At 75.0% G+C, this 55637-nt stretch carries 54 protein-coding genes and 1 riboswitch (1 of these 55 only partly in view); of the genes, 27 read left to right on the top strand and 27 right to left on the bottom strand.

Going from position 1 to position 55637, the window contains the following annotated elements; all coding sequences use genetic code 11:
- Nucleotides 1–1390 carry the 5' portion of a S1 family peptidase gene (locus tag LO771_RS10935; protein ID WP_304944791.1) on the bottom strand. The gene continues 47 nt to the left of window position 1, outside the view, so 1390 of the gene's 1437 nt are visible here — the first part of the coding sequence; its start codon is at nucleotides 1388–1390; the stop codon falls past the left edge of the window.
- A 169-nt stretch (nucleotides 1391–1559) separates the two neighbouring features.
- Between LO771_RS10935 and LO771_RS10930 the strand changes: the two genes are divergently transcribed.
- Both LO771_RS10930 and LO771_RS10925 read left to right on the top strand, forming a co-directional pair.
- Nucleotides 1560–2480, top strand: coding sequence for a DUF4097 family beta strand repeat-containing protein (locus tag LO771_RS10930; RefSeq protein WP_230650519.1), 921 nt, complete (start codon nucleotides 1560–1562; stop codon nucleotides 2478–2480).
- A complete protein-coding gene (locus LO771_RS10925; RefSeq protein WP_230650516.1) occupies nucleotides 2477–3523 on the top strand; it encodes a PadR family transcriptional regulator in 1047 nt (348 codons plus the stop codon). The genes LO771_RS10930 and LO771_RS10925 overlap by 4 nt, the downstream gene beginning before the upstream one ends.
- A 124-nt stretch (nucleotides 3524–3647) precedes the next feature.
- Here the strand turns inward: LO771_RS10925 and LO771_RS10920 are convergent, their stop codons facing one another.
- The gene (locus LO771_RS10920; protein WP_230650513.1) at nucleotides 3648–4610 is read right to left on the bottom strand and encodes a zinc-binding dehydrogenase; all 963 of its coding nucleotides are present in this window, start codon (nucleotides 4608–4610) and stop codon (nucleotides 3648–3650) included.
- Nucleotides 4611–4798: 188 nt separating this feature from the next.
- Nucleotides 4799–5995: an NADP-dependent malic enzyme gene (locus LO771_RS10915; RefSeq protein ID WP_374228141.1), complete on the bottom strand. Its 1197-nt coding sequence runs from the start codon at nucleotides 5993–5995 to the stop codon at nucleotides 4799–4801.
- 650 nt (nucleotides 5996–6645) lie between these two features.
- Here LO771_RS10915 and LO771_RS10910 point away from each other — a divergent pair.
- The 4 genes from LO771_RS10910 (at nucleotide 6646) to LO771_RS10895 (ending at nucleotide 10560) form a co-directional block, all read left to right on the top strand.
- The gene (locus LO771_RS10910; protein ID WP_230650510.1) at nucleotides 6646–7557 is read left to right on the top strand and encodes an ABC transporter substrate-binding protein; all 912 of its coding nucleotides are present in this window, start codon (nucleotides 6646–6648) and stop codon (nucleotides 7555–7557) included.
- Between the two features lie 291 nt (nucleotides 7558–7848).
- Nucleotides 7849–8763 carry an ABC transporter substrate-binding protein gene (locus tag LO771_RS10905; protein WP_230650508.1) on the top strand — a complete coding sequence of 305 codons (915 nt, stop codon included), beginning with the start codon at nucleotides 7849–7851 and terminating at the stop codon, nucleotides 8761–8763.
- Between the two features lie 82 nt (nucleotides 8764–8845).
- Nucleotides 8846–9772: an amino acid ABC transporter permease gene (locus tag LO771_RS10900; RefSeq protein WP_374228140.1), complete on the top strand. Its 927-nt coding sequence runs from the start codon at nucleotides 8846–8848 to the stop codon at nucleotides 9770–9772.
- Nucleotides 9772–10560: an amino acid ABC transporter ATP-binding protein gene (locus tag LO771_RS10895; protein ID WP_304944790.1), complete on the top strand. Its 789-nt coding sequence runs from the start codon at nucleotides 9772–9774 to the stop codon at nucleotides 10558–10560. The genes LO771_RS10900 and LO771_RS10895 overlap by 1 nt, the downstream gene beginning before the upstream one ends.
- A gap of 117 nt (nucleotides 10561–10677) precedes the next feature.
- Here LO771_RS10895 and LO771_RS10890 read toward each other — a convergent pair whose 3' ends face one another.
- Together LO771_RS10890 and LO771_RS10885 are read right to left on the bottom strand one after the other, a co-directional pair.
- On the bottom strand, nucleotides 10678–10998 hold the full coding sequence (locus LO771_RS10890; RefSeq protein WP_230650505.1) for a hypothetical protein: 321 nt from the start codon (nucleotides 10996–10998) through the stop codon (nucleotides 10678–10680).
- Nucleotides 10992–11327, bottom strand: coding sequence for a hypothetical protein (locus tag LO771_RS10885; protein ID WP_230650502.1), 336 nt, complete (start codon nucleotides 11325–11327; stop codon nucleotides 10992–10994). The genes LO771_RS10890 and LO771_RS10885 overlap by 7 nt, the downstream gene beginning before the upstream one ends.
- Before the next feature lie 417 nt (nucleotides 11328–11744).
- On the opposite strand from LO771_RS10885, the gene LO771_RS10880 reads away from it, so the two are divergent.
- Nucleotides 11745–12371, top strand: a complete 627-nt coding sequence (locus LO771_RS10880; RefSeq protein ID WP_230650499.1) for a CGNR zinc finger domain-containing protein — start codon at nucleotides 11745–11747, stop codon at nucleotides 12369–12371.
- On the opposite strand, the gene sodX is transcribed toward LO771_RS10880, so the two are convergent.
- Nucleotides 12355–12726 carry a nickel-type superoxide dismutase maturation protease gene (gene sodX / locus LO771_RS10875; RefSeq protein WP_230650998.1) on the bottom strand — a complete coding sequence of 124 codons (372 nt, stop codon included), beginning with the start codon at nucleotides 12724–12726 and terminating at the stop codon, nucleotides 12355–12357. The genes LO771_RS10880 and sodX overlap by 17 nt on opposite strands.
- Before the next feature lie 338 nt (nucleotides 12727–13064).
- Here sodX and sodN point away from each other — a divergent pair, with 338 nt between their 5' ends.
- Together sodN and LO771_RS10865 are read left to right on the top strand one after the other, a co-directional pair.
- Complete coding sequence (gene sodN / locus LO771_RS10870; RefSeq protein ID WP_230650496.1) at nucleotides 13065–13460, top strand: superoxide dismutase, Ni; 396 nt, start codon at nucleotides 13065–13067, stop codon at nucleotides 13458–13460.
- A 475-nt stretch (nucleotides 13461–13935) separates the two neighbouring features.
- Nucleotides 13936–14664, top strand: a complete 729-nt coding sequence (locus LO771_RS10865; RefSeq protein ID WP_230650494.1) for a carbohydrate-binding module family 20 domain-containing protein — start codon at nucleotides 13936–13938, stop codon at nucleotides 14662–14664.
- A gap of 154 nt (nucleotides 14665–14818) precedes the next feature.
- Here LO771_RS10865 and LO771_RS10860 read toward each other — a convergent pair whose 3' ends face one another.
- Nucleotides 14819–16444, bottom strand: coding sequence for a Na+/H+ antiporter (locus tag LO771_RS10860; RefSeq protein WP_230650492.1), 1626 nt, complete (start codon nucleotides 16442–16444; stop codon nucleotides 14819–14821).
- 207 nt (nucleotides 16445–16651) lie between these two features.
- On the opposite strand from LO771_RS10860, the gene LO771_RS10855 reads away from it, so the two are divergent.
- The 4 genes from LO771_RS10855 to LO771_RS10840 all read left to right on the top strand — a co-directional run bounded on the left by LO771_RS10855 (nucleotide 16652) and on the right by LO771_RS10840 (nucleotide 19431).
- Nucleotides 16652–16885 (top strand): UBP-type zinc finger domain-containing protein, encoded by a 234-nt coding sequence (locus LO771_RS10855; protein ID WP_230650994.1) that lies wholly within the window; start codon nucleotides 16652–16654, stop codon nucleotides 16883–16885.
- 56 nt (nucleotides 16886–16941) lie between these two features.
- On the top strand, nucleotides 16942–17427 hold the full coding sequence (locus LO771_RS10850; protein WP_230650489.1) for a GNAT family N-acetyltransferase: 486 nt from the start codon (nucleotides 16942–16944) through the stop codon (nucleotides 17425–17427).
- A 363-nt stretch (nucleotides 17428–17790) separates the two neighbouring features.
- Nucleotides 17791–18204: an anti-sigma regulatory factor gene (locus tag LO771_RS10845; protein WP_111491575.1), complete on the top strand. Its 414-nt coding sequence runs from the start codon at nucleotides 17791–17793 to the stop codon at nucleotides 18202–18204.
- A gap of 162 nt (nucleotides 18205–18366) precedes the next feature.
- Nucleotides 18367–19431, top strand: coding sequence for a SigB/SigF/SigG family RNA polymerase sigma factor (locus LO771_RS10840; RefSeq protein WP_374228138.1), 1065 nt, complete (start codon nucleotides 18367–18369; stop codon nucleotides 19429–19431).
- Between the two features lie 83 nt (nucleotides 19432–19514).
- Here LO771_RS10840 and LO771_RS10835 read toward each other — a convergent pair whose 3' ends face one another.
- The gene (locus LO771_RS10835; protein ID WP_230650486.1) at nucleotides 19515–19940 is read right to left on the bottom strand and encodes a hypothetical protein; all 426 of its coding nucleotides are present in this window, start codon (nucleotides 19938–19940) and stop codon (nucleotides 19515–19517) included.
- Between the two features lie 78 nt (nucleotides 19941–20018).
- On the opposite strand from LO771_RS10835, the gene LO771_RS10830 reads away from it, so the two are divergent.
- Complete coding sequence (locus LO771_RS10830; protein ID WP_230650484.1) at nucleotides 20019–20966, top strand: diacylglycerol kinase family protein; 948 nt, start codon at nucleotides 20019–20021, stop codon at nucleotides 20964–20966.
- Between the two features lie 340 nt (nucleotides 20967–21306).
- Nucleotides 21307–21558 carry a WhiB family transcriptional regulator gene (locus LO771_RS10825; RefSeq protein ID WP_014138019.1) on the top strand — a complete coding sequence of 84 codons (252 nt, stop codon included), beginning with the start codon at nucleotides 21307–21309 and terminating at the stop codon, nucleotides 21556–21558.
- Nucleotides 21559–22002: 444 nt separating this feature from the next.
- Here LO771_RS10825 and LO771_RS10820 read toward each other — a convergent pair whose 3' ends face one another.
- On the bottom strand, nucleotides 22003–23532 hold the full coding sequence (locus LO771_RS10820; protein WP_230650482.1) for a sensor histidine kinase: 1530 nt from the start codon (nucleotides 23530–23532) through the stop codon (nucleotides 22003–22005).
- A gap of 597 nt (nucleotides 23533–24129) precedes the next feature.
- Here LO771_RS10820 and LO771_RS10815 point away from each other — a divergent pair.
- Complete coding sequence (locus LO771_RS10815) at nucleotides 24130–24939, top strand: SAM-dependent methyltransferase (protein ID WP_230650480.1); 810 nt, start codon at nucleotides 24130–24132, stop codon at nucleotides 24937–24939.
- 82 nt (nucleotides 24940–25021) lie between these two features.
- Here the strand turns inward: LO771_RS10815 and LO771_RS10810 are convergent, their stop codons facing one another.
- Nucleotides 25022–25933, bottom strand: a complete 912-nt coding sequence (locus LO771_RS10810) for a helix-turn-helix transcriptional regulator (protein ID WP_230650478.1) — start codon at nucleotides 25931–25933, stop codon at nucleotides 25022–25024.
- A gap of 71 nt (nucleotides 25934–26004) precedes the next feature.
- A complete protein-coding gene (locus LO771_RS10805; RefSeq protein WP_230650476.1) occupies nucleotides 26005–26238 on the bottom strand; it encodes a DUF397 domain-containing protein in 234 nt (77 codons plus the stop codon).
- Nucleotides 26239–26419: 181 nt separating this feature from the next.
- Between LO771_RS10805 and LO771_RS10800 the strand changes: the two genes are divergently transcribed.
- On the top strand, nucleotides 26420–26911 hold the full coding sequence (locus tag LO771_RS10800; RefSeq protein WP_230650473.1) for an ATP-binding protein: 492 nt from the start codon (nucleotides 26420–26422) through the stop codon (nucleotides 26909–26911).
- Between the two features lie 213 nt (nucleotides 26912–27124).
- On the opposite strand, the gene LO771_RS10795 is transcribed toward LO771_RS10800, so the two are convergent.
- The 6 genes from LO771_RS10795 to LO771_RS10770 form a co-directional block, all read right to left on the bottom strand.
- Nucleotides 27125–27568 carry a type II toxin-antitoxin system PemK/MazF family toxin gene (locus LO771_RS10795; RefSeq protein WP_230650988.1) on the bottom strand — a complete coding sequence of 148 codons (444 nt, stop codon included), beginning with the start codon at nucleotides 27566–27568 and terminating at the stop codon, nucleotides 27125–27127.
- A 138-nt stretch (nucleotides 27569–27706) separates the two neighbouring features.
- Entirely contained in the window at nucleotides 27707–28768 is a 1062-nt protein-coding gene (locus tag LO771_RS10790; RefSeq protein WP_230650470.1) for an SIS domain-containing protein, read from the bottom strand.
- A gap of 26 nt (nucleotides 28769–28794) precedes the next feature.
- A complete protein-coding gene (locus tag LO771_RS10785; protein WP_230650467.1) occupies nucleotides 28795–30351 on the bottom strand; it encodes a glycoside hydrolase family 3 protein in 1557 nt (518 codons plus the stop codon).
- Nucleotides 30352–30357: 6 nt separating this feature from the next.
- On the bottom strand, nucleotides 30358–31248 hold the full coding sequence (locus tag LO771_RS10780) for a carbohydrate ABC transporter permease (protein ID WP_230650464.1): 891 nt from the start codon (nucleotides 31246–31248) through the stop codon (nucleotides 30358–30360).
- 2 nt (nucleotides 31249–31250) lie between these two features.
- A complete protein-coding gene (locus LO771_RS10775; protein WP_230650461.1) occupies nucleotides 31251–32300 on the bottom strand; it encodes a carbohydrate ABC transporter permease in 1050 nt (349 codons plus the stop codon).
- Nucleotides 32301–32420: 120 nt separating this feature from the next.
- A complete protein-coding gene (locus LO771_RS10770; protein WP_230650458.1) occupies nucleotides 32421–33716 on the bottom strand; it encodes an extracellular solute-binding protein in 1296 nt (431 codons plus the stop codon).
- Nucleotides 33717–34003: 287 nt separating this feature from the next.
- Here LO771_RS10770 and LO771_RS10765 point away from each other — a divergent pair, with 287 nt between their 5' ends.
- The 4 genes from LO771_RS10765 to LO771_RS10750 all read left to right on the top strand — a co-directional run bounded on the left by LO771_RS10765 (nucleotide 34004) and on the right by LO771_RS10750 (nucleotide 37985).
- Entirely contained in the window at nucleotides 34004–34822 is an 819-nt protein-coding gene (locus tag LO771_RS10765; RefSeq protein WP_230650455.1) for a GntR family transcriptional regulator, read from the top strand.
- A 232-nt stretch (nucleotides 34823–35054) separates the two neighbouring features.
- Nucleotides 35055–35345 carry a DUF3311 domain-containing protein gene (locus LO771_RS10760; RefSeq protein ID WP_230650452.1) on the top strand — a complete coding sequence of 97 codons (291 nt, stop codon included), beginning with the start codon at nucleotides 35055–35057 and terminating at the stop codon, nucleotides 35343–35345.
- Entirely contained in the window at nucleotides 35342–36976 is a 1635-nt protein-coding gene (gene mctP, locus LO771_RS10755) for a monocarboxylate uptake permease MctP (RefSeq protein ID WP_230650449.1), read from the top strand. Before LO771_RS10760 ends, mctP begins: the two co-directional genes overlap by 4 nt.
- Nucleotides 36977–37109: 133 nt before the next feature.
- Entirely contained in the window at nucleotides 37110–37985 is an 876-nt protein-coding gene (locus LO771_RS10750) for a histidine phosphatase family protein (protein WP_230650446.1), read from the top strand.
- On the opposite strand, the gene LO771_RS10745 is transcribed toward LO771_RS10750, so the two are convergent.
- Both LO771_RS10745 and LO771_RS10740 read right to left on the bottom strand, forming a co-directional pair.
- On the bottom strand, nucleotides 37948–39006 hold the full coding sequence (locus tag LO771_RS10745) for a helix-turn-helix domain-containing protein (RefSeq protein ID WP_230650443.1): 1059 nt from the start codon (nucleotides 39004–39006) through the stop codon (nucleotides 37948–37950). The genes LO771_RS10750 and LO771_RS10745 overlap by 38 nt on opposite strands.
- A 43-nt stretch (nucleotides 39007–39049) precedes the next feature.
- Nucleotides 39050–39226 (bottom strand): hypothetical protein, encoded by a 177-nt coding sequence (locus LO771_RS10740; RefSeq protein ID WP_230650441.1) that lies wholly within the window; start codon nucleotides 39224–39226, stop codon nucleotides 39050–39052.
- A gap of 122 nt (nucleotides 39227–39348) precedes the next feature.
- On the opposite strand from LO771_RS10740, the gene LO771_RS10735 reads away from it, so the two are divergent.
- From LO771_RS10735 to LO771_RS10725, 3 genes are all read left to right on the top strand, one after another.
- Entirely contained in the window at nucleotides 39349–39846 is a 498-nt protein-coding gene (locus LO771_RS10735; protein WP_230650438.1) for a GNAT family N-acetyltransferase, read from the top strand.
- Between the two features lie 135 nt (nucleotides 39847–39981).
- Nucleotides 39982–40055: riboswitch (cobalamin riboswitch) on the top strand.
- 154 nt (nucleotides 40056–40209) lie between these two features.
- Complete coding sequence (locus tag LO771_RS10730; RefSeq protein WP_374228136.1) at nucleotides 40210–42684, top strand: ribonucleoside-diphosphate reductase subunit alpha; 2475 nt, start codon at nucleotides 40210–40212, stop codon at nucleotides 42682–42684.
- A gap of 53 nt (nucleotides 42685–42737) precedes the next feature.
- Nucleotides 42738–43712 carry a ribonucleotide-diphosphate reductase subunit beta gene (locus tag LO771_RS10725; protein ID WP_230650982.1) on the top strand — a complete coding sequence of 325 codons (975 nt, stop codon included), beginning with the start codon at nucleotides 42738–42740 and terminating at the stop codon, nucleotides 43710–43712.
- 71 nt (nucleotides 43713–43783) lie between these two features.
- Here LO771_RS10725 and def read toward each other — a convergent pair whose 3' ends face one another.
- The 8 genes from def to LO771_RS10685 all read right to left on the bottom strand — a co-directional run bounded on the left by def (nucleotide 43784) and on the right by LO771_RS10685 (nucleotide 52067).
- Nucleotides 43784–44443, bottom strand: a complete 660-nt coding sequence (gene def, locus LO771_RS10720; protein WP_230650435.1) for a peptide deformylase — start codon at nucleotides 44441–44443, stop codon at nucleotides 43784–43786.
- A gap of 127 nt (nucleotides 44444–44570) precedes the next feature.
- Nucleotides 44571–45545 carry a hypothetical protein gene (locus tag LO771_RS10715; protein WP_230650432.1) on the bottom strand — a complete coding sequence of 325 codons (975 nt, stop codon included), beginning with the start codon at nucleotides 45543–45545 and terminating at the stop codon, nucleotides 44571–44573.
- A 226-nt stretch (nucleotides 45546–45771) separates the two neighbouring features.
- The gene (locus LO771_RS10710; RefSeq protein WP_230650429.1) at nucleotides 45772–47166 is read right to left on the bottom strand and encodes an HD domain-containing protein; all 1395 of its coding nucleotides are present in this window, start codon (nucleotides 47164–47166) and stop codon (nucleotides 45772–45774) included.
- Nucleotides 47167–47249: 83 nt separating this feature from the next.
- On the bottom strand, nucleotides 47250–48866 hold the full coding sequence (locus LO771_RS10705) for an HD-GYP domain-containing protein (protein WP_374228135.1): 1617 nt from the start codon (nucleotides 48864–48866) through the stop codon (nucleotides 47250–47252).
- A 377-nt stretch (nucleotides 48867–49243) separates the two neighbouring features.
- Nucleotides 49244–49549 (bottom strand): mycothiol system anti-sigma-R factor, encoded by a 306-nt coding sequence (gene rsrA / locus LO771_RS10700; protein WP_230650427.1) that lies wholly within the window; start codon nucleotides 49547–49549, stop codon nucleotides 49244–49246.
- Nucleotides 49546–50202 carry a sigma-70 family RNA polymerase sigma factor gene (locus LO771_RS10695; protein ID WP_255744140.1) on the bottom strand — a complete coding sequence of 219 codons (657 nt, stop codon included), beginning with the start codon at nucleotides 50200–50202 and terminating at the stop codon, nucleotides 49546–49548. Before LO771_RS10695 ends, rsrA begins: the two co-directional genes overlap by 4 nt.
- 361 nt (nucleotides 50203–50563) lie before the next feature.
- Nucleotides 50564–51211 (bottom strand): alpha/beta family hydrolase, encoded by a 648-nt coding sequence (locus LO771_RS10690; RefSeq protein WP_230650425.1) that lies wholly within the window; start codon nucleotides 51209–51211, stop codon nucleotides 50564–50566.
- 55 nt (nucleotides 51212–51266) lie between these two features.
- Complete coding sequence (locus LO771_RS10685; protein ID WP_230650422.1) at nucleotides 51267–52067, bottom strand: SOS response-associated peptidase; 801 nt, start codon at nucleotides 52065–52067, stop codon at nucleotides 51267–51269.
- Nucleotides 52068–52326: 259 nt separating this feature from the next.
- On the opposite strand from LO771_RS10685, the gene LO771_RS10680 reads away from it, so the two are divergent.
- The 3 genes from LO771_RS10680 (at nucleotide 52327) to rsgA (ending at nucleotide 55619) form a co-directional block, all read left to right on the top strand.
- Nucleotides 52327–53070 carry a M50 family metallopeptidase gene (locus LO771_RS10680; RefSeq protein WP_230650419.1) on the top strand — a complete coding sequence of 248 codons (744 nt, stop codon included), beginning with the start codon at nucleotides 52327–52329 and terminating at the stop codon, nucleotides 53068–53070.
- Nucleotides 53071–53153: 83 nt separating this feature from the next.
- Nucleotides 53154–54488, top strand: coding sequence for a 3-phosphoshikimate 1-carboxyvinyltransferase (gene aroA / locus LO771_RS10675; RefSeq protein WP_230650417.1), 1335 nt, complete (start codon nucleotides 53154–53156; stop codon nucleotides 54486–54488).
- A 75-nt stretch (nucleotides 54489–54563) separates the two neighbouring features.
- Nucleotides 54564–55619: a ribosome small subunit-dependent GTPase A gene (gene rsgA, locus LO771_RS10670; RefSeq protein WP_230650415.1), complete on the top strand. Its 1056-nt coding sequence runs from the start codon at nucleotides 54564–54566 to the stop codon at nucleotides 55617–55619.
- The last annotated feature ends 18 nt before the right edge of the window (nucleotides 55620–55637 follow it).

Genomic DNA, 55637 nt, shown 5'->3' with positions numbered 1-55637 from the left:
CGTTGACGCTCACGTTGACGTTGCGCCCGTCCTTCCCGTGCCCGCCGTCCTGACCTGACCGGCCCTGGCCCGCCTGGCCCTGGTTCCCCTGGCCCTGGTTCCCTTGGTCCCGGGCGCCCTGCCCCTGCGGGGCCCCGCCCTGCTGGAGACCGTCCTGCTGGAGACCGTCCTGGGCCTGCCCCCCGTCGGCCTGGCCGCCCTGCCCCTGCACGTCCTGCCCCTGCACGTCCTGGCCGGGGACTGCCTCGCCCCGGGCGCCCTGCCCCTGCGCGGCGGCCCCGCCGACGGGTATCTGCACGCCCAGGGCCTGGAGCGCGGTGGTCACCGGCTGGAAGAAGGTGGTGCCGCCGGCCGTGCAGTCGCCGTCGCCGCCCGAGGTGAGCCCGACCGCCGCGTCCTGGTCGAAGAGCGGGCCGCCGCTGTCGCCGGGCTCGGCGCAGACGTCGGTCTGGATCAGGCCCGTGACCGTGCCCTCGGGGTAGTTGACGGTGGCGTCCAGCGCCGTGACACGGCCGCTGTGCACGCCGGTGGTGGAGCCGCTGCGGGTGACCTGCTCGCCGACCACGGCCTCGGCGGCCCGGGTGACGGGCTGCAGGGAGCCGTTGCCGAGGTCGACGGCACCGGGCTGGTCCACTCCCCCGCCCTGGACCTGGATGAGCGAGAAGTCCCCGTTCCCCGGGAAGGTGTCCTTCACGGTGGCGCCGATCGGCCGGGTCCCGGCCGCGTCGGCGGCCCAGGGCGTGCCGACCGGCCCGCAGTGGCCGGCGGTGAGGACGAAGCCCTGCCGCCCGTCGGTCACGTTGAACCCGGCCGAGCAGCGGGCGTTGCCCGTGAAGACCGGGTCGCCCCCGGCGAGCCGGGTGGTGAGGGCGCCCCGGGTGCGCCGCATCCGCACGGCTCCGCCGAGCCGCCCCGCCGTGCCGGAGAGCCGCTGCCAGTCGGCGGCGGAGACGGTCCGGTCGGCCAGGACCACGACCTGGTTGGAGACCGGGTCCACCGACCACGCGGTACCGGGCACCCGGGGCGCGGAGCGCAGCGCGGAGACGGCCGCGTCGAGCTGGTCGCCGCTGCGGGCCACCGTCCTCGGGACGGCCCCGGCGGCGCGCACGGCGTCGGCCGCCCCGGGTCCGGTGACCGCGACGACCGGCCTGCCGTCGGCGCCGATCCAGGCCCCGGCGCTGCGGGCGCGGCCCAGCTGCGCGACGAGGGTGCGGGCCAGGGAGGCCGGGTCCTGCGCGGGGGCGCCGACGGCCGCCGCGGGGGCGCCCGCCGGGGGTGCGCCGGTGCCCTCGTCGGCGAAGGCCGACACGGCGACCCCGGCGGCGACCAGGCCGCCGACGGTCGCGAGGACGCCGATCCTCCGGGTGTTGCGCTGCTTGGCGTGGCTCATGGGTCCTTCTCCCTGCGACGTGGCCGTCGTCCCGTGCCCGGGATACGCCGCCCGCGGCGGCCCGGGTTCGGTGCCGGTGCGGACCGGCCCTTGACTTCCACAGGACGCGATATATCGTGTTGTTGACGGGCGACGCGATATGTCGCACATCCGAACGGGAGGGACAGCCATGCCGCAGTGGACCGTGAACGGGCCGGAGCGGATCACCTTCGACGAACCGGTGGACGTCCTGCGGGTGCGCACCGTCTCGGGCGCCGTCCACGTGGTGGCCGGCGACGGGCCCGCCCGCCTGGAGGTGTCCGAGCTCGACGGGCCACCGCTCGTGGTGACCCACGAGGGCGGGACGCTCACCGTCGCCTACGAGGAGCTCACCCGGTGGGAGTTCTCCTCGCAGCACTTCTCCCTCAAGGGCATCGCCTCCCTCGTCGACTCCTGGCGCCGCAGGCGGCACGCCGTGGTCTCGCTGGCCGTCCCGGCCGCGGCCCGGGTGGAGCTGGTCAGCGTCGGCGCCGACGTGGTCGTCTCCGGCATCGCCGGACCGGTCGCCGTCCGCGGCGCCGGTGGCGACACCACGCTGGTGCGGGTGTCCGGGCCGGTGGAGGCCCAGTCGGTCTCCGGCAGCGTCGAGGCCCAGGCCGTCTCCGGCGACCTGAAGGTGCAGACCGTCTCCGGGGAGCTCACCGTGGTCGAGGCCTCGGGCCCGCGGCTGCACGCCCACTCGGTGAGCGGCTCCATGACCGTCGACCTGGACGGCCGCGGGCCGGCCGACGTGCGCCTCAACACCGTCTCCGGCGAGGTGGCCGTCCGGATGCCGCACCCTGCGGACACGCGCGTGGACGCCGGGTCCACCAGCGGCGAGATGTCCAGCGCCTTCGACGAGCTGCGGATGGGCGGCACCTGGGGCGCCCGGCGCCTCTCCGGCCGGCTCGGCGCCGGCACCGGCAGGCTGCAGGTGACCACGGTCTCCGGGTCGGTGGCGCTGCTGCGGCGGCCGCCGGCGCCCGGCCCCGGGGAGGACGGCGCACCCGGCCCGGCAGGGCGGCCCGACCTCTCCAAGCGGCTCTCCGACCGGGACGGGGGCGCCGCGTGACCCCGGTCTTCGCCCACGGGCGCCTGCGGCTCTACCTGCTGAAGCTGCTGGAGGAGGCGCCGCGCCACGGCTACGAGGTGATCCGGCTGCTGGAGGAGCGCTTCCACGGCCTGTACGCGCCCTCCGCGGGCACCGTCTACCCCCGCCTGGCCAAGCTGGAGAAGGAGGGCCTGGTCACCCACAGCACCGAGGGCGGCCGCAAGGTCTACCGGATCACGGACGCGGGCCGTGCCGAGCTGGCGTCCCGCCAGGACGAGCTGGCCGAGCTGGAGGTGGAGATCCGCGACTCGGTCGCCCAGCTCGCCGAGGCGATCCGGGAGGACGTCCGGGACTCCGCGGAGGACCTGCGCGAGGAGGTGCGCCGGGCGGCGCAGGAGGCGCGGCGCGGCGGCGCAGGCGGGGAGGGCCTCACGGGGGTCCGGCGCGGCGGGGAGGAGTACGCCCGGTACCGCGTCCAGGCCAGGGAGCAGGCGAAGCAGACCAAGGAGCAGGCACGCCAGGCCAAGGAGCAGGCCAGGCAGGCGAAGGAGCAGCTGCGGCAGGCCCAGGAGGAGGTCCGGCGGGCCCGCGAGAACGCCCAGGCGGCCGGGGCGGCCGCGCGGGCCGAGGCGCGGCGGCTGCAGCAGCGGGTGGAGCAGCAGGTGCGGGAGCACGCCGCCCGCGGCGACTGGCCGACCGGCCTCGGCGAGGGCCTGGCCGAGCTCACCAAGGGGCTGGCCGACCTGGCCGACCCGGGGCGGTGGGGCGGGTGGCGGTCCGGTCCGGCCCGGGCGCCGCGGCCGGAGGCGTCCGAGGCGGACCCGGCCACGGGACCGGCGGGGACGGCGACGGCGGCCGGGGACGCCCCCGAGGCGGCCGCCGGGCTGCCCGACTGGGCCCGTACGGATCCCGCCGGCGACCCGGTGCGGGAACTGGAGCGGCTGCTGGACCGGTTCCGCGACGTGGTCCGGGACGCCGCGCGGGACCGCGGGGTGGGGGCGGAGCAGCTGGCGCGGTCCGGCGCGGTGCTGGCGGAGGCCGCGGAGCGGCTGCTGCGGCCCTGAGGGCCGCGACCGGCGGGGGAGCGGCGGGGGCGGCGGCGGCCGCCCCCGCCGCGGCGCGTCCGGAGGCCGGGGCACGGCGGTCCGGGGGGTCAGGCGGTCCGGGGGATCAGGGGGGTCCGGAGGGTCAGGGGGTGAGCACGATCTTGCCGAAGACGTCGCCCTTCGCCAGCCGGGCGAAGCCCTCCCGGGCCTCGGCCAGCGGCAGGACGGTGTCGACCACCGGCCGCACCCCCGCGTTGGCGCAGAGCGACAGCAGGCCGGCGAGCTCCTCCTTGGTGCCCATGGTGGAGCCGACGACCCGCAGCTCCAGGAAGAAGATGCGGGTGAGCTCGGCGCTCGGCGGGTTGGGGCCCGAGGTGGCCCCGGAGATGACGATGGTGCCGCCGGGGCGCAGCGACTTCACCGAGTGGGACCAGGTCGCGGCGCCGACCGTCTCCATGACCGCGTCCACGCGCTCCGGCAGCCGGGCACCGGCGGGGAAGGCGTCGTCGGCGCCGAGCTCCACCGCCCGCGCCCGTTTGGCCTCGTCCCGGCTGGTGGCCCAGACCCGCAGGCCGGCCGCCTTGCCGAGCACGATCAGGGCGGTCGCCACCCCGCCCCCGGCGCCCTGGACCAGGACGGTGTCGCCGGGCTTCACCCCGGCCTTGGTGAAGAGCATCCGGTAGGCCGTGAGCCAGGCGGTGGGCAGGCAGGCGGCCTCCTCGAAGGAGAGCCCGGCCGGCTTGGGGAGCAGGTTCCAGGTGGGCACCGAGACCTTCTCGGCGAAGGTGCCCTGGTAGCGCTCGGTGAGGATGGAGATCCGCTCGTCCGGGCCGACGCCGTGCCCGGTCTGCCCGATCACCGAGTGCAGGACGACCTCGTTGCCGTGCTCGTCCACACCGGCCGCGTCGCAGCCCAGGATCATCGGCAGCCGCTCCTCGGGGAGCCCCACCCCGCGCAGCGACCAGAGGTCGTGGTGGTTGAGCGTGGCGGCCTTGACCGTGACCGTGCTCCAGCCGGGCCGGGCCTCGGGCTCCGGGCGCTCCCCCAGCTCCAGACCGCTCAACGGGTCGTCAGGACTGATACGTGCGGCATAGGCAGCGAACATGGTCGGACCCTAGCGGCGGCGGCGGGGGCGGGGAACAACGCCGCGGTGTGAGTTCCACCGCGCGGGTCCCCCGCCCCGGCCGTCCGGACCGCCGGACGCCGCGTCCGCGCCTGCCGCGGGGACCGCCCGCACGGCCCGCACGGCCCGCGTCGGCCCGCGGCGGCCCGCAGCCGCCCGCCCCGCGGCCGTCAGCGGCGGGCGACGCCCTCGCGCCGCGCGGCCTCGGCCACGGCCCGGGTGACCGCAGGGGCCACCCGCTCGTCGAACGGGCTGGGGATCACCCGGTCGGCGGACAGCTCGTCCTCGACCACGGCCGCCAGCGCCCTGGCCGCCGCCAGCTTCATGCCCTCGGTGATCCGGGAGGCCCGCACCTGGAGGGCGCCGGCGAAGACGCCGGGGAAGGCCAGCACGTTGTTGATCTGGTTGGGGAAGTCCGAGCGGCCGGTGGCGACCACCGCGGCGTGCCGGCGGGCCACCTCCGGGTGGACCTCCGGGGTCGGGTTGGCCATGGCGAAGACCAGGCAGTCCTTCGCCATGGCCGCCACCGCCTCCTCCGGGACCGTGCCGCCGGAGACGCCGACGAAGACGTCGGCGCCGTCCAGCGCCTCGGCCAGCGAACCCGTGAGGCGCGCCTTGTTGGTCAGCTCGGCGACCATCCGCTTGACCGGCGTGAGGTCGTCGCGGCCCTCGTGCACGACGCCCCGGCGGTCGCAGACCGCGACGTCGCCGATGCCGGCCTCCAGCAGGATCTTGGCGATGGCGACGCCGGCCGCGCCCGCGCCGCTGATCACCGCCCGCAGCTCCCCGATCTCCCGGCCGGTGACCTTCGCGGCGTTCCACAGCGCGGCCAGGGTGACGATGGCGGTGCCGTGCTGGTCGTCGTGGAAGACGGGGATGTCCAGGCGCTCCTGCAGCCGCCGCTCGACCTCGAAGCAGCGGGGCGCGGAGATGTCCTCCAGGTTGATCCCGCCGAAGGACGGGGCGAGGCGGGCGACGGTCTCCACCAGCTCGTCCACGTCGGTGCAGGCCAGCGCGAGCGGGACGGCGTCCACGCCGCCGAACTGCTTGAACAGGATCGCCTTGCCCTCCATCACGGGCAGCGAGGCCTCCGGGCCGATGTCGCCCAGGCCCAGGACGGCGGTGCCGTCGGTGACCACGGCCACCGTGGAGGACTTCCAGGTGTAGTCGTGCACCAGCTCCGGCTGCTCGGCGATGGCGGTGCAGACCCGGGCGACGCCCGGGGTGTAGGCGAGGGACAGGTCGTCCGCGTCGCGCACCGGCACCGTCGCGCGGACCTCCATCTTGCCGCCGCGGTGGAGCGCGAAGGCCGGGTCGATGGGGTCGCCGGCCTCCGCCGGGTGGGGGTGGATGATCTCCGCTGCCACGATGACCTCTTCGTCTTCGTCGTCGAGGGCGCGGTCCGGCGGGGTCGCGCCGTGCCCCGGTGCGGCACTGCGTTCCGGGGACGGGGGCGCGGCCGCCGGGCGGCGCCCTCGGGGTGAGGGTGTGAGTGATCTTGAGGGGTGCTTCCGGTCGGTACCGTTCCCTGCTCCGAAGGGGACGAAAGCACCGCACCTGTGCCTTTTCGCCCTCCTGGCGCGGTCCCCACCCCGCCGGCGGTCCGTGCCCTGCGGCGGGCCGCCGGCGCGGAAGGGCTGCCGGACGGGGAAGCGGAGCACTGCGGCGGCGCGCGCGGGGCGCGGTGAGGGGGCGCCGCGGGGCAGTGCGGGCGTGCGGGCGCGGAGGGATGCGGTGCCTCGGATCCGGAGTCTGCGTCGTCGACTTCCGGTCCTGCGCACCCCGGACCGGTCCCGGTCCGGCGGCCTGCTCGCTGCTACGGGGGTCACCCGTTACCCGATTTTGACACACCGGGTGACCGGTCGGGCAGAGCGGGATGGGAGACTCCACTTTCGTCACCGGTTGCGCACAGCCCGCACGACGGCGTGCGGCCCGACGGCCCTCCTCCGTGTCCGCGGCCCGACCCTGCCGCGACCGGGCGCAACCGTGGCGACCACGCTACCGCTGGAGGCCCTGCATGACCGCTCGTCCGATACGCCGCCGCACCGCCGCGGCCGGCGCCGTCCTCGCCGCCGTCCCGCTGCTGCTGACAGGCTGCGCGTCCGGCTCCGGCGGGAAGCAGAGCCTCTCGCTGCACGACCAGCTGCCCGACGGCGTCCGGAAGGCGGGCGTCCTGCGGATCGGCTCGGACCTCAGCTACGCCCCCGTGGAGTCCCGGGGCGCCGACGGCAGGGCCGTCGGCCTGGACCCCGACCTGGCGGCGGCGGTCGGCCGCAAGCTCGGGGTCAGGGTGGAGTTCCAGAACGTCGCCTTCGACAAGCTGATCCCCGAGCTGCAGGCCGGGCAGATCGACCTGGTGATGTCCGCGATGACGGACACCAAGGAGCGCCGCGAGGGCGTCGACGAGCTCGGCAACCGGCTGAACCCGGGCGTCGACTTCATCGACTACTTCATCGCGGGCACCTCGATCCTGGCGGCCAAGGGCAACCCGCACGGCATCACCGGCCTCAACGACCTCTGCGGCACGACCGTCGCCCTGCAGAAGGGCACCACGCAGGACACCATCGCCACCCGGCAGCAGGACCCGTGCCGGGCCGCGGGCAAGCCGCTGAAGGTCATGCGCCTCGGCACCGACGACGCGGCGCTGGCCCAGCTGCGGGCCGGCAACGCCGTCGCCGACATGAACGACTTCCCCGTGGCCGTCTACAACGCGAAGAAGGTCGCCGGCGGGTCCGCCCTGGAGGTGGTCGGGCCGCAGATGCAGCCCGCGCCGTACGGGATCGCGGTGAACAAGGAGAACACGGCGCTGCGCGACGCGGTGGTGCAGGCGGTGGACGCGATCATCATCAGCGGCGAGTACGACAAGATCCTGGCCGACTGGAACCTGAGCGCGGGAGCGGCGCAGAACGCGGTCGTCAACGGGGGCTGAGGCACGGAGGCCGAGGCACGGAGGCCGAGGCGAGGAGCGGCCGTCCGCCCGCCGTCCACCCGCCGTCCGCGTGCCGGACGGAGGGTGGACGGCCGTCCCGTTATTCGATTTTGATCTGTCCGAGGGTCCGCTGAGCGGTGCGGAGTGGCAAGATGCGGCCATCACTGGTCGCGGCACGGCTCGCACGACGGCGTGCATTCCCCAGCACCACCGCACGACCCGGCGCGCACCCGCGCGCCGCGCTACGGCGCATCGGCTGAGAAGACCTCTCCCATCAGGAGGATCCACCCCATGACTGCACGCTCCACCCGCCACCGCCTCCTCGCGACCGGTGCGGTGCTCGCGGCCGGCACCCTGGCCCTCACCGCCTGCGGCAGCCAGGGCGGCACCAAGGCCACGACCACGCAGCCGAGCGCGGCCGCCTCCAAGGCCCCCCTCTTCGACAAGCTGCCCGCGGCCGTCCAGAAGGCCGGTGTGGTGAAGGTCGGCTCCGAGGTGGCCTACGCGCCCGTCGAGTTCATGCAGAGCGGCAAGCCGGTCGGCATCGACCCCGACCTGGCCGAGGCCCTGGGCAAGCAGCTCGGGGTGACCTTCCAGATCCAGAACACCGGCTTCGACACCCTGATCACCGGCCTGGACTCCAAGCGCTTCGACCTGGCGATGTCGGCCATCACCGACAACAAGGAGCGCCAGGGCAAGGGCGTCGACTTCGTCGACTACTTCAGCGCCGGCACCTCGATCCTGGTGAAGAAGGGCAACCCGGAGAAGATCCAGACCCTGGACGACCTCTGCGGGAAGACCGTGGCCCTGCAGAAGGCCACCACCAACGAGGACATCGCCAAGGAGCAGGCGAAGAAGTGCGACGCCGACGGCAAGGGCAAGCTCACCATCCAGGCGTACGCCCACGACGGTGAGGCGCTGCTGAAGATCAAGGGCGGCGGCGCGGTCGCCGACCTCAACGACTTCCCCGTCGCGGCCTACAACGCGCAGACTTCCGGTGGGGGCAACGACTTCGAGGTCGTCGGCGACCAGATCCAGGCCGGCCTCTACGGCATCGCGGTCTCCAAGGAGAACACCCAGCTGCGGGACGCGGTCAAGGCGGCCCTGGACGCGCTGATCGCCAACGGCGAGTACGCCAAGATCCTGGACAAGTGGCAGGTCAAGCAGGGCGCCGTCTCCTCGGCGCAGGTCAACGGCGGCTCGTGACCCCCGGTCCGGCCCGGCCGCCCCGCACGGCGGCCGGGCCGGACGGCCCCGCCCGCTCCCGCACGTCCGAGAGGCACCTTCCGTGACCACATCCGTCGACAAGGTGCCGGAGGGCCCGGGGCCCTCCGGCACCGCCTCCCCGCACCACCCCATCAGGGCGGTCCCCGTCCGCCACTACGGCCGCTGGGTCTCCGCCGTCGTCGTGGTCGGCGTCCTGGCGGCCCTGGGGGCCGCCTTCGCCGGCGGCAAGATCACCTGGAGCACCACCCGCGAGTTCCTCTTCAACGCCGACATCATGGCCGGCGCGGGGAACACGCTCTTCATCAGCGTGGCCTCCATGGTGCTGGGCCTCGTGCTCGGCGTCACCGCCGCCGTGATGCGCATGTCGGGCAACCCGGTGATGTCCGGCGTCGCGTGGCTCTACATCTGGATCTTCCGCGGCACCCCGGTCATCGTGCAGCTGCTGATCTGGTGGAACCTCGCCCTGGTCTTCCCGACCATGTTCGGCCAGGACACCAACAAGGTGATCACGCCGCTCGTGGCCGCTCTCCTGGGCCTCGGCATCAACGAGGGCGCCTACATGGCCGAGATCGTCCGCGCGGGCATCCAGTCCGTCGACGAGGGCCAGACCGAGGCGTCCCACGCACTGGGCATGTCCAAGGGCCAGACCATGCGGCGCATCGTGCTGCCCCAGGCGATGCGGGTGATCGTGCCGCCGACCGGCAACGAGTTCATCAACATGCTCAAGACTTCGTCGCTGGCCTTCGTGGTGACCTACCCCGAGGTGATGCTCAAGGTGCAGGACGTCTACACCAACAACCTCGCCGTGATGGAACTGCTCTTCGTCGCGTGCTTCTGGTACCTGGTGCTCACCACGGTCTTCAGCATCGGCCAGTTCTACCTGGAGCGCCGCTACGCCCGCGGGTCGAGCCGCAACCTGCCGCCCACCCCGTTGCAGAAGATCAAGGCCAACATGTTCTCCCTGCGCACCCCGGGAGGCGCACTCTGATGGCCGGCAACCTGAGCAAGAACCCGGGCGCCCCCATGGTCAAGGCCGAGGACGTGCACAAGTCCTTCGGCCACCTCCAGGTGCTCAAGGGCATCGACCTGGAGGTCAGGCCGCGTGAGGTCTTCTGCCTGATCGGCCCGTCCGGCTCCGGCAAGTCCACCTTCCTGCGGTGCATCAACCACCTGGAGAAGATCAACGCGGGCCGCCTGTGGGTGGACGGCGAGCTCGTCGGCTACCGCCAGAAGGGCGACAAGCTGTACGAGATGAAGGACAGCGAGATCGCCGTCCAGCGCCGCGACATCGGCATGGTCTTCCAGCGGTTCAACCTCTTCCCCCACATGACGGCCGTCGAGAACGTCATGGAGGCCCCGGTGCGGGTCAAGGGGCAGGGCAAGGCGGAGGCCCGCGAGCGGGCCCAGCAGCTGCTGGAGCGGGTGGGCCTGGGCGACAAGGCGGGCAGCTACCCGTCGCAGCTCTCCGGCGGCCAGCAGCAGCGGGTAGCCATCGCCCGCGCCCTGGCCATGGAGCCCAAGCTCATGCTCTTCGACGAGCCGACCTCCGCCCTCGACCCCGAGCTGGTCGGCGACGTCCTGGACGTCATGCGGCAGCTCGCCGAGGAGGGCATGACCATGGTCGTGGTCACCCACGAGATGGGCTTCGCCCGCGAGGTCGGCGACGCGCTGGTCTTCATGGACGGTGGTGTCGTGGTCGAGTCCGGCCACCCGCGCGACGTCCTCACCGACCCGCAGCACGAGCGCACCAAGGCGTTCCTCTCCAAGGTGCTCTGACAGCCGGGTGGCCCGAGGGGGGATCCCCCTTCGGGCCACCCGTCGGAACCTCCGCAGCCGTCGGCACACTTCCCTCGTCCCGCGATGCGGGCCGGCAGGGGCTCAGGTGCCTGCAGCTCACGAGCAGGCTCGCACCTGCCAATCCTCGTCGGCGAACTGGAAGAGGAAGTAGGCATATCCACCCGGAGGCGCACTCTCGCACTTGCTCGTCCGGCCGGCACTCGGCAGGTACACCTTGAAGCTGTGCTTGTACTTGCATCGGTTGTAAACGGTGTAGACGATTCCCGTGGGACCGCCGCCATCGCTCACATCGGCACGGACTCCACAGAATCCCGGGTCAGCCGAAGCAGTGGCAGCCGGAACAGCCACCGTCAGCGAGAGGGCCAGCATCGGGAGGCCCAGACCGAGGACCACAGCCCTACGGCTGTTGTTCAGCATGAGCGGACCTCCCACCAGTCGGTGTCGATGGCGTACGCATAGGTGTGATTGCCGTACGGATCGACACTTCGACAAAGTGTGCTGCGGCCGAGCTGCGGAAAATAGACCTTGAACGCATGGGCACGTGAGCACTTGTTGTGCACCTGGTAGGCGAAGTACGGGACGTCCCCACCGTCGATCGGGGTCGGCCCATCCGCACGGACACCACAGAATCCGGGGTCGGCGGAGGCCGCTGCGGCTGGTGCAAGCACCAGAAGCGGGACTGCCAGAACCGCCGCCGATGCCACCCCTGCGAGGCGCTTCCCCCGCGCTCTGAATTTCTGCCTCACGAAACTCCATCCATGCTCCGGTCGCCGGAATCAGCGAAGGACATTGAGGCCAGGAATGGTCCCATGCCGAGATTCCTGCACAACACCCCCATTCGAGGGGGGTCACCCCCGCCGTACGGCAGGCTCTCACCGGCTTCGAATGACACGGCTTCCTGATTGCTGCGTCCGGCTCCGGCACCTGCAGGGCCGCCTCCCTGCTCTGCCGTTACACCCCACAGTCCTGTCCAGCCCGTCAGGATTCGCCGCACGACGACGTTGCAGTTGCCGCGGCCACCCCGCAGGTGCACGACGGCGCCGGCGCGCGTACGGGACCGGGCTTCGAGTGGCCGGCGGTTGCCCGGGAGAGGGCCGTTGGTAATACCCTGGGATCCGAGCAGGCCGTTACCGGTGCCGGACAGCGCAGAGTGGGGATCGCAGGTGGAGCTGGGCTCTTACGCGGAGTACGCGGTGCGGCTGGTGAACAGCGAGGAACCCGGCCGCGGCACCGACGCGCTCACCTCGCTCGACGAGCTGCGGCGGCTCCTCGGCGCCGGAACGCGTGCCGCGTCGCTGGCCGAGGAGGCCGACGTGCCGCGGCTGCGGGCCGTCCGCGGCCGGCTGCGCGGCGTCTTCGAGTCGGCCGCCGAGGGCGACCAGGTGCGGGCGGTGGACCTGCTCAACGGCCTGCTGGTGGAGTACCCGGTCAGCCCCGTCGTCTCCGGCCACGACCACCTGGACGAGGAGGGCCGCCCCCGCTGGCACCTGCACCTCGCGGACAGCGCCGCCACCGCGACCGCCGCCTACGCGGCCCCGGCCGCCATGGGCCTGGCCATCCACCTCACGGAGCTCGGCGTCGACCGGCTCGGCATCTGCCAGGCCGCGCCCTGCCGCAACGCGTACCTGGACACCTCCACCAACCGCTCGCGCCGCTACTGCTCGGACCGCTGCGCGACCCGGGCGAACGTCGCCGCCTACCGGGCCCGCAAGCGCCAGGAGGCCCCGGCGGCGGGCGGCGGCGCGGCCCCGGCCGCCCCCGCCTCCGCAGAGGTCACATCTCGGGGCTGACCCGGGTGAGGACGCCGAGCCTGGCCGCCAGGCGCGGCCCCGCCCCCGGCGGCAGGCGGCGCAGCAGGCGCTCCAGCCGCGGGGAGGGCGCCAGCCAGGCGGGGGACGGGCTCAGGCGCAGCAGCACCCGGCCGAGCACCAGCTCGTCGGGGACGGTGCCGAAGTCGCGGCTGTCGCCCTCGGCGAAGGAGTTGTCGGACAGCAGCCACCAGCCGCCGGGCCGCCGCTCGGCGGCCCGCTTGACCACGAGCAGGTCCTGCCGCAGCGGGTGCCGGGCCACGACCACGGCCCCGGGCCGCAGGCGGGCGCCGTAGCGCACCAGCAGCCGGTCGCCCTGGCGGAGCGTCGGCAGCATCGAGGGGCCCTCGACGTCCACCAGTCCGAGCGGCGCCGCGCCGGGGCCGCCGCCGGGCTCCTCCTCCGCCAGGACGCCGGGGCCCGCCGTTCCGTACGGGCCGCCGTCCTGCCGCCGCTTCAGCGCCATGCCCCACACCTACCCGGTACCCGACGTCTCGTCCAGACCCAGCATCCCGCACCGGGACGCCCGGGCCGCGGCCGCCTCCCGTCCGGGGCGCGGCGCGGCGGCGTCCGCCTGTCGGACTTTTGCCCTAGGACCCCGGGGGCAGGCGCGAAACGGGGCGGGTTGCGGGGTAATCTCGCACCCGGGAAGACGATCACGGAGGAAGGACCCCCATGCTCTCTCGTCTGTTCGCACCGCGCGCCACCGTCCACGCCCACTGCGACCTGCCGTGCGGCGTGTACGACCCGGCCCAGGCCCGTATCGAGGCCGAGTCCGTGAAGGCCGTGCAGGAGAAGTACCAGGCCAACGAGGACGCGCACTTCCGCGCCCGCGCCGTCGTCATCAAGGAGCAGCGGGCCGAGCTGGCCAAGCACCACCTCTCGGTGCTCTGGAGCGACTACTTCAAGGCCCCGCACTTCGAGAAGTACCCGCAGCTGCACCAGCTCTTCAACGACGCGCTGAAGGCCGCCAGCGCCGCCAAGGCCTCCACCGACCCGGCCACCGGCCAGGCGCTGCTGGACCTGATCGCCGAGATCGACAAGATCTTCTGGGAGACCAAGAAGGCCTGATCCCGGACCTGCCCGGCCGCACCGCGCCCGGCGCACCGCCCCTTCCCGGGGACGGCGTGCCGGGCGCGGTCGTGTGCGGAGGTGCGCAGGGCGCGGGAGGGGCACGGGTGCGGGGGAACCGGGGGCGGACGGCGATGGAAGATTTTGCGCCGTCTTGCGCAAGAACTTTCAGGCGGCCGCGGCGGCGGGCCGCCCGGGCCGGCGCGGCGTCCCGGGGCGCGCCTTTTTGAGAATGAGCATGTCAGAAGGGGGGCGGTGCGCCACCCGCTCCCACCGCTTCACCTTCAAGAGGTGAAGGATCGTCCCGCCGTTCGTGTCCGACAACGGCCGGATGCGGCTGTACGGCGAAACTGCTTGAACACATTCCGCCCGCAGACCCCTCGCCCCGTGTTGGGATTCGTACGCGAGATCCGGAACCGCACCCGGTCGCCTCCTCGCTGACGGTCCGCCACCGGACCCCGACGGAAGGACGAGCATGGTCCGCATACGCCACCTCCGCACCAGGGCGCGCTGGCAGCCGCTCCTGCTCCTGCTGGCGGTCGCCGCCGGCCTGTTCACCACCGCGTCGCCCGCAGCGGCGGCCCGCGAGTACCCGCCCAGCGTGGTCGTGCCCTTACAGGTCACCGCCACCACCGACTACGGCGACACCGTCCTGCTCTCCGGCAGCTCCCCGGAGCTCGGCTCCTGGGACCCGGCGAAGGCCGTCCCGCTCACGACCGGCCCCGGCACCTACCCGGTGTGGTCGGCGAACGTGTCGCTGCCGCCCGGCCCCGAGGTCCAGTACAAGTACATCCGGCGCACCGCCGCCGGATCGCTGGTCTGGGAGACCGTCCCCAACCGGTCCGTCTTCATCTCCCCCACGGGCGAGACCGCGCTGCGCGACCGGTGGAACGTCGCCGGCGGCAGCCCGGTGACGGCCGTCTTCCAGGTGACCGCGCACACCTCCTACGGCCAGAACGTGTACGTGACCGGCGACCTGGCCGAGCTCGGGGCGTGGAACCCGGCGAGGGCCGTCCCGCTCACCACCGGCACCGGCACCTACCCGGTGTGGTCCGGCGGGGTGCAGCTGCCCCCGAACACCGCGGTCCGGTACAAGTACTTCACGAAGAACGCGGACGGCACCGTCACCTGGGAGGGCGGCGCCGACCGTACCGCCACGACCGTCCCGAGCGGCGTCCTCACCGTGAACGACACCCTGCGCTGAGCGGGGCCGCACTCCGGGGCCGGGGGCGTGGCACCGCCGCCCCCGGCCCCGGCGCGTCCGCCGGGGCCGCGCCCCCGCACGGACACCCCCCGCCCCGCGCGCTCCCCGCGCCCGGCCCTGCGCCGCACGCCCCGCACGCCCCCGCCGCCGGGCCCTACTCCTCGTCGTGGTCGACCATCGCCTCCTCCAGGTCCAGGCGCCGCACCAGGGTCCGCAGCAGCTCGTCGTCGATCCGCCCCTGGTCGCGCAGCCGGACGAAGGCCTGCCGCTCGGCCTCGACGAGCTCCCGGCTGAGCCGCCGGTAGGTGGCGTCGGCGGACTCCCCCGTCTCCTCGTGGACGGCGCCCAGGCGCTCCCAGACGGCGTTCTGCCGCCGGTCCAGCACCCGCCGCAGCCGGGTCTCCAGCGCCTGCGGCAGCCGGTTGCGCTCGTCCTGCAGCAGGACGTCCAGACGGTCCAGCGCGGCGTGCGAGGCGTCGCTCTGCGCCTGCGCCTCGGTGAGGACGAGCCGCTGCCGGTCGGGCCGGGGCAGGCGGAGCACCCGGACCAGCGCCGGCAGGGTGAGGCCCTGCAGCAGCAGGGTGCCGACCACGACGGCGAAGGTGAGGAAGAGGATCAGCTCCCGGCCGGGGAAGGGGCCGCCGCCCTCGACGGTGGCCGGGATCGAGAACGCCACCGCGAGCGAGACCACGCCGCGCATGCCGGCCCAGGCGATGACGAAGGTGGCGTTCCAGGGCGGCAGGGGGGCGGCCGGCCGGGAGCGGCGCAGCCCCCGGCCGAGCAGCGGCGGCAGGTAGGTGGTGGCGTACGTCCAGACGAACCGGCCCACGACGACGACCGCCAGCACCGCCGTGGCCCACAGCGCGAGCTGCCCGGCCCGGTAGGCGCCCAGGTCGTCGAGGATGAGCCTCAGCTGGAGCCCGATGAGGGCGAAGACGGTGGACTCCAGCACGAAGGACACCATCCGCCACACCGCCTCCTCCTGCAGCCGGGTGGCGAAGTCCACGGCGTGGGCCTCGTGGCCGAGGTAGAGGCCCACCACGACCACGGCGATCACGCCGGAGGCCCCGAACGCCTCGGCGACGGCGTAGGCCGCGAAGGGGACGAGCAGCGAGAAGGTGTTGAGCAGCAGCGGGTCGGCGAGCCGGACCCGGACCCACTGCAGCGGCACCATCAGCACCAGGCCCACGGCGGTGCCGCCGAGCGCGGCGAGCAGGAAGTCGCCGGCGGCCGTCCCCCAGGAGAACCCCTCCCCCACGGCCGCGGCCAGCGCCACCCGGTAGGCGGTGATCGCGGTGGCGTCGTTGGCCAGGCTCTCCCCCTGCAGGATGGTCACGATCGTGCGCGGCAGCCCCACCCGGCGGGCGATCGCCGTGGCGGCGACGGCGTCGGGCGGCGCGACGACCGCGCCCAGGACGAAGGCCGCCGCCAGCGGCAGGCCCGGCACCAGGACGTACGCCGCCAGGCCGACCAGCACGGTGCAGAAGAGCACGTACCCGACGGCGAGCAGCGCCACCGGCCGGACCTGCGCCCGCAGGCCGAGGAACGAGCTGTCCAGGGCGGAGGTGTAGAGCAGCGGCGGCAGGACCAGCGGCAGCACCAGGTGCGGGTCCAGCGTGTACGCGGGCACGCCGGGCAGGTAGGAGGCGGCCAGTCCGACGGCCACCAGGAGCAGCGGCGCGGAGGTGCGCAGCTTCCGCGCGACGCCCGCGACGGCGGCGGCGCCCGCGACGAGGAGCAGCAGGTCGGTGCTGGAGCCGGAATGGGTCATGCTGGTCATGGTCGCCGGTCCTTGGTCGTCGTCGGGTCATGGCCGCGCCGGTCCGCAGGTCGAGGGCTCCGAGGGGGACCGTTGTTCGATAGGTACCGCAGCACACGCAAGCACGGCGGGGCGGCGGAGGACGCACGGCGCGCGGATCAGCCCGCGGCCGGCTCCGGCGTCCCGGCGGGTGCGTCCGCGGCGCCGGGCTGCGCCCACACCGCGCACCTGCCGGATCCCGAGCCCCCCGCGTCCGGGGAGGGCTGCCGCGGCTGCGACGAGGCCGGGCAGCACCCGGTGCAGCTGCGCAAGTGCCTGGTGTGCGGGCTCGTCTCCTGCTGCGACTCCTCCCCGTCCCGGCACGCCACCGCCCACTTCCTCGCCACGGGGCACGCGGTGATGCGGTCCCACGAGCCGGGCGAGTCGTGGCGCTGGTGCTACGTGGACCGCCGCATCGTGTGAGGGCGGGCCGCACCGGGCCCGCGGGCCCGCCGGCCGCCGGCCGGTACCCTCGCGGCATGATCCGTCCCGCTTCCGTCGAAGACGTCCCCGCGATCCATGCCATGATCCGCGAGCTCGCGGAGTACGAGAAGGCCCTGCACGAGGCGGTGGCCACCGAGGAGCAGCTGCGCGAGGCGCTCTTCGGGCCGCAGCCCGCCGTCTTCGCCCACGTCGCCGTCGAGGGGGAGGACCCCGGGGGCGAGCCGGTCGGCTTCGCGCTGTGGTTCCGGAACTTCTCCACCTGGCGCGGCACCCACGGGGTGTACCTGGAGGACCTGTACGTCCGCCCGCACGCCCGCGGCGGCGGCCACGGCAAGGCGCTGCTGCGCGAGCTGGCCCGGATCTGCACCGAGCGCGGCTACGCGCGCCTGGAGTGGTGGGTGCTGGACTGGAACAAGCCGTCCATCGGCTTCTACCGGTCCCTCGGCGCCGAGGCGATGGACGAGTGGACGGTCTTCCGGCTCACCGGCGAGCCGCTGGCCCGCCTCGCCGCCGGGTCCTGACCCGCGGGGGTCCCCGGCCCCGGCGTGCGCGCCCCCGGCCCCCGACGGCGGGTCAGGACCCCTGCCGGCGGACCCGGACCGCCGCCGGCGGCGACGGGCACTGCCACGGGGAGTGCCCGAGGGCCTACCATGAGTGGCCCGCGCAGTCGCCCGTTCACGTGACGGCCCGCGGGGGCGGCGACACCGGGCCACGGATCGCGGTAGCGTCGCAGGCGAGGCGCGTTGTCCGGGCCGTCCGCACAGGACGGGACCGGGGTGCCGCGCATCCCGCCCCGCCCCCGGGGCGGAAGCAGTTCCAAGGCAAGCAGCCGAGGCCGCGGCCCGCAGGGGCCGGCTGCACGGCGCGTCACCCAGGAGGTGAGGGTGTCCCAGATCGACGGCGAGCCCGGGGCGAAGGACTTCGTGGAAGTCCGCCTGCCCGCGGCAGGGGCGTACCTCTCGGTTCTGCGGACGGCGACCGCCGGCCTCGCGGCCCGTCTGGACTTCACCCTGGACGAGATCGAGGACCTGCGGATCGCGGTCGACGAGGCGTGCGCCATCCTGCTCCAGCAGGCGGTGCCCGGCTCGGTGCTGGCCTGCGAGTTCCGCCTGGTCGGCGACTCGCTGCGGGTGACGGTCTCCGCACCCACGACCGACGGCCGTGCGCCGGAGCGCGACACCTTCGCCTGGACGGTGCTCTCCGCACTGGCCGGCGAGGTCGAGTCGACCGTCGCCGAGGACCGGACCGTGAGCATCAGCCTGCACAAGAAGCGCGGTGCCGGCCCCGGTCAGCCGTGAGGCGGCCCGCACGCGCGGCGGCCCCGCCGCCGCGCGTGCGGCGCGGACCTCCCTCAGCCGCGTGTCCCGGCCCGTCCGGGGCGCCGCGGCGGTACAACCAACTGTTGACCCCGGCGCCGCGGCTGCGGCACCGGTGCTCCCGGAACGGAACGGGGGATCGCCGTGAGTGATCTGGACCGCACAGGCGGTGCGGGGCCCGGTGTCGACCGCGCCCCCACCGTGCCCGCCCAGGCGGGGACGCCGGAGCCGGCCGCCGCCGTGCGCGGCGCCGACCGGCCGGCGGGCACCGACCATGACGCCGCGCACCCGAAGGACGCCTCCCGCATGAGCGAGCCGCACCCGTCCGAACCGACGCCGGCACCGACGCCGGCACCGGCACCGGCACCCGGGCCGACGGCAGGGCCGGTGCCGGACGCGGTGGACGTGCCGGAGCCGGTGGAGGCCGAGCTGCTGCACGCGTCCACCCCGCACGCCCCCGACCGGGCGGCGGCCAAGGCCCTCTTCGCCCGGCTGGCGGCGCTGCCCGAGGGCTCGCCGGAGCGGGTCGAGCTCCGCAACCAGCTGGTGCGGATGCACATCCCGCTGGTGGAGCACCTGGCCCGGCGGTTCCGCAACCGCGGGGAGCCGCTGGACGACCTGACCCAGGTCGCGACCATCGGCCTGATCAAGTCGGTCGACCGCTTCGACCACGAGCGCGGCGTGGAGTTCTCCACGTACGCGACGCCGACCATCGTCGGCGAGATCAAGCGGCACTTCCGCGACAAGGGCTGGGCGGTGCGGGTGCCGCGCCGCCTGCAGGAGCTGCGGCTGTCGCTGACCACGGCGACCGGCGAGCTCTCCCAGCGGCACGGCCGCTCCCCGACGGTGCACGAGCTGGCGGAGCACCTCGGCATCTCCGAGGAGGACGTGCTGGAGGGCCTGGAGTCGGCCAACGCCTACTCCACGCTCTCGCTGGACGTGCCGGACACCGACGACGAGTCGCCGGCCGTGGCGGACACCCTGGGCGCCGAGGACGACGCGCTGGAGGGCGTGGAGTACCGGGAGTCGCTCAAGCCGCTGCTGGCGCAGCTGCCGCCGCGCGAGCAGAAGATCCTGGTGCTGCGGTTCTTCCGCAACATGACGCAGTCGCAGATCGCGGCCGAGGTGGGCATCTCGCAGATGCACGTCTCCCGGCTGCTCGCCCGCACCCTCGCCCAGCTGCGCGAGAAGCTGCTGGTGGAGGAGTAGGCCCCGCACGCGCCGGAGGGCCGCACCCGTGACCGGGTGCGGCCCTCCGGCGCGTCGGCGTCCGTGTGCGGGCGCCGGGCGGGTCAGCCGCGCGGGGCCTCCAGGACGGCGGTCACCCTCGGGTGCAGCAGGGCGGCGATCCCCGCCAGCCCCAGCAGGGCGACCAGCACCGCCAGGACGGCCATCACGCCGCCGCTCTGCCACATGTAGTAGGCGACCGGCAGGCAGATGGAGTCGGTGAGCAGCGCCGGGGTGCGGCCCCAGCGGCTGAGCCGCAGCAGGCCGCGCCCGGCGAGGAGGGGCAGCAGCCCCAGCAGCAGGATCACCACGCCGCCCAGCTCCGCGAGGCCGCGGTTGTGCGGGGCGCCGACAAGCCCGGCGACGATGTCGTACAGGCCCCAGGCGGCCAGGGCGGCGCCCTGGACGAGGGCGATCACGGCCCCCGCGACCAGCGGGGCGGGCCGGGTCGCGGCGGGTGCGTTCTTCGCGCGCGGGCTGTCGGTCGTCACCTCTGCAGGGTATCCGCCCGGTGCCCGCATACCGGACACCGGCCCGGCGTGTACCGACGGGTAGGTACGCTGAGGGGCATGCGTGCCCTCCTGGTCGTGAACCCCAAGGCGACCACCACCAGTGCGCGGACCAGGGACGTGCTGGCCCACGCGCTCGCCAGCGACCTCAAGCTGGAGGTGGCGGCGACCGCGCACCGGGGCCACGCCCGGGAGCTGGCGCAGCAGGCGGCCGCGGACGGGGCGGTGGACCTGGTCGTCGCGCTCGGCGGCGACGGCACCGTCAACGAGGTGGTGAACGGCCTCCTCGCCCACGGCCCCTCGGAGCGGGTGCCGCGCCTGGCCGTGGTGCCCGGCGGCAGCACGAACGTCTTCGCCCGCACCCTGGGCCTGCCCAACGACCCGGTGGAGGCCACCGGGGCGCTGCTGGACGCGCTGGAGGCGGGCCGCGAGCGGGTGATCGGCCTGGGCAAGGCGTTGACGCCGGGGCTGCCGGACCGCTGGTTCACCTTCTGCGCGGGGCTGGGTTTCGACGCCGGCGTGGTGGGCCGGGTGGAGGAACGCCGCCGGGCGGGCCGCCGGTCGACCCACGCCCTGTACGTCAACGAGGCGCTGCGGCACTTCGTCACGGAGCGTGAGCGGCGGAGGACCGGTCCGATCACCCTGCGGGTGCCCGGCGGGGAGCCCGTCCCGGGGCTAGTGTTCTCCATAGTCTCGAACACCTCGCCCTGGACGTTCCTGGGCAACCGCCCGGTGCACCCGTCGCCGAGGGCGTCGTTCGACACCGGGCTCGATCTGTTCGCACTGGACCGGATGACGGTGGCGGGCACGGTCCGGACCGCGCGCGGCCTGCTGCGCGGGGACGGCGCCGGCCCGCGGGGCCGGCACGTGGTCTCCTACCACGATCTGCGGCACTTCACCTTGGTTTCGCAGGAACCGGTGCCGTTCCAGGTGGACGGGGACCACCTTGGAGAGCGGACGGACGTGAGTTTCACAGGTGTTCGCCGGGCACTGCGTGTGATTGTGTGATCAGGTAGGCCGTTCGGCCTTGCAGTCGAACGTGCAACCCGCCTTCACTCCATCGAAGTACAGGGTGTGATGGAGGCGACACCAAAGAATCAAAAATTCCTCCTCGAAGGGGGTTGTATCCGGGCCCCAGGTTTGCGAACCTCTACTTGGCGATCGGGACGGACCGCAACGGGACATCCGCCGGAGTCGCCCGAATCCCCTGCTCCAAAGCTCAAGCCTCACGGGCCGACGTGTCTGTCGACCCCTTTGGCCGTCTCGGGATTCGTGAAAGCGTTCACATTCACAAGCAACCACAGGTGTCGGCGGATCACCGTCTGCCGACAGGAGGAGTTGGACCACCATGGACTGGCGCCACCGCGCTGTCTGCCGGGAAGAGGACCCCGAGCTGTTCTTCCCGATCGGTAACACCGGTCCGGCGCTGCTGCAGATCGAGGAGGCCAAGGCCGTGTGCCGCCGCTGCCCGGTCATGGAGCAGTGCCTGCAGTGGGCCCTGGAGACCGGTCAGGACGCCGGCGTGTGGGGCGGCATGAGCGAGGACGAGCGTCGCGCCATGAAGCGCCGCGCCGCCCGCAACCGCGCCCGCACCGCCTGAGACACCCCCGACCCGGGGGGACGTGATCAGCACCTGATCAGAGGCACGGCCCCGAGGGGCCGACGCCTTCCACCGCACCGCACCCCTGCGGCGCCGTTCGGTCGCGACATTTGGTACCGTCGTTGACGAGGGCCCGCCGCGTGCGGCGCCCAACGGGCCAGGCCCGCACTCCGCGGCAGCGCCGCGGACCAGGAGCCCCTGTTCCGGCCGACTCCCCCCGACGGCCGGAGCAGGACGAGAGGCCCTGCCGACCCATCCCCCCCCGGTCGGCAGGGCCTCGTTTCGTGTCCGGGGACCGGGCCCGGGGGCCGGCGGCCGGGCGGGACACGCCGCGCCGCGCCGGACACGGGACGCACAGCGCCCCGGGAGCCGGGAGCCGGGCGCCGGGCGCCGGGCGCAGCACACGGCACTGGGCGCACCGGCCGGGGCCCCGGCCCGCGGGCCTCACCCGACGGGGATCTCCAGCACCACCCTCGTGCCGCCGCCCGGGGCGGCGACCATGTCGAAGGTGCCGCCCAGCTCGCCCGCGGCGAGCGTGCGGACGATCTGCAGCCCGAGGTTGCCGCCGCTCTGCGGGTCGAACCCCTCGGGCATCCCCCGGCCGTCGTCCTGCACGGTGATCAGCAGGTACTCCTGCAGCCGGCCGCCCGCGGCCCGGGCGGCCGGGCCGGCCTCCGGCCCGGCGGGCCCGGCCGACGGCGCCCGGCCCCGCAGCGCGGAGACCTCCAGGCTGCCCGAGGCCCTGGTGCCGAAGGCGTGCTCCAGCGCGTTCTGCAGCAGCTCGGTGAGGACCATGGCCAGCGGCGTCGCCACCTCGGCCGAGAGGATCCCGAAGGAGCCGGTGCGCCGGGTGGCCACCCGGCCGTCCTGCGAGAGCTCCATCACCATGGCCAGCACCCGGTCGGCGATCTCGTCGAAGGCGACCTGCTCGTCCAGGGTCTGCGACAGCGTCTCGTGGACGATGGCGATGGAGCCGACCCGGCGCACCGCCTCGTCCAGCGCGAGCCGGGCCGGGTCGGAGTCCATCCGGCGGGACTGCAGGCGCAGCAGCGCCGCCACCGTCTGCAGGTTGTTCTTCACCCGGTGGTGGATCTCCCGGATGGTGGCGTCCTTGGTCATCAGTTCCCGCTCGCGGCGCCGGAGTTCGGTGACGTCCCGGAGCAGCACCAGCGAGCCGACGTGGACGCCCTTGGGCTTGAGCGGGATGGCGCGCAGCTGGACGACGCCGCCGTTGGCCTCGACCTCGGTCTGGCGGGGGGCCCAGCCGCTGGCCAGTTTCACCAGGGCCTCGTCGACCGGGCCGCGGGACGGCGGGACCAGCTCGGCGGTGGTGCGGCCGAGGTGGCAGCCGACCAGGTCGGCGGTGAGGCCGAGGCGGTGGTAGGCGGAGAGCGCGTTGGGGCTGGCGTAGGTGACGATGCCGTCGGCGTCGAGCCGGATCAGTCCGTCGCCGGCCCGGGGGGCGGCGTCCATGTCGACCTGCTCGCCGGGGAAGGGGAAGGTGCCGGCGGCGATCATCTGGGCCAGGTCGGAGGCGCTCTGCAGGTAGGTGAGCTCCAGCCGGCTGGGGGTGCGGACGGTGAGCAGGTTGGTGTTGCGGGCGATCACGCCGAGGACGCGCCCCTCACGGCGGACCGGGATGGACTCGACGCGGACGGGCACCTCCTCGCGCCACTCCGGGTCGCCCTCGCGCACGATGCGGCCCTCGTCGTAGGCGGCGTCCAGCAGCGGGCGGCGGCCGCGCGGCACCAGGTGGCCGACCATGTCGTCCTGGTGGGAGGTGGGGCCGGTGTTCGGGCGCATCTGGGCGACCGAGACGTACCGGGTGCCGTCGTGGGTGGGGATCCACAGCACCAGGTCGGCGAAGGAGAGGTCGGAGAGGAGCTGCCACTCCGAGACCAGCAGGTGGAGCCATTCCACGTCGGAGCCGGTGAGGGTGGTGTGCTGGCGGACCAGTTCGTTGAGCGAGGGCACGCTGCGAGCGTAACCGCCGGTGCGGCAGGGGTGCCCACCGGAGCCGTCCGCGGGGCGGTCCCCGGCCGGCTCCCCGCCTGTTCGCGGCCGGTCCCCCGCGTGTTGCCGGCCTGTTCCCCGGGGGCCCCTGGACAGCCGCAAGTGGTCTAGTCCACTATGGGCGTGCACCGAGGAGGAGTCCGTCGCGCGTCCGCCCTGACCGCGCGGCCCCTCCGGTCGGCCGCAGCCTGGACCGGGCCCCGCACAGCCCGCCCCGGCAGCGCGGCCGGCCGCACCGGCGGACCGCGGTGCCGGGCGGGCCGAGGGTCCCGTCCCGGCGCCGCGGTCCGGGCGTGCGCCCCCGCCGCCCGGCCGAGGTCGGGTCCCGGACCGTCCTGCGGCCCGCTGTCCGGACCGTTTCCCGCCCCGTTTCCCGCCCTGTTTCCCGCCCTGTTTCCCGGACCGTCTTCCGGCCCGCCCTCCGGTCCGCGTTCCGGCTTGTGTGCGGATCGGGGAGATCCGTCCGACCGGTCCTCGCCGTGCGGCGGCTCCGCCTACCATGTGGCGGATCGTCAGCACCCAGCACCGGCGGCGCCGGAGAGACTGCGAGGAGCGCGCATGGACCGGGAAGCACCCCCCGTCGGAGTCGACGTCTCCGTCCCCAGCGTGGCCCGGATGTACGACTACTACCTCGGCGGCAAGGACAACTACGCCGTCGACCGCGAGGCGTCCGAGGAACTGCTCAAGGTGGTGCCCAGCACCAAGGTGCTGGCCGTCAACAACCGGCGGTTCCTGCAGCGGGTGGTGCGCCGGCTGGCGGAGGAGTACGGCATCCGGCAGTTCGTCGACCACGGCTCCGGCCTGCCCACCCAGGACAACGTCCACCAGGTCGCCCAGCGCGTCGACCCGTCGTCCCGCGTGCTGTACGTGGACAGCGACCCGATCGTGCTGGCCCACGGGCGCGCCCTGCTGGAGGAGAACGAGAACACCGCCGTCATCCAGGCGGACATGCGGGACACCGACGGGATCCTCGGCCACCCCGAGGCGCGGCGGCTGATCGACCTCTCCCAGCCGGTCGCCGCCCTCTTCGTGTCGGTGATGCACTGCATCCCGGACGAGAGCGACCCGGCGGGCCTGGTGCGGCGGGTGGCCGAGCGGCTCGCCCCGGGCAGCTTCCTGGTCGTCTGCCAGCTGGTCAGCGAGGACAGGGCCACCCGCGACTTCGTCACCGACTTCATGGACCGGTCCACCGGGGGCCGGTGGGGGCGGGTCCGGCAGGCCCACGAGGTGGAGCGGTTCTTCGACGGGCTGGAGATCCTGGAGCCCGGCCTGGTGGAGGTCTCCACCTGGCGGCCCGACTCCGATCTCGGCCCGAAGCAGCTCACCCGGGAGTGGATCGAGTTCGGGGGCGTGGCCCGCAGGCCGTGACCGGCGCCCGGACCCGCCGCGCGGGCGGCGGCGTCCCCGCCCCGGGCGCCGCCGCCTCCGGCGGGACGCCCGGGGCGCCGGCTCAGCCCCTGCCGGCGTCGATCAGCCCCTGGAGGAACTCCTCGGTCTGCCGGGGCGTGCACGCCTCCGCGGAGAGGCGGTCCAGCACGGCCAGGTAGTTGTCGACGTCGTCCGGCTTGTCCAGGTAGAGGGCGCTGGTCAGCTGCTCCAGGTAGACGATGTCCGGCAGGTCCGGCTCCTGGAACCGCAGGATGGTGATGGGCCCGCCGGCCGCGGCGAGGCCGCCGACCTCGAACGGCGCGACCTGGAGCGTGACGTTCGGGAGCCGCGCGGCCTCCAGCAGCCTCTCGAACTGGGCGCGCATCATCGCCGGGCCGCCCAGCGGGCGCCGCAGCGAGGCCTCGTCCATGACCGCCCACAGGCGGGGCGCGCCCTCGGCCCGCAGCAGCTTCTGGCGCTCCATCCGGAGCTGGACGCGCCGCTCCACCTCGGGCACGGGGGACCGGGGGTGGCCGAGCCGGACGACGGCGCGGGCGTACTCCTCGGTCTGCAGGAGGCCGGGGATGAACTGGACCTCGTAGGTCCGGATGACCGAGGCGGCCTCCTCCAGGCCGATGTGGGTCTCGAACCAGCTGGGCAGCACGTCGCTGTACCGGTTCCACCAGCCGGGCGTACTGGCCTGCCGGGCGAGCGCCAGGAAGTCGGCCCGCTCCGCCTCGTCGGTCACCCCGTAGAGGGTGAGCAGGTCGGAGACGTCCCGCTCCTTGAAGCCCGTCCGGCCCAGCTCCAGCCGGCTGATCTTCGCGTGGGAGCCGCGGATCGCGTCCCCGGCGGCCTCGCGGGTGATGCCGGAGCGCTCGCGCAACCTGCGGAGCTGGGTGCCGAGCACGATGCGGAGCACCGTCGGGCCGCCCCGAGGGTGCTCGAGGTAGCGCCTTATGGACGGCTCGCCGCCCGGCCGCGTGGCGGTCATTCCGACTCCCCTGGGTGACTGCGCGCAGGCGCTCAGTCTTGCACTGCCGACGGGTCAGGTACAGCGGCCGGTCAGACCAGCGCGTCGAAGTCGCCGTCCTTCACACCGCCGATGAAGGCCGCGATCTCCTCGGGTGTGTAGACGAGCGCCGGGCCCTCGGGGTCACGGGAGTTGCGGATGGCCGCGCCGCCCCCGGGGAGGGCGGCGAGCTCCACGCAGTTGCCGTTGGGGTTGCTGCGGCGGCTCTTCCTCCAGGTCACCCCCGGGATGCGGGTGGCCTGCACGCCGTTGGGGATCTGCTCCACGAGGGGTGCTCCTTCGTCCTCACGATCGTCTGCACGTGCATCTGCACGTGCGCATGTTCTTACCGGTGTGCTTACGACTGTAATTGCAGATGTGCTTGCAGCGACAGGGGTGGGGCGTGGATAGTGGAGCGCGCAGGCACCGTTCGCGCCCGAGACGCCCGAAAGGGCCACGGAGATCGTGATGACAGCGGATACGGCGATTCGACCGGCCGGTCTCGCGCTGCTGCCCGGAGGGCGCGGCGAGGAACCGGCAGAGAGCGGCACCTTCGCGACCTGTGCGCTCAGCGGGGACCTTCAGGCGGCGGGCGTCGCCCGGCACTTCACCAGATCGACCCTCCAGGGCTGGGACATGCCCGACCTCGTCGACGACGTCGAGGTGATCGTGTCCGAGATGCTGAGCAACGCGATCCGCCACGGGCTGGGCGGCACGCGCGGCGGGGCCGGCACGCCCAACCTGGTCGGCCTGGGGCTGCTGCGCCGCGGCCGGACGGTCCTCTGCGCGGTCTCCGACCCCAGCACCGACGTGCCGGTCGTCCGGCAGGCCGACGGCTTCGCCGAGTCGGGGCGCGGACTGCACCTGATCGGCGCGCTGAGCCGCGCCTGGGGCTGGACCCCCCCGACCCGGGACGGGAAGTCCGTCTGGGCGACCGTGTCGGCCGCCGCCTGCGCCTGACCGGCCCCGCCCCGCCCCGCGCCGGGCGGCTGCCGGGCGGCTGCCGGGCGGGCGGCTCGCGGACGGGCTCGCGGACGGGCCGGGCGCCGGGCGGGCCTCCGGACCCGTGCCGCCGCGTCCACGGCGGCCTCAGCGGCCCCAGCGGCCCCAGCGGACGGACCTGCTCCCGGCCGGGCCGGCGGCCGCCCCGGGACGGACGGCCGCCGCGGGGGCTCAGCGCCAGCGGTAGCGCAGCCGCAGGTGGTCCACGACCAGGTTGAAGCGGGCCCGGTCCAGCGCGCAGGCCTCGCGGCGCATGCCGTCCGGGTGGACCCGCATGACCCGGTCGAGGGCCACCCAGGAGTCCCGGCCGGTGCGGTCCCAGGGGCCGGAGCCGATGGGCACCCAGTCGCGCTGCCCGTCGTGCTCCTTGCTGGAGAGCATCACGGCCAGCAGGGTCCCGCCCGCCTCGCGGGCCACCACCAGGACGGGCCGGTCCTTGCCGCGGCCGTCGTTCTCCTCGTAGGGGACCCAGGTCCACACGATCTCGCCGGGGTCCGGGTCGCCGTCGTGGTCGGGGGCGTACGCGGTGCGCACCGGGCCGACGGCGAGGGGCTCGACCTCGACCGTGGCGGAGGGGCCGCGGCGGCCGGGGACGTCGGGCTGACTGCTGATCATCTCGGTCACGCGGCCAGGCTAACGGCCTCCCGGCGGACCGCAAGGGGCGGCCGCAGGGGCGGCCGGGGGCGTGCCGCCGCGGGCCGGGCCCGGGCCCCCGTCGGACGGGGGCCCGGGCCCGGCGGGCGCCGGCCGCCCTCAGTGGGTCTCGGTGACCTTCGCGAGGGCGCGGGGCGCGTCCGGGTCCTGGCCGCGCGCGATCGTGACCTCGTACGCGAGCCGCTGGAGCGGCAGGATCTCCAGGACCGGCTGGAGCTCCTCGGGGACGCCCGCCGGGAGGGCGAAGCCCGCGGAGGCCGCGTCGACCTGCGCCTGCGGGCCGACGACGACGAGGTCGGCGCCCCGGCCGCGCAGCCGGTCCAGCACGGGCTGCAGGGCCTCGCCGCCCTTGCCGTCGGGGACGACCGCGATCACCGGCGAGACGTTGTCCACCATGGCCAGCGGGCCGTGCAGCAGGTCCGCGCCGGAGAACGGGGTGGCCGGGATGTAGGTGGTCTCCATGAGCTTGAGCGCGGCCTCGCGGGCGGTCGGGTAGCCGTAGCCACGCGAGGTGAGGACGAGCCGCTGGGCGAAGCGGTACCGCTCGGCGAGCGCGCGCACCTCGTCCTGGCGGGCCAGCACGCCCGCGGCCAGCTCGGGGAGCGCCTTGGCGGCGGCGCCGTCGCCGCCGCGCAGGCCCTCGACGAGGAGGTAGAGGGCGAGCAGCTCGGCGGTGTAGGTCTTGGTCGCGGGCAGCGCCTTCTCCGGCCCGGCCAGCACGTCGACGTGGTACTCGGAGACCTCGGCCAGCGGGGAGGCCGCGTTGTTGGTGACGGCCAGGGTGACCGCCCCCGCCTCGCGGGCGGCCCGGGTGGAGGCGACCAGGTCGGGCGAGCCGCCGGACTGGCTGACGGTGACGACCAGGCAGTCCCGCAGGTCCTGCCGGGCCCCGTAGGCGGTGGTGGTGGACATCGAGGTGAGCCCGGCGGGCCTGCCGAGCAGGATCTCGACCAGGTACTTGGCGTACAGCGCGGCGTTGTCCGAGGTGCCGCGGCCGGTGAGGAGCACGAAGCGGGGACCGCGGGCCGCGATCTCGGCGGCGATCGCGCGGATGCGGGGTGCGCCCTCGTCGAGGACGCGCTGCAGGACAGCCGGCTGCTCGGCCATCTCCCCCGCCATGACGCGTCCGGGGACGGGGGCGACAGCGTGCGTGTCGGACATCTGGTGGACCTCCGGAGAAGGTGGTTCTACCCCAGCGCGGGCGGCTGCCCGGTGAGGACCTCTACGGCGGCCAGTCCGCACACACGGGCCGCTCCATGCGTGGCGACGTGCAGTGCCCCGACGGGAGGGGCCTGCGGGACGCCCATCTCGACGACGGCTGCGTCGGGGCGGGCGGCGAGCAGGTCCTCCACAGCGGCAGCCATCCAGGCGTGCCGGTGCACGTCGCGTACGACGAGGACGATCCTACGGTCCTGCGCCTCGGCGAGCACCTCCCCCACGAGGGCCGCCCGCCGGTCCGGGGCGGCGTCGGCCGGGCCGATGCCCCGCGTGCGGGTGCCGGGGAGGCGGGCGGCGAGCATCCCGGCGACGCCCCAGGGGGTCGCGTCGCCGACGGCGATGTTGGCCGCCGGGGAGAAGGAGGCCACGTACGGGCGCTCGGTGACCGGCGTCCAGGACCGGCCGGGGGCGCGGACGACCCGCAGGGCGCGGCGGGCGGCGCGCAGGCCGACGGCGAGGTCGGGTTCGACGGGGACGGCGGCGGCGGCGCGGGCGCGGGCCCAGGCGCCGAGCCGGCGGACCCGGTCGGCGGCCTCGGCGAGGCGCTGCTCGGGGATGCGTCCGGCGCGGACGGCGGCGACGACGGCGTCCCGCAGGTGCAGGACGGTCTCCTCGTCGGCCAGGCCGCCGCCGACGCAGATCGCGTCGGCCCCGGCGGCGAGGGCGAGGACGGTCCCCTCGGCCGTGCCGTAGGTGTCGGCGATGGCGCCCATCTCGATGCCGTCGGTGACGATGAGGCCGTCGTAGCCGAGGCCGCCGTCCTCGGGGGCGGCGCGCAGCAGGTCGTGGAGGACGGCGCGGCTGAGGGTGGCGGGGTGGTCGGTGTCCAGGGCCGGGACGACGATGTGGGCGGTCATCACGGCCTTGGCGCCGGCCCGGATCGCGGCCTTGAAGGGCAGCAGGTCGCGGGAGTGCAGCCGGTCGACGTCGACGTCGACGACGGGCAGGCCGTGGTGGGAGTCGACGGCGGTGTCGCCGTGGCCGGGGAAGTGCTTGGCGCAGGCGGCGACGCCGGCGGACTGCAGGCCCTCGACCCAGGCGGCGGTGTGCCGGGCGCACAGGCCCGGGTCGGCGCCGAAGGAGCGCACCCCGATGACGGGGTTGCCGGGGTTGGAGTTGACGTCGGCGGAGGGCGCCCAGTTGTAGTTGACGCCGCAGGCGGCCAGGGCGCGGCCGAGCTCGCGGGCGACGTCGCGGGTGAGGGCGGGGTCGTCGACGGCGCCGAGGGCGAGGTTGCCGGGCCAGGAGGAGCCGGAGCCGGCCTCCAGCCGGGTGACGTCGCCGCCCTCCTCGTCGATGGCGACGAGGACGTCGGGGTTCTCCTCGCGCAGGGCGGCGGTGAGCGCGGCGAGCTGCCCCGGGTCGGTGACGTTGCGGGCGAAGAGGGCGACGGAGCCGAGGCCGGCGGCCAGGTGGCGGCGGAGCCAGTCGGGCGGGGCGGTGCCGACGAAGCCGGGCTGGAGGACCGTCAGGGCGTCGCGGTGGAGGGTGTCCGCGTGCGGGGCGGTGGGGACGAGGATGCTCACGGGGTTTCAGCCCTTCACGGCGCCGGCGGTCAGACCGGAGGCGATCCTGCGCTGGACGAGGAGGAAGAAGACCACGACGGGGACGGCCATCAGCGTGGCGCCGGCCATCATGGGCGCGTACTCGGTGCCGTGCTGGGTGGTGAAGTTGCCGAGCCACACGGGGGCGGTCTGGTGCTCCTTGCTGAGCAGCATCAGGGCGTAGAGGTACTCGTTCCACGCCTGGATGAAGCCGTAGACGGCGGTGGCCACGAGGCCGGGGGCGAGCAGCGGGAAGACGACGCGGACGAAGGCGCCGGTGCGGCTGCAGCCGTCGACCATGGCCGACTCCTCCAGCTCCCGGGGGATGTTGACGATGAAGCCGCGCAGCGTCCACACCGTGAAGGGGAGGATGAAGGTCAGGTACGTGAGGATGATCCCGGTCAGTTTGTCGTACTGGCCGATGTCGTTGAGCATCAGGAAGACCGGGATGATCATCGCGATCAGCGGGACCATCTGGACCGTGAGGATGCCGACGATGACCGCCCTGCGGCCGCGGAAGGCGAAGCGCGAGATCGCGAGGGCGGCGAGCAGCCCGACCACCAGGCCGATGCCGACCGTGCTCGCCGCGATGACCAGGCTGCGGCCGATCGGGCCCCAGAAGTCGGAGATCTGGAAGGCCCGGCGGACGTTGTCCAGCGTCATCGGCCAGGGCAGGAACTTCGGGTCCGGGTCGATGGCGTCCTTGGCCGGCTTGAAGGCCGTGTTGACCATCCAGTACACCGGGAAGCCGGCGACCAGGGCGACGAGCACGCCCAGGGCGTTGTACAGGGCGCGGCCGCGGGGGCGGCGGCGCCGGGCCGGGGCGGGGCGGGCGGCGGCGGGCGGGGCCGCCTCGGCGGCGGGGGCCGTCGGCGTCATCGTCACTCCACCTCTCCGATCGTGAGCATCTGGCGCATGTAGACGGCGACGACGCCGAGCAGCAGCAGGACGGTGACCAGGGCGATGGCGGAGCCGGTGGCGTAGTCGTTGGCGACGAACGCCCGGTCGTAGGAGTAGGTCGTCAGGAGCTGGTACTCCGGCTCGGGGTGGCCGCCGCGCATCAGGAAGACCTGGGGGAAGACGCCCATGTCCCAGATGACGGAGAGCGTGGTGAGCATGACGACGACGGGCTTGAGGATCGGCAGGGTGACGTGCCGGAAGACGCCCGCGGCGCCCGCGCCGTCCATGCGGGCGGCCTCCTCCAGCTCCCGGGGGACCTGCGTGAGGCCCGCGTGCAGGGTGATGGCGACGAAGGGCACGGCGCCCCAGACCACCAGGGCGGTGATGACGAGGAAGCCCTGGGTGCTGTTCGTGAACCAGTTGTGGCCCGTGAGGTCGACGCCGGGGATCCGGCTGAGGAGCCAGTTCGCGACGCCGTAGTCGCTGTCGAACATCCACTTGAAGACGGTGACGGCGACCACGATCGGCATCGACCAGCTCGCCACCAGGGCGATGTTGACCAGCGTCTTCACCCAGGTCGAGACCCGCACCAGGAGCAGCGCGACCAGCATGCCGAGCACCATGGTGAGGACGACCGCACCCGTGGTGAAGAGCACCGTCCGCAGGACGACGGACCAGAACACGCCGTCGCCGAGGACGGCCGCGAAGTTGTCGAACCCGACCCACTCCGCGGGCTGGAAGCCCCACAGCTGGGACTGCCCGAACCTCTGGAAGGACAGGACCACCAGCCGGGTCAGCGGGTAGCCCAGCACCAGGAGCAGGACCAGCAGGGTCGGGGCCAGCAGCGTCCACGGGAGCGCGGCGCCGGTGAGGCGCCGGCGCAGGCCGGAGCCCGGCGCCCGGCCGGCCGGGGACGCCTTCGCGGTCCGCGGCGGCGGGGCCGCGGCGGCGGCCGTGTGCTCCGGGGCCGTCCGCCCGGTGGCCGTCTGCCCGGGGGTCGACTGCTCGGGGGTGGTCTGGGCGGCACTCATCACGTGCTCCTCAGCTGTGCCTCACGCGGCCGCGCCTGCGGGGCGCGTCCGGCGGGAGGGGTGGGGCCGGCGGGACCGGCCGGAAGGGGCCCGCCGCGCGGCGGGCCCCTTCCGGGAGGGTCAGGCGTTGTTGATGACCTGGTCGATCGCGGTGTCGGCGGCCTTGGCCGCGTCCTCCACCGACTTCTTGCCGGTCGCGATGTCCTGGAGGGCGTTCTGCAGGACCTGCTGCTTCTCGACCTGCAGCCAGCCCGGCGCGGTCGGCACGAACCAGCTGATCTCGGCGGCGGTGGCGGTGGCCTCGGTCTTCGGGTCGGCCTTGAGCGGGGCGAGCTGGGTCTTGTTGTTCGGCAGGTTGCCCTTGCCGATCAGCCCCTCCTCGCTCTTGGTGCCGGTGAAGGCCGCGATCCACTCGGAGGCGAGGTCCTTGGCCTGCGACTTGACCGGGACGGCCAGGTCGGAGCCGCCGAGGAAGGTCGGCAGGGCCTTGCCGGACGGGCCGGGCATCACGAAGGAGACCAGGTTGTCCTTGAGCTTGCCGCCGGTCTTGTCCTGCTTCGGGTCGGCGGCCGCGCCGCCCTCCCAGGACGCGCCGTAGATCATGGCGGACTTGCCCTGGCCGTAGACGATGTAGCGGTCGGCCTCGTCCTTGGTGAGGTCGCCGTGCATGTACTTCCCGAGGGCGTCCTTCCACGCCTTCAGGCCCTGGACGGCGGCCGGCTCGGAGAGGGAGGACTTCCACTTGCCGTCGGAGCCGGGCTTGGCGATGGCGCCGCCGGCGTCGGCGACGAAGGACATCGCGGTGTACCAGTCGCGGGAGGGCTGGTACCAGGCGGAGAACTTGTCGCCGTTCTTCTTCTGGATCCTGTCGAGGTCGGCGGTCAGGTCGGCGTAGGTCTTCGGCACGTCCTTGACGCCGGCGGCCGCGGCGACGTCCTTGCGCCAGGTGGCGACGCGGGAGCCCGCGTAGTACGGGACGCCGTAGGTCTTGTCCTGGTAGGTCGCCGAGAGCTTGAGGCCGTCCAGCCAGGCGCCGCTGTTCTCGAACTTCGAGGCGTCGAGCTCCGCGAAGGCGCCCTTGATCATGTAGGGCAGCATCTCGGTGTTGCCCATCTCGACCACGTCGGGGGCCTTGTCGGTGGCGAGCACGGCGTCGAGCTTGGTGTTCTTGTCGGTCCAGGCGTAGTACTCGTGCTTGACCGTCAGGCCCGGGTGCTTGGCCACGAGGGCGTCGTCGGCGGCCTTCACCAGCTCCGGCCAGTTGTTCTGGGCGTCGACGGTGAGCCACACCGTGATGGACTTGGGCGACTTGCCCGCGCTGTCGCCCGTCTTGCCGCCCTTGGCGTCGGAGCCGCAGGCCGCGACGCCGACCACCATGGCTGCGACACCGACCGCCGCAATGAGCTGACGCTTCACGCCGTCCTCCTCGGGATGCCCGAACTCCCCCCATCGCAGACACTCCGTGGATGGGCCGGGGATTGTGGTGCTGGTCCTCAGTGGTTTAGACCAGTACCGGGAGCTTGGCCTAGACCAATGCGAGTGTCAACGCTCCGGCCGCGAATGGGAAGCAGCCGTTACCAAGCCGACACCCGCCCCCGCGGCCCGGGGCGGAGGGGGAGGCCGGGGGCCCCGGCGGCGTGCAACGATGGGCACCCAGGCGGTACCGACGGGCCGGCGACGGCGGAACGGGGATGAGGACGGCGATGACCACCGACGGGGGGACGGCGCGGCCCCTGGCGACGGCACCGGGGCCGGCGGCCCCGGAGGGCGGGCGGGAGCCCGGCGGCCCCGGCGGCGCGGACCGCCCCGCCGCACGGGTGCCGAAGTACTACCGCCTGAAGAAGCACCTGCTGGAGATGACGGACCGGCTGCCGTCCGGCACCCCGGTCCCCCCGGAGCGCACCCTCGCCGCCGAGTTCGACACCTCCCGGACCACCGTGCGGCAGGCGCTCCAGGAGCTGGTGGTCGAGGGCCGGCTGGAGCGCATCCAGGGCAAGGGCACCTTCGTCGCCAAGCCCAAGGTGGCCCAGGCCCTCCAGCTCACCTCGTACACCGAGGACATGCGCGCCCAGGGCCTGGAGCCCGCCTCCCGGCTGCTGGACGTCGGCTACGTCACCGCCGACGACCGGCTCGCGGAGCTGCTCGACATCCGGCCCGGCAGCCGCGTGCTGCGCATCGAGCGGCTGCGGCTGGCCAACGGCGACCCGATGGCGATCGAGGCCGCCCACCTGTCCGCCAGGCGGTTCCCCGCCCTGCGCCGCAACCTGGTGAAGCACGACTCGCTCTACACCGCCCTGCGCGAGGTGTACGGCGTCACCGTCGCCGAGGCCGAGGAGACCATCGAGACCTCCCTGGCGACCCCGCGCGAGGCCGAGCTGCTCGGCTCGGACGTGGGGCTGCCGATGCTGCTGCTCTCCCGGCACTCCTACGCCGCGGACGGGGAGCCCGTGGAGTGGGTCCGGTCGCTGTACCGGGGCGACCGGTACAAGTTCGTGGCCCGGCTGAAGCGCCCCGAGGAGTGAGCCCGGGCGGGCCGGGGACGGCGCGGAGGCGCACCGGGCGGCGCGCGTGCGGCTTGTGCCCCGGTTCGTCCTGCCCGTACAGGCGATTCCGTGCGCGAACCGGTGACATGGCCACTGCGATGACCTAGATTCCGGCCGTCCCACCTGACGACCACCGGCGGCGCCGCTCGGCGGGCGCGCGGGCCCGCCCGCGCGCTGCGGCGCCGCGGTGCTCCCGATGCCGGAGCCGCTCATGACCGACACACCGACCGAGACGCCGGAGGCCCAGGCGCCCCCCGGCCGACCGCCCGTCGTCACCCCCGTCCGCGTGCTGGCCGGGCTCTGCCTGGTCGCGCCCTTCGTCGCCACCCTGTGGGTGTCCTCGTACGCCGACACCTCGCCGGACCTCGGCGGGGTGCCGTTCTTCTACTGGTACCAGCTGCTGTGGGTGCCGCTCTCCGCGCTGCTCACCGTCTCCGCCTACCTGCTGGTGCGCCGCGAGGAGCGGCAGCGCCGGGTCCGGGGCGGGGGTGACGCACGGTGAAGGACGGCGTCAACACCGTCGCGCTCACGGTCTTCGTGCTGTTCTTCGCGGCCGTGACCGTGATGGGCTTCCTGGCCGCCCGCTGGCGGCGGGCCGACAACGCGCTCCACCTGGACGAGTGGGGGCTCGGCGGCCGGTCCTTCGGCACCTGGGTCACCTGGTTCCTGCTGGGCGGCGACCTGTACACGGCGTACACCTTCGTCGCGGTGCCCGCGGTGATCTACGGCGCGGGGGCCGCCGGGTTCTTCGCGGTGCCGTACACGATCATCGCCTACCCGCTGGTCTTCCTCTTCCTGCCGCGGCTGTGGTCGGTCTCCCACCGGCACGGCTACGTCACCCCCGCCGACTTCGTGCGCGGCCGCTACGGCTCGCGCGGGCTGTCGCTGGCGGTGGCGCTCACCGGCATCCTCGCCACCATGCCGTACATCGCGCTCCAGCTGGTCGGCATCCAGGCGGTGCTGGACGTGCTGGGGGTGGGCGGCGGCGCGTCGGCCAACTGGTTCGTCAAGGACCTGCCGCTCTTCGTCGCCTTCGCGGTGCTGGCCGCCTACACCTACTCCTCGGGCCTGCGGGCCCCGGCGCTGATCGCCTTCGTCAAGGACACCCTGGTGTACCTGGTGATCATCGTCGCGGTGGTCTACATCCCGATGAGGCTGGGCGGGTACGGACAGATCTTCGACGCGGCCGCGCACAAGTTCTCCGCGGTCAACCCGGCCACCGGCAAACCGGTCGGGTCGCTGGTCAGCGGACCCCAGGCGCAGTGGGGGTACGCCACGCTGGCGCTCGGCTCGGCCATGGCCCTCTTCATGTACCCGCACTCGGTCACCGGCGTGCTGGCGTCCAGGTCGCGGGACACCGTGCGCCGCAACACCGCCATCATGCCCGCCTACTCGCTGATGCTGGGCTTCCTGGCCCTGCTCGGCTTCATGGCGATCAAGGCGGGCGTGGGCTCCGGCGTCAAGGGCTACAACGCCCAGCTGGCGGTGCCGCAGCTCTTCGAGGACATGTTCCCGAGCTGGTTCGCCGGGGTCGCCTTCGCGGCGATCGGCATCGGCGCCCTGGTCCCCGCCGCGATCATGTCGATCGCCGCGGCCAACCTCTTCACCCGCAACGTCTACAAGGAGTTCCTGAAGCCGGACGCCACCCCGGCGCAGGAGACCCAGGTCTCCAAGGCGGTGTCGCTGCTGGTGAAGGTCGGCGCGCTGGCCTTCGTCCTCGGCATGGACAAGCAGTTCGCGATCAACCTGCAGCTGCTGGGCGGCATCTGGATCCTCCAGACGTTCGTCTCCATCGTGGCCGGGCTGTTCACCCGCTGGTTCCACCGCTGGGCGCTGCTCGCGGGCTGGGCCGCGGGCATGGCGTACGGCACCTGGAAGGCGTACGGCGTCGCCTCGCCCACCACGAAGCACTTCGGCGGCAGCTCCACCGCGATCCCCGTGATCGGCGAGATCGGGTACATCGGCCTCACCGCCTTCGTCCTCAACCTCGCCGTCGCCTTCGTGCTCACCCTGGTGCTGCGGGCCGCGAAGGCGCCGGAGGGCGTGGACGAGACCGCATCGGGCGACTACACCGCCGAGGCGGGCGACCCCGGGGTGGTCGAGGAGAAGACCCTGGTGGCACCGGCGGGCTGAGCAGCGGGCACGCCTCGCCGCACGCCGCACCGCGCGGTTTCCGCCGCGCACAGGCCGCCGCCTCCGGGAGACTGGGGGCGGCGGCCCGCGGCGTGCGGCCGCCCGGGGCCGGGACGGCGGAAGGGGCGCGGCGATGGGGGGACCACCGGTGCGGGGGGCGGGGCTGCCGCCCGCGATCGTCGCCGTGCGGCACGGCGAGTCGACCGCCAACGCGCTCTTCGCGGTGGCCGAGGCCGCGGGCGCCCTGGAGGTGCCCATCGACTGCCGGGACGCCGACATCCCGCTCACCGCGCTCGGCCGCCGCCAGGCCGACGCCCTGGGACGCCGCCTGGCGGCGCTCCCCGGCGCGCTGCGGCCGCAGGCCGTCTGGTGCTCCCCGTACGTCCGCGCGCGGCAGACGGCGGAGCACGCGCTCGCCGGGTTCGGCGCCGGGCTGCCGGTGCGGTACGACGAGCGGCTGCGCGACCGGGAGCTGGGGGTGCTGGAGATGCTGACCGCCGCGGCGATCGAGGTCCGGCACCCGGAGGAGGCGGCCCGGCGCCGCCGGCTGGGGCCGCTGTACTACCGGCCGCCGGGGGGCGAGTCCTGGGCCGACGTGGCGCTGCGGGTGCGCAGCCTCCTCGCCGACCTGGCCGGGCACGACGGCCCGACCGGCCGCGCCGACCGGGCCGACGGGGCAGACCGGGCCGACCGGGCCGACCGGGCCGACGGGGCAGACCGGGCAGGCCGGGCCGACGGGGCAGACCGGGCCGACCACGCCGGGCCGGACGGCGCGGGGACGGGCGACGGGCGGCCGGGCGACGGGCGGCCGGTGCTGCTGGTCTGCCACGACAACGTGGTGCTGATGCTGCGCCACGTCCTGGAGGGCCTGGACGAGGCCGCGCTGCTGGCGGTGCACGCCGCCGGACCGGTGGGCAACGCCTCGGTCTCCGCCTGGCGGCGGGAGGCGGGCCGGATGCAGCCGGTCTGCTTCAACGAGACCGGACACCTGGCAGGGCTGCCGCGGTGAGCACGGCCCCGGGGGCGGGCGCCGGGGCGGGGGCGGGCGCCGGGACGGGTGCGGCGGCGGGGACGGGGGCGGCGGCCGGTCCGCGGAAGGTCCGCCGGTAGGCCTGCGGCGTGGTGCCGAGCCACCGGCCGAAGTGGTGCCGCAGCGTCGCGGCGTTGCCGAAGCCGGTGGCGGCGGCGACGGCCTCCACCGTCTCGTCGGTGCCCTCCAGCATCCGCTGCGCCTGGAGCACCCGCTGGCCGACCAGCCAGCGGTGGGGGGTGGTGCCGGTCTCCTGCTGGAAGCGGCGGGCGAAGGTGCGCGGCGACATGTGGGCGCGGGCGGCGAGCTGCTGCACGGTGGACTCGCGGTCGAGGTTGGCGCGCATCCAGTCCAGCAGCCCGGAGAGCGAGTCGCCCTCGGACTCCGGCAGCGGCCGCTCCACGAACTGGGCCTGGCCGCCGTCCCGGTGGGGCGCGACCACCATGCGCCGGGCGATGGCGCGGGCCACCTCGCTGCCCTGCTCCTGGCGGACGATGTGCAGGCAGGCGTCGATGCCGGCGGCGGTCCCGGCCGAGGTGACGACCTGGCCCTCGTCGACGTAGAGCACGTCGGGCTCCAGGGTGGCCAGCGGGTGGCGGGCGGCCAGCAGGTCGAGGTACCGCCAGTGGGTGGTGCAGCGGCGGCCGTCCAGCAGGCCGGCGGCGCCGAGCAGGAAGGTCCCGGAGCAGATGGAGAGCACCCGGGCGCCCCGGTCGACGGCGGCGCGCAGGGCGTCCAGCAGCTCCGGCGGGTAGCTGCCGCGGATGTCGGCGGCCACGGAGATCACCAGGTCGGCGGTGGCCAGCCGCTCCGGCCCGTGCGGCACGTCGACGGAGAACCCGGCGTGGGTGCGCATCGGGCCGGGCCGGTGGGAGGCGACGGCGAAGTCGTACACCGGCAGGCCCTGGTCGCTGCGGTCCAGACCGAAGACCTCGCAGGCCACGCCGAGTTCGAAGGGGTGGACCTCCTCCAGCACCACGGCGACGACGTCCTTCAGCATGCCCCCAGCCTGCCGGGTGGCAGCTTTTCGCGCAAGAGTGGCATCACTGCCACTCGTTGCACGTGCATGCAAGTGCCAGGGTGGAGCCATGGACACCGCACTCGCACTCCTCGCGGTCGTGGGCGGCTTCGGCCTCCTCGGCCTCCTCGTCGGCCTGGACGCCAGGCACCACCGCGCCGTCGGCGGCCACCGCCCCGGCGGCTACCCCGCGGACCCCCACGGGCCCGAGCGGCCCTCCCTCACCCTGGGCTCGTGGCCGGCGGGCTCGTGGACGCCGGGCTCGTGGAGGCCGGGCTCGTGGAGGCCGGGCCCGCGGACACCGCGCTCCGGGAGACTGGACGCATGGACATCGTCGTACGCACCGCGCGCCCCGAGGACCTGGAGCAGGCCGGCCGCATCACCGCGGACGCCTTCGTCGGGGACGGCCACACCTCCGCCGACGGGGACTACGTCCGCCTCCTCCGCGACGCCCGCACCCGTGCCGCTGAGGCGGAGCTCCTCGTCGCCGCCGACCCCGCCGCCGGCGGAGCGGTCGTCGGCTGCGTGACCTTCGCCCTCCCGGGCGGCCCGTGGGCGGACATCGCCCGGGAGGACGAGGGGGAGATCCGGATGCTGGCGGTCGCGCGCGCGGCGCGCGGCCGCGGCGCCGGGGAGGCGCTGGTCCGGGCCTCGATGGAGCGGGCGCGGGCACACGGGCTGTCCCGGATGGCCTTCTCCACGCAGCAGGGCATGCACGCCGCCCACCGGCTGTACGAGCGGCTGGGCTTCCGGCGGGCCCCGGAGCGGGACTGGTCGCCCGTGCCGGGCGTGGACCTGTGGGTCTACGCGGCCGGGCTCTGACGGCGGCCGGGACCCGCGCCGGGGCGGCACCGGCGGCTGACCCGGTGTCACCCGCTCCGTCCCGGGCGGCACACAAGATGTGGGGGTGGTCGCCGCCCCCACCCCCCAGATGTATGCTCTCCTCGCTGTCGATGCAGGGGAACCCGGTGCGAGTCCGGGACTGCCCCGCAGCGGTGTGCGGGCCTCCGGGCCCGCGAGTCCGAGTGCCTGCCGACGGTGCGTCCGGTGCGCCCCTGCGCCGCCGGGCGCCGTACGTCCGGGCCTCGCGGGTGGGCCGGGGACGCCCCGGCGCGCCCGCGTCGGCGCGCACCCCTGCCCTCCCCCGGCGGCCCGGTGGCCACCACGCCGCGAGGAGAGAGCGCGTTGACCACTGCCGCCCCAGCGGGCCTGTCAGCAGAACCGTCGCAGGACGGGCCCGGCGCCCCCCGGCCCGGGAGCCCCGGGCACACCGGCCCGGAGCACACCGGCGCGGAGCACGGCGACCCGGAGCACGCCGACCCCGGCGCCGCGCTGCTGCGGGTCCTCACCGACTGCACCGCCGACCTGCCCGCGGTCGACCCCGGCCGGGTCGCCGCCGCCGCCCTGCGCGGCCGCAGCGCCGGGTCCGGCTTCGCGGAGCTGCGCTCCCTCGCCGTCGAGGCCGCCGCCGCGCTGACCGCCGAGGACCCCGGCTACTCCCGGCTCGCCGCCCGGCTGCTGGCCCGGGAGATCGCCGACGAGGCCGTCGGCGAGGGCGCGGTCTGCTTCGCCGCCTCCGTCGCCGCCGGACACCGCGAGGGCCTGATCGGCGACACCACCGCCGCCTTCGTCGCCCGGCACGCGGACGCCCTCGACGCCCTGGTCGACCCCGGCGGCGACGACCGCTTCGAGTACTTCGGCCTGCGCACCGTGCACTCCCGCTACCTGCTGCGGCACCCCGTCACCCGGCGCGTGCTGGAGACCCCGCAGCACTTCCTGCTCCGGGTCGCGTGCGGGCTGGCCGTGGGCGACTCGGCGCGGTCCGTGGCCGAGGTCGCGGAGCTGTACCGGCTGATGAGCCGCCTTGAGTACCTGCCGTCCTCCCCCACGCTCTTCAACTCCGGCACCCGGCACCCGCAGATGTCCTCCTGCTACCTGCTGGACTCGCCGCTGGACGAGCTGGACTCGATCTACAGCCGCTACGCGCAGGTCGCCCGGCTCTCCAAGCACGCCGGCGGCATCGGCATCCCCTTCACCCGGGTCCGCTCCCGCGGCTCGCTGATCCGCGGCACCAACGGCACCTCCAACGGCATCGTGCCGTTCCTGCGCACCCTCGACGCCTCCGTCGCCGCCGTCAACCAGGGCGGCCGCCGCAAGGGCGCGGCCTGCGTCTACCTGGAGACCTGGCACGCCGACGTCGAGGAGTTCCTGGAGCTGCGCGACAGCACCGGCGAGGAGGCGCGGCGCACCCACAACCTCAACCTGGCGCACTGGATCCCCGACCTGTTCATGCGGCGCGTCGAGGCCGACGCCGACTGGTCGCTCTTCTCCCCCGCCGACGTGCCGGAGCTGACCGACCTGTGGGGCGGGGCGTTCGACGCCGCGTACGAGGCGGCCGAGCGGGCCGGGAAGGCCGTGCGGACCGTCCCCGCGCGCACCCTGTACGCCCGGATGATGCGGACCCTCGCGCAGACCGGCAACGGCTGGATGACCTTCAAGGACGCCTCCAACCGGACCGCCAACCAGACGGCCCTGCCCGGCCGCACCGTCCACTCCTCGAACCTGTGCACCGAGATCCTGGAGGTGACGGACGACTCCGAGACGGCCGTCTGCAACCTCGGCTCGGTCAACCTCGCCGCCCACATGGCCGAGGGGCCGCTCGACGGCGCGGACCCCCTGGCCGCCTTCGACTGGGAGCGGCTGGACGCCACCGTCCGCACCGCCGTGACCTTCCTCGACCGGGTGGTGGACACCAACTACTACCCGACCCCCGAGGCCGCCGCCTCCAACGCCCGCTGGCGCCCCGTCGGCCTCGGCGTGATGGGCCTGCAGGACGTCCTCTTCCGGCTGCGGCTGCCCTTCGACTCCGCGGGGGCGCGGCGGCTGTCCACCCTCGTCGCCGAGCGGATCATGCTGGCCGCGTACGAGACCTCCTGCGACCTGGCCGGGCGGCTGGGCCGGCACCCGGCCTGGGAGGAGACCCGGGCCGCCCGCGGGCAGCTGCACGTCGACCACTTCCCCGACGCCGCCCCGCACTGGACGGACCGCTGGGACGCCCTGCGGGCCCGGGTCGCCGCCGGCGGCCTGCGCAACGCGCTGCTGCTGGCGATCGCCCCCACCGCGACCATCGCCTCCATCGCGGGCGTCTACGAGTGCATCGAGCCGCAGGTCTCCAACCTCTTCAAGCGCGAGACCCTCTCCGGCGAGTTCCTGCAGGTCAACCCCTACCTGGTGGCCGACCTCAAGGCCCTCGGGCTGTGGACCCCCGCCACCCGTGAGGCCCTGCGGGCGGGCGAGGGCTCGGTCCAGGACGTCCCCGGCCTGCCGGAGGGGCTGCGGACGCTGTACCGCACCGCCTGGGAGCTGCCGCAGCGCGCCCTGATCGACCTGGCCGCGGCCCGCATGCCGTACCTGGACCAGAGCCAGTCGCTCAACCTCTTCATGGCCGCGCCCACCATCGGCAGGCTCAGCTCGATGTACGCCCACGCGTGGCGGTCGGGCCTGAAGACCACCTACTACCTGCGGTCCCGGCCCGCGACCCGCATCGCCCGCGCCGCCGCCGGCACGGCGGCGCCCTCCTCCGCCCCCACGCCCACCCCGGAGCAGCAGGCAGCCGCCTGCTCCCTGGAGAACCCCGAGTCCTGCGAGGCCTGCCAGTGACGGACCGTGAGAAGAACCTCCTCGACCCGGGCTTCGAGCTGACCCTGCGGCCCATGCGCTACCCGGCCTTCTACGACCGGTACCGGGACGCCATCCGCAACACCTGGACCGTGGAGGAGGTGGACCTGCACTCCGACGTCGCCGACCTGGCGAAGCTGGGCCCGGGCGAGCGCCACCTGCTGGGGCGGCTGGTCGCCTTCTTCGCCACGGGCGACTCCATCGTGGCGAACAACCTGGTGCTGACCCTGTACCGGCACATCAACTCGCCCGAGGCGCGGCTCTACCTCTCCCGGCAGCTCTTCGAGGAGGCCGTCCACGTCCAGTTCTACCTGACCCTGCTGGACACCTACCTGCCCGACCCGGACGACCGCGCGGCCGCCTTCGCCGCCGTGGAGAACATCCCCTCCATCCGGGAGAAGGCGCAGTTCTGCTTCCGCTGGATGGCCTCCCTGGAGGGGGGCGGGGGGGTGGAGCGGGTCGAGCGGCTGGAGACGAGGGAGGACCGCCGCCGGTTCCTGCTCAACCTGGTCTGCTTCGCGGCCTGCATCGAGGGCCTGTTCTTCTACGGCGCCTTCGCCTACGTCTACTGGTTCCGCAGCCGCGGCCTGCTGCACGGGCTGGCGACCGGCACCAACTGGGTGTTCCGCGACGAGTCCATGCACATGGACTTCGCCTTCCAGGTGGTGGACACCGTGCGCGAGGAGGAGCCGGACCTCTTCGACGAGGAGATGGGCCGGCAGGTCACGGCGATGCTGGAGGAGGCCGTCGAGGCGGAGCTGCAGTTCGCGCGGGACCTGTGCGGCGACGGGCTGCCGGGCATGAACACCGACTCGATGCGGCAGTACCTGGAGTGCGTCGCCGACCAGCGCCTCGCCCGCCTCGGCCTGCCGCCGCGCTACGGCTCGGCGAACCCCTTCGGGTTCATGGAGCTGCAGAACGTCCAGGAGCTGACCAACTTCTTCGAGCGCCGCGTCTCCGCCTACCAGGTGGCGGTGGAGGGCTCGGTCTCCTTCGACGACGACTTCTGAGCGGCCGCCGGCCGCCCCCGCGGGCGTGCGCGGGGCCGGCCGGGGGCCGGTCCCGCGCACGGCGGTGCCGCTCAGTCGTTGGGCACGGTGGCGTACTTGGGGGTGGACTCGGCCATCTGCCGCAGCGCGTCCTTGCGGTCGCGCCTGGAGAGGCGGTCGATGTAGAGGTAGCCGTTGAGGTGGTCGGTCTCGTGCTGGAGGCAGCGGGCGAAGAAGCCGGTGCCCTCCACCCGGATCCCGTTGCCGTCCCGGTCCTGCCCGGTGACTGCCGCGTAGTCGGGCCGGGCCAGCTCGGCGTAGGCGCCCGGCACGGAGAGGCAGCCCTCGGGGGACTCGTCGAGGAGGCGGCGGGAGGCGTCCAGGTCCTCCAGGACCGGGTTGACGACGTACCCGACGTGGCGGACGCCCTCGTCGTCGGGGCAGTCGTAGACGAAAACGCGGGCGTCGACGCCGATCTGGTTGGCCGCCAGGCCCACGCCGTCGGCGGCGTACATGGAGACGAACATGTCGTCGATGAGGGACGCGAGGGCGGCGTCGAAGTCGGTGACGGTCCGGCAGGGGCGGTGCAGGACGGGGTTGCCGACGACGGTGACCGGCCGGACGGTGCCGCGGGAGGTGTCCGGCTCCTCCCCGACCACCTTCACGGGCGCCTCGGGGGACCCGGGCGCCGCCGCCTCGTCGGTGCCGCCCTCACGGGTGGTGGGGGTGTCGTGCTCGTGCTGCTCCGCCATCGCTGTTCCGCTTCGTCTTCCTGGAGGGGCCTGGAGGGCGCCCGCAGGTCCGCCTGCGGGGTGCCCGGGCTGTGCGGATCCCAGCGTACGGGTCCGGGGCCGGTCCGCGCCCCTTACCTGCCGCGGTTCAGCAGACCTCCTCCAGGTCCCGGTAGGCGCGCGTGCCGGGGGCCGCGGCGACCCACTCGTCCAGCAGCGGACCGACCCGGTCGGCGGGGGCGGCGATGCCGCACTCGCGCTCCGCGATCCACGACAGGCCCTCCCCGCGGTGGCTGAGGTGGCTGAGGTGCCCGGGGTGGGCGGCGTCGCCGTCGTCGTGCGGGTCGTGGTGGTCGGCGCTGCCGTCGTCGGTGTCCATGCGGCTCTCGGAGCAGGTCCGGCAGAGCAGCCGCACCGAGGAGGTCCAGTCCTCGGCGGCGTAGCCCGCGTCGGCGACCAGCCGCTCCAGGGCGTCGCGGTCGGGCTCGGTGGCGGCCTGGAGCAGCACCACGTGGGTGGGGACCGGCGAGGGGGCCCACAGCTCGATCTCGTCGAAGACGGGGTAGGCCACGCCGTCGGCGACGCGCTCGCCGTGCGGGGCGCCGTCGTGCAGCACCACCTCGCCCCAGCGGCGGCCGGAGGACGGCAGCGGGATGGACAGCACCTCGACCCGGGCCGGGTCCAGGCGGCGGCCCCAGACGACCTCGGACTCGCCCTCCGGGGAGAGCCGGACCGGGGTGGTGCCGAAGTCGAGGCGCACCGGCCCCTCGCCCGCGGGCACCCGCAGGCCGTACGCCTGCCAGGCGCGGCGGGCGAGCGGCCAGTCCTGGAGCGCGGTGGCGGCTATGCCGAGGTTCCACCAGTCGGGGGCGCCGTGGGCGCGGTCGAGCAGGGCGACGGCGCGCAGCCCGGCGGCGCGCGCCTGCTCCCAGTCCCGGCGGAACTTGTGCAGCAGCGCGAGGTTGTACCAGGAGTCGGAGAGCCAGGGCTCCAGGTCGGCGGCCATGACGAGCAGGGCGCCCGCGTCCTCGTAGCGCCCGTTGCCGATGAGCGTGAAGGCCCGGTCGGTCGTCTGCCGCCAGGTGGCGGACGGCCGGTGCCTCGCCCGGTGGAAGATCCTCACGTCGTCCCTGCCGTTGTCCTCTGGTCGTCCTCTGGTCGGTCGTTCCTCCGGCTCGCGCGGCGGGCGGCGCCGCCGCGGCGGACGGGGTGCCGTCGCGCGGGCCGGTCCGGTCCACGCCCGCACAGTACGGCGGGCGGAGCCGGAGCGCTACGCGATGGCCGCCGGCAGGCCGCCCCCGGAGGCCCGGACCTCCCCGCCGGCGGACGCCGGCCCTGCCCCGGTCCGCTCACTCATGACGGCCCCCTGCCCCGTTCCTCGTCCACGATGCGCGGTGCGGTGCCCGGACGGACACGGCCCCGCCCTGCTCCTCCCACTCCGCCGCCGCATCCAACCATGCGGGACGCCCCCGGCGCCGGTCGTCCGCCGGTCCCGCGGGGCCGGCCCCGGTGCAGACCGCGGTCAGCGCCTCCACCACCCGGGGGTCGTACGCGCGGCCGGTCTCCAGGCGGAGCTGCTCCAGGACCTCCAGGCGGCGGGCCAGCCGGGGGTCGTCGCAGACCAGGTCGTCGTAGGCGTTGGCAGCCCGGATGATGCGCGAGGCGGTGGGCACGGCGGGGTCGCGGCGGCCGTCGGCCGTGCGGTACGGGCGTGCCTGCAGCTCGACGAAGACCGCCACCTCGGGCGGGACGCCGGTGTGCCGGATCACCTCGCTGCCGAGCCGGGCGATCCGCCGCTGCTCCTCGGGCGGCAGCAGGGCGGTGGCGCCGCCGGGCACCGGCTCCACCAGTGAGAGCTGGCCGATGTCGTGCATGAGCGCGGCGCACTCCAGCAGCTCCAGGTCCCGTCCGGGCAGGCCCAGCCGGCTCCCGACGGCGCGGGAGAGCGCCGCGACGCGGCGGGCGTGGCCGGGCAGCGTGTAGCCGGCGACCTCGGTGGCGCGGGCCAGCGCGGCGACGCTCTGCCGCCGGGTGGCGGCGGTCGCCCCGTACCGGCGGAAGGAGAGCTGGGTGAGCAGCAGCGGGACGGAGAAGACGGGCAGCGCCCAGAGGCCGACCTCGCCCGCGCCGAGGCTGATGACCAGGCCGGTGGCAGCGATCGCCGAGCCGATGCCGGGCAGGGCGTGCAGCTCGGCGACGAGGGCGGGGCCGAAGCGGATCCGGGCGCGGGCGCTGCGCAGCAGTGCGGCGAGGACGACGTCGAAGAGCGCGGCGAGGACGGCGGCGGCGGCGAGGACGAGCCCGTACTGGGCGCCGCGGGTGGCGACCCGGTCGAGGGCGCCGGAGTTGTAGAGCGGCTGGAAGAGGGCGGCGGCGAAGGCGGTGGTGAGGAGGCGGCGGGCGGTCCGGTCGGGCTGCGGGGGGCGGCCGCGCAGCGTGTACGGGAGGGTGCCGAGCAGTCCGGCGGCGGCGGTCACGGCGACGGTCTGGAGCACGCCGTGGCCGGTGGGCAGCCCGCGCAGGGGTCCCAGCAGGGCGTAGGCGAGCGCCCCGGCGGCTCCGACGGGGGCCAGCTCGCGGTCGCCGGGGAGGGTGATGCGGACGGCCTCGCCGGCCGCGATCAGGGCGCCGAAGGCCAGGGCGGCGCGGACGTCGGCGAGGCCGCCGGCCAGGACGGCCGCGGCGGCGGCGAGGACGAGGGCGACGGCGGCGGCGTGCACGGCGGCGACCGCGGCCAGGGGCACCGGCGCGGCGGGAGGGCGCGGGACGGGCCGCGGGGGGCGGGGCGCCGCCCGGTCCAGCGGCCGGCGGGCGGCCGGGGGCGCGCTCACCGGCGGCCCGGCCGGGCGGTGTCCTCGACGCCGGCGTCGGCGGCGGGCGCGGGGGCGGAGGCGGGTGCGGGGGCGGAGGCGGGTGCGGGGGCGGAGGCGGGTGCGGGGGCGGAGGCGGGTGCGGGGGCGGAGGCGGGTGCGGGGGCGGCGGGTGCGGCGGTCCGCCGGGCCGGGCGGGGGCCCGGCGCGGCTGCGGGCACCTGCCCGGGGGCCGAGGCGTGCGCGGGCCCGGGGACGGGGTCGGGCAGGCCCAGGGGGATGTCCGGGACCTCGCCCGCGTAGCCGCCGGGCGGGGGTGCGGCGGGCCGCCAGCCGTGGAGTTCGACGGCGGTGACCAGGGCCCGGACCATCCGCGGGTCGAACTGGGTGCCCGAGCAGCGGTGCAGCTCCTCCACGGCCTCGTGGACGGGCCTGCCGCGGCGGTAGGAGCGGGTGGAGGTCATGGAGTCGAAGGCGTCGGCCACCGCGATCACCCGGGCGAACTCGGGGATCTCCTCCCCCGCGAGGCCGTAGGGGTAGCCGCGGCCGTCGACGCGTTCGTGGTGGTGCAGGATCCCGGCCCGCGCCTCGCGGAGGAAGCCGATGCCGCGGACCATCTCGTGCCCGTACTCGGGGTGCAGCTCCACGGCGCGCCGCTCCTCCGGGGTGAGCGGGCCGTTCTTGCGGAGCAGCGGGGTGGGCACGCCGAGCTTGCCCACGTCGTGCAGGATCCCGGCGAACCGCAGCGAGTGGAGGCGCTCCTCGGCCATGCCGATCTGGCGGGCGATGAGCACCGCGGCCCGCCCGACGCGCTCACTGTGGCCCCGGGTGTACTCGTCCTTGATCTCGACGGCCTGCACCAGGGCCCGCACGGTCGCGCGGTGCGCGGCCTGCTCACGGTGGTACTGGGCGTACACCCAGCAGGAGACGGAGAGCGGCAGCAGGGCGACGACGGCGGCGAAGGCGCCGTAGGGGCCCTGCCACAGGGCGGCCATCACCAGGGCGGCCATGCCGTGGACGAGGCAGGGGACGGCGCTGCGCAGCAGGATGCCACCCCGGGGGGCGGGACGGCGGGACGACGGGTCGGCGAGGCCGGTGACCAGGCCCAGCAGGACGCCGTTGACCAGGCAGAACACGGCGGCGGCCGCCGCGGCGGGGAGCAGTGCGCCGGGGAACCGGGCGCCGAGCAGCAGCGCCGGGCCGTGCAGCAGCCGGAAGGCGGCGGCGGCGGCGAAGGCGGAGAGGGCGAGCTGGGAGGCGTTCCACAGCCGGCGGGCCGCGCGGGGCGGCGGCACCCGGCCGAGCAGGGCGGCGGGGAGGGCGGCGAGGGCGGCGGCCGAGGGCGGCAGCATCAGCGCGCCCGCGAGCAGCACGGGGAGGAAGGCCCCGCTGGCGGCGGCCTCCGCCCGGGACGGGAGGGGCGGCAGGGCGTCGCACGGCAGGTCGGCGCGGTCCCGCGGGCCGGTGCGGTCCCGCGGGCCGGGACGGGCGGGGAGGCCGCGGGCGACCAGGTCGCAGCCGGCGTACAGGAGGGTGAGGACGGCGAGCCGGGACCAGGGCACGGGCTCGCCCGCCCAGCGGGCCGCCGGCAGGGCCTCCCGGAGGGGCGGGAGCAGCGGCAGCAGGCAGGGCAAGGCGGCTGCGGCGGCCGCGGTCAGGCAGATCCGGGCGGCGGGAGGGAGCGCGGCGCCCGGGCCGGGCTCCGCGGGATCGGCAGCGATGACGGCCTCCGTACCGGTCGGGTACGGCGGCCCCGGTGGTGCGGACCGCCCGCCACGGAGGATAGGCCGCGGACGGGCCTCGGACGGGCCGCTCGCCGGATTGGCCGGGTCGGCGGAGCCTGATTCCCACGTTCGGGTGACACCGGGCGCGGGCGGCGGCTCGCCTGGTGCCGGGACGGGACCCGGCGCGGCCGCCGAGGGGTGCGGGTGCGGCCGGTCCGCACGGCCGGCCCGGTCCCGTCACACCCCGGGGCGGCGGGCCGGGCCGGCGTGCGGACCGGCCGCGCCGCTCACTCCTGCGGGAGGGCCTCCGCCGCGGCGTAGGCGGTGTCGGCGCGCTGGGCCGTCCGGATGGAGTCGATCCGCGCCAGCACCTTGCTGCGCAGGTCGCTGGGGGCCGTGTCGCAGCCGCAGGACCGCTTGATCAGCGCCTTGATGGCCTGCTCCAGCCCGTACTTCTCCAGGCAGGGGGAGCACTCCTCGAAGTGCTGGCGGAGCTTGGCGCAGTCGCCCTCGTCCATCTCGTTGTCGAGGTACTCGTAGAGGTGGTCGAGCACCTCTCCGCAGTCCGTCTCGTGCGGGTTACCGCAGCTCATGTGCCCGAGCCCTTCGCCTCGTCCCCCGCACCCGCCCCACTGCCGGCCGGGACCAGCCCCCGGTCCCTGGCGTAGTCCTCGAGCAGCCCGCGCAGCTGACGGCGCCCCCGGTGGAGACGGGACATCACGGTACCGATGGGGGTACCCATGATGTCGGCGATCTCCTTGTAGGCAAAGCCCTCGACGTCCGCGAGGTAGACCGCGATGCGGAACTCCTCCGGGATCGCCTGGAGGGCCTCCTTCACGTCGCTGTCCGGGAGGTGGTCCAGCGCCTGGGCCTCGGCGGAGCGCAGGCCGGTCGACATGTGCGACTCGGCGCGGGCCAGCTGCCAGTCCTCGATCTCCTCGGCCCCGGTGCGCTGGGGCTCCCGCTGCTTCTTGCGGTAGGAGTTGATGAAGGTGTTGGTGAGGATCCGGTACAGCCAGGCCTTGAGGTTGGTGCCCTCGCGGAACTGGTGGAAGGAGGCGTACGCCTTGGCGAAGGTCTCCTGGAGCAGGTCCTCGGCGTCCGCGGGGTTGCGCGTCATGCGCAGCGCGGCGGAGTACATCTGGTCCAGATAACCCAGGGCGTCGCGCTCGAACCGCTCGCGGCGCGAGTCCTCCGACTCCCCGGCGGGGACGCGGAAGGTGTCCTCGCCGATGGCGTCGGCCAGCTCCTCCCCGCTGAGCTCCCGGCCTGCGTTCTCCGCAGCCCCGGTGTCGTCCTCGGTCCCGGCGACCGGACCCACCTCCTCGGTGACGCGTGGCCGGCCCGTGATGGTCCGGCTAGAAAGGGAGGATATCGGGCCGGGGGTCTTCTCGCCCGCGACAAGCCACTCCGACCAGAGGACGGCGGGGTTGCCCGCCTTCTCCCCGCGGCGCTCGGGGCAAGCGATCGAGCCCATGGGCACTGCCTTTCCACCGACGTGTGTACCTACACCGGTGCTCAACCGCGGCGGCGTCCCGGACATTCCCGGGAGGCGGGCACCGGCCGGGAACGGGCCCCGCGAGGGGTCCGTGCGGCCGCGCGAGGCGTCACCCGGCGAGGCGCAGCACCCAGTCGGCCACGGCCCCGGCGACCGCGGCGAGCGCCTCCTCCTGCGTCGGCGCGCCGCGCCTCGGCACGGCGAAGCCGTGGTCCGCGCCGGGCACCGCGACCAGGGCGCCGCCGGGCGGCGGCGCCGGGAACTCCCCGGGCCGTCCGAAGGGGTCCCGCAGGCCCTGCACCACCAGGACCGGCACGCCGGCCCCGGTCAGCTCCCCGGCCCGGCTGCGCTCCGGCCTCCCCGGCGGGTGGAGCGGGAACGCCAGCGCCACGACCCCCGCGGCGCCGCTGCGCAGCGCGGTGCGGCAGGCGACGCGGGCGCCCGCGCTGCGGCCGCCGACGAGCAGCGGGACCCCGTCCGCATCGGCGGCCAGCGCCTCCGCGACGGGCAGCCAGCCGGTGTCCAGCGCCGCCGGGGCGGGGGCGACCCTCCGGCCCGCGACCCGCCAGGGCTGCTCGACCAGGGCGACCGTGACGCCGAGGGGCGGCAGGGCGGCGGCGACCGCCTGCAGGTCGCGGGCCTCCACGCCGCCGCCGGCGCCGTGCCCGAGCGCCAGCAGCGCCCGGGGGCGCCCCTCGGCCCGGGCCAGCGACACCCGGGCGTCCCCGGCCGGGGTGGCGACGGTCCTGCGCTCCACGTGCTGCTCCTCCTGCTGCGGCGGCCACGGCCGGGCCCGGGGGCGGTCCGGGGCGTCAGAACAGCGTGGCGTCGCCCAGCACCTGGTCGGCGGGGATCGGCTCGGTCAGCTGCGGGCCGTTGTTGCGCACATTGTTCACCGCCGGGGAGACCGGGCGCGCGGCGAGCCTCCCGGCGGCCGGGGGCACCAGGAGCGAGCGCAGCTCGTCGGGGTCGCTGCGGTCCGGGTCGAGCCAGGCGTCGTACCCGCCGGGCTCCACCAGCAGCGGCATCCGGGGGTGGATGCGGCCGAGGGCGTCCTCGGCGTCGGTGGTGAGCACGGTGCAGGTGCACAGCCACGCCCCCGGGTCGTCGGCGGGGCGGGAGCGGTCGCGCCACCACTCGTACAGGCCGGCCATCGCCATGACCGAGCCGTCGGCGGGGGTGATGTAGTACGGCTGCTTGCGGGCGCGCCCCTTCGGCCCGTCCGGGGCGGTCTCCGGGGTGTGCCACTCGTAGTAGCCGTCGGCGGGCAGCAGGCAGCGGCGGGAGGCGAAGGCGCGGCGGTAGGCGGGCTTCTCGTGGACGGTCTCCGCACGGGCGTTGATCATCTTGACGCCCGCCTCGGGCGTCTTCGACCAGGAGGGGACCAGGCCCCAGCGCAGCACGTGGAGCTGGCGGACCGGCCGGTCCGCCCCCTCCGGCGGGGCGCCCTCGGGAGGGGCGTCCTTCGGCGGCCGGTCCATGACCGCCCACACGGGTTTGGTGGGGGCCACGTTCCAGTCCGGCGCGATGGTCTCGGTGGGGTCCCACCGCTCCACCCCGAACAGCTCGACCAGGTCCTCGGGCCTCCGGCCCGACGCATAGCGACCGCACATGCGTCCACCCTGCCACGCGCGGGCCCCACCGCGGGGCGGACCCGGGGCGAACCGGGGACTGGCCTCCGCTCGTCCTCCCGTGCGAAGCTGCCCGTTCCCCTCGGGCGGCCGGGCACCGGAGGGACGTCGGGGACGGGCGCGCCGCAGGGGCGTCCGGACGGGCGTCCCGGAGCCGCGTCCGGGGCGGACCCCCCGGCAGGGCGCCCCGGACGGGCGCCCCGGGCCGGTGCCCCGGGAGGTCGGCGATACGGAGGACGCGGTGGTGGAGACGGCGGCGGGGACGGCTGCGACGGTCGGGCGCGGCATCGGCGACGCCTGGAGCCGCGTCACCGGCACCCAGCCAGACCCGCCCGCCTGGCTGGTGCTCGCCACCGGCGCGGTCGCGCTCGCCGCCGTGCTCGCACCGCCGCTGTGGCGGGTGAGCCGCGCCGTCGTCACCATCGCCCACGAGGGCGGCCACGGCCTGACGGCCCTGCTCACCGGGCGCCGCCTCTCCGGCATCCGGCTCCACTCGGACACCTCCGGCCTCACCGTCTCCTCGGGCCGGCCCACCGGCGCGGGCATGGTGCTGACCGCCGCGGCCGGCTACCTCGCCCCGCCGCTGCTCGGCCTGGGCGGGGCGGCGCTGCTGGCCTCGGGGCACGTCACGGCCCTGCTGTGGACGGCGACGGCGCTGCTGGCCGGGCTGCTGGTGATGGTCCGCAACGCCTTCGGGGTGCTGACGGTCGTGGCCACCGGCGCGGCCTTCCTGCTGGTCTCCTGGTACGCGGGCGACCGGGTGCAGGCCGCCTTCGCCTACCTGGGCGTGTGGTTCCTGCTGCTGTCGGGGGTGCGCCCGGTGGTGGAGCTGCAGCGCAAGCGGCGGCACGGCGGGGCGCCCGACTCGGACGCCGACCAGCTCGGCCGGCTGACCGGGGTGGCCCCGGTGCTCTGGGTGGGGCTCTTCCTGGTCACCGCGCTGGCCGGCCTGCTCGCGGGGGCCGGCTGGCTGACCGCCCGCTGAGGGGCGGCGCCGGGACGCGGACCCGCCGTCCGGCGGACGGACGGCTCGGGGGCCGCGGGGCCCGGACCCTCTACGCTTGCGGCATGACCGATGACCTCTGGCCCGCCCCGACCGCGTCCTCCGCCGTGGACGCCACCGTCACCGTGCCCGGCTCCAAGTCGGTCACCAACCGCGCGCTGGTGCTGGCCGCCCTCGCCTCGGAGCCCGGCTGGATCCGGCGCCCGCTGCGCAGCCGGGACACCCTGCTGATGGCGTCCGCGCTGCGGTCGCTGGGCGTGGGCATCGAGGACACCGTCAACAACGCCACCGGCGGCACCGGCGGCGGCGACGCCTGGCGGGTCATCCCGGCCGGCCTGCGCGGCCCGGCCTCGGTGGACGTGGGCAACGCGGGCACCGTGATGCGGTTCCTGCCGCCGGTCGCCGTGCTGGCCGACGGCCCGGTCCACTTCGACGGGGACCCCCGCTCCCACGAGCGGCCGCTGCACGGCGTGATCGACGCGCTGCGCGCCCTCGGTGCGCGGATCGACGACGAGGGCCGCGGCGCCCTGCCGCTCACCGTGCACGGCACCGGTGCCCTGGACGGCGGCACGGTCACCGTGGACGCCTCCTCCTCGTCGCAGTTCGTCAGCGCGCTGCTGCTCTCCGGCGCCCGGTACAACCAGGGCCTGGAGGTGCGGCACGTCGGCGGGCCGCTGCCGTCCCTGCCGCACATCCGGATGACGGTGGAGATGCTGCGGGCGGCCGGCGCGCAGGTGGACGCGCCCGAGGACGGCGGCGAGGCCGACGTCTGGCGGGTCACCCCCGGCGCCCTGCTCGGCTGCGACCTGGTCGTCGAGCCCGATCTGTCCAACGCGGCGCCGTTCCTGGCCGCGGCGCTGGTCACCGGCGGCCGGGTCACCGTCCGCGACTGGCCGCGGCGCACCACGCAGCCCGGCGACCGCCTGCGGGAGATCCTCACCGCCATGGGCGGCTCCTGCGGGATCGGCGACGAGGGCCTGACCATGACCGGCGGCGGCCGGATCCTCGGCATCGAGGCCGACCTGCACGAGGTCGGCGAGCTCACCCCCGTGGTCGCGGCGGTGGCGGCGCTGGCCGACTCCGAGTCCCACCTGTACGGCATCGCCCACCTGCGGCTGCACGAGACCGACCGCCTGGCGGCGCTCGCCAAGGAGCTGAACGGGCTGGGCGGCGACGTCACCGAGACCGCGGACGGCCTGCGGATCCGCCCCCGCCCGCTGCACGGCGGCGTCTTCCGCACCTACGAGGACCACCGGCTGGCCACCGCCGCCGCCGTGCTCGGCCTGGCCGTGCCCGGCGTGCAGGTGGAGGACGTCGCCACCACCGGCAAGACCCTCCCCGACTTCCCCGGCCTGTGGACCGCCATGCTGGCCGGTTCCGCCGCGCCGGCCACCGCCTGACCGCCCGCCCACCGGCAGAGGACCCCCCGTGACGAACCGCCCGAACCCGCACGACCCGAAGGCCTGACACCCCGCATGCGCCGCTACGGCAAGGACTCCGACGAGGACGACATCCGGGCCCGCCCCGCACGGCGGGGCTCGCGCCCCCGCACCCGCACCCGCCCCAAGCACGAGGACGCCGCCGAGGCGATGGTCCTCACCGTGGACCGGGGCCGGCTCACCTGCCTGGTGGACGCCGGGACCCGGCAGGAGCGGTCGGTCACCGCGATGAAGGCCCGCGAGCTGGGCCGCAAGGGCGTGGTGGTCGGCGACCGGGTGGCCCTCGTCGGGGACCTGTCGGGCGAGCCCGACAGCCTGGCCCGGATCGTCCGGGTCGAGGACCGCACGTCGGTGCTGCGGCGCACCGCGGACGACGACGACCCGTACGAGCGGGTGGTGGTGGCCAACGCCGACCAGCTCGCCATCGTCACCGCCCTCGCCGACCCCGAGCCGCGGCCCCGGCTGATCGACCGCTGCCTGGTGGCGGCGTACGACGCGGGGATGGAACCGCTGCTCATCCTCACCAAGTCCGACCTGGCGCCCGCCGACCCGCTGCTGGAGGTGTACGCGCCGCTGGGGATCCGCCACGTCGTGACCCGCCGCGACGACCTGGACGAGGAGAACGCCGAGACGGTCCGGGAGCTGCTGCGCGACCGCGCCACCGTCTTCGTCGGCCACTCCGGCGTCGGCAAGACGACCCTGGTCAACGGCCTGGTCCCGGACCGGCAGCGGGCCACCGGGCAGGTCAACGCCGTCACCGGCCGCGGCCGGCACACCACCACCTCGGCGCTCGCGCTGCGGCTCCCCGCGCCGCCGGGGGCGAAGCCCGGCTCGAAGCGGGCCCTGGCGCCGGGCTGGGTCATCGACACCCCCGGCTTCCGGTCCTTCGGCCTCTCCCACGTGGACCCCTCCCGGGTGATCCACGCCTTCCCCGACCTGGACCCGGGGACCGCGGACTGCCCGCGCGCCTGCAGCCACGACGAGCCGGACTGCGCGCTGGACGCCTGGGTGGAGGCCGGCAAGGCCGACCCGGCGCGGCTGTACTCGCTGCGGCGGCTGCTGGCCACCCGCGACACCCGCGAGGACGACTGACCCGCCCCTCCCCCCGCG

It is taken from the genome of Streptacidiphilus sp. ASG 303 (genome assembly GCF_020991365.1).
Lineage (GTDB): Bacteria > Actinomycetota > Actinomycetes > Streptomycetales > Streptomycetaceae > Peterkaempfera.
This window is presented reverse-complemented; position numbering and strand designations above follow the sequence as displayed.

Excerpts from the sequence above, each read along its gene's own strand:
- LO771_RS10930 (WP_230650519.1), top strand. The coding sequence starts at position 1,560 with ATGCCGCAGTGGACCGTGAACGGGCCGGAGCGGATCACCTTCGACGAA.
- LO771_RS10920 (WP_230650513.1), bottom strand. The coding sequence starts at position 4,610 with ATGTTCGCTGCCTATGCCGCACGTATCAGTCCTGACGACCCGTTGAGC.
- LO771_RS10910 (WP_230650510.1), top strand. The coding sequence starts at position 6,646 with ATGACCGCTCGTCCGATACGCCGCCGCACCGCCGCGGCCGGCGCCGTC.
- LO771_RS10905 (WP_230650508.1), top strand. The coding sequence starts at position 7,849 with ATGACTGCACGCTCCACCCGCCACCGCCTCCTCGCGACCGGTGCGGTG.
- LO771_RS10895 (WP_304944790.1), top strand. The coding sequence starts at position 9,772 with ATGGCCGGCAACCTGAGCAAGAACCCGGGCGCCCCCATGGTCAAGGCC.
- LO771_RS10890 (WP_230650505.1), bottom strand. The coding sequence starts at position 10,998 with ATGCTGAACAACAGCCGTAGGGCTGTGGTCCTCGGTCTGGGCCTCCCG.
- sodX (WP_230650998.1), bottom strand. The coding sequence starts at position 12,726 with ATGCTGCCGACGCTCCGCCAGGGCGACCGGCTGCTGGTGCGCTACGGC.
- sodN (WP_230650496.1), top strand. The coding sequence starts at position 13,065 with ATGCTCTCTCGTCTGTTCGCACCGCGCGCCACCGTCCACGCCCACTGC.
- LO771_RS10865 (WP_230650494.1), top strand. The coding sequence starts at position 13,936 with ATGGTCCGCATACGCCACCTCCGCACCAGGGCGCGCTGGCAGCCGCTC.
- LO771_RS10860 (WP_230650492.1), bottom strand. The coding sequence starts at position 16,444 with ATGACCAGCATGACCCATTCCGGCTCCAGCACCGACCTGCTGCTCCTC.
- LO771_RS10850 (WP_230650489.1), top strand. The coding sequence starts at position 16,942 with ATGATCCGTCCCGCTTCCGTCGAAGACGTCCCCGCGATCCATGCCATG.
- LO771_RS10830 (WP_230650484.1), top strand. The coding sequence starts at position 20,019 with ATGCGTGCCCTCCTGGTCGTGAACCCCAAGGCGACCACCACCAGTGCG.
- LO771_RS10825 (WP_014138019.1), top strand. The coding sequence starts at position 21,307 with ATGGACTGGCGCCACCGCGCTGTCTGCCGGGAAGAGGACCCCGAGCTG.
- LO771_RS10815 (WP_230650480.1), top strand. The coding sequence starts at position 24,130 with ATGGACCGGGAAGCACCCCCCGTCGGAGTCGACGTCTCCGTCCCCAGC.
- LO771_RS10810 (WP_230650478.1), bottom strand. The coding sequence starts at position 25,933 with ATGACCGCCACGCGGCCGGGCGGCGAGCCGTCCATAAGGCGCTACCTC.
- LO771_RS10800 (WP_230650473.1), top strand. The coding sequence starts at position 26,420 with ATGACAGCGGATACGGCGATTCGACCGGCCGGTCTCGCGCTGCTGCCC.
- LO771_RS10795 (WP_230650988.1), bottom strand. The coding sequence starts at position 27,568 with ATGATCAGCAGTCAGCCCGACGTCCCCGGCCGCCGCGGCCCCTCCGCC.
- LO771_RS10790 (WP_230650470.1), bottom strand. The coding sequence starts at position 28,768 with ATGTCCGACACGCACGCTGTCGCCCCCGTCCCCGGACGCGTCATGGCG.
- LO771_RS10780 (WP_230650464.1), bottom strand. The coding sequence starts at position 31,248 with ATGACGCCGACGGCCCCCGCCGCCGAGGCGGCCCCGCCCGCCGCCGCC.
- LO771_RS10775 (WP_230650461.1), bottom strand. The coding sequence starts at position 32,300 with ATGAGTGCCGCCCAGACCACCCCCGAGCAGTCGACCCCCGGGCAGACG.
- LO771_RS10765 (WP_230650455.1), top strand. The coding sequence starts at position 34,004 with ATGACCACCGACGGGGGGACGGCGCGGCCCCTGGCGACGGCACCGGGG.
- LO771_RS10760 (WP_230650452.1), top strand. The coding sequence starts at position 35,055 with ATGACCGACACACCGACCGAGACGCCGGAGGCCCAGGCGCCCCCCGGC.
- LO771_RS10750 (WP_230650446.1), top strand. The coding sequence starts at position 37,110 with ATGGGGGGACCACCGGTGCGGGGGGCGGGGCTGCCGCCCGCGATCGTC.
- LO771_RS10745 (WP_230650443.1), bottom strand. The coding sequence starts at position 39,006 with ATGCTGAAGGACGTCGTCGCCGTGGTGCTGGAGGAGGTCCACCCCTTC.
- LO771_RS10735 (WP_230650438.1), top strand. The coding sequence starts at position 39,349 with ATGGACATCGTCGTACGCACCGCGCGCCCCGAGGACCTGGAGCAGGCC.
- LO771_RS10725 (WP_230650982.1), top strand. The coding sequence starts at position 42,738 with ATGCGCTACCCGGCCTTCTACGACCGGTACCGGGACGCCATCCGCAAC.
- def (WP_230650435.1), bottom strand. The coding sequence starts at position 44,443 with ATGGCGGAGCAGCACGAGCACGACACCCCCACCACCCGTGAGGGCGGC.
- rsrA (WP_230650427.1), bottom strand. The coding sequence starts at position 49,549 with ATGAGCTGCGGTAACCCGCACGAGACGGACTGCGGAGAGGTGCTCGAC.
- LO771_RS10685 (WP_230650422.1), bottom strand. The coding sequence starts at position 52,067 with ATGTGCGGTCGCTATGCGTCGGGCCGGAGGCCCGAGGACCTGGTCGAG.
- aroA (WP_230650417.1), top strand. The coding sequence starts at position 53,154 with ATGACCGATGACCTCTGGCCCGCCCCGACCGCGTCCTCCGCCGTGGAC.
- rsgA (WP_230650415.1), top strand. The coding sequence starts at position 54,564 with ATGCGCCGCTACGGCAAGGACTCCGACGAGGACGACATCCGGGCCCGC.